Source organism: Nocardia noduli, assembly GCF_019038455.1.
In the GTDB taxonomy this organism is placed as follows: domain Bacteria; phylum Actinomycetota; class Actinomycetes; order Mycobacteriales; family Mycobacteriaceae; genus Nocardia; species Nocardia noduli.
This window is the reverse complement of sequence record NZ_JAFMPL010000012.1, coordinates 1-56511: the sequence shown is the minus strand read 5'-3', so window position 1 is coordinate 56511 and position 56511 is coordinate 1. Positions and strand designations below refer to the sequence as shown.

Sequence of the window (56511 nt, the reverse complement as noted above, 5' to 3'; positions counted from 1 at the left end):
CTTCCTTGACGCCGACCGAGCAGCTCGGGTCGACCGCCGAACCCGCCGAGGCGGTGAACGCGTCGGCCAGGCCCTTGCCGTAGTCGGTGTTGTCGACGACGACGCAGATCTTCTTGTAGCCGAGTTTGCCGGTCAGGTACTTCGCGACCGCGGGGCCCTGCGAATTGTCGTTGCCGAGACCGCGGAAGAAGGTCTTCCAGCCGTTCTCGGTCAGCGTCGGATTGGTGGCGGACGCCGTCAGCGTCGGCATACCCGCCTCGCTGAGGATGCCGCCGGTAGCCTTGGTCTCACCGGAGAAGGTGGGGCCGATCAGCGCGACGATATTGGGATCGCTGACGATCGTCGGAATCACCTGGGTGGCGATCTGCGCCTTACCCTCGGTGTCGAATTCCTTGACCTTGATCTGACAGTCCGGGTTGGCCTTGTTGTGCTTGTCGAGCGCGAGTTTCACGCCCATCACGACGTTGATGCCGAGAGCCGCGTTGCCGCCGGTGAGCGGGCCCGCCATGCCGATCGTCAGCGGAGCGCACTTGGCCTTGCCGTCGCCGGCCGGATCCGCCGCGGTGCCACCGTCGCTCGCGGGAACTTCGTTGCCTTCGGTGTCGAGTTGCACGACCGGCTGGATGGACAGGTCGGCGCTGCCACCGCCGCCGCCGTTGTCGGTCGACTTATCACTGCACCCCGACAGCACCAGCGCGGCGGCCGCGCCGATCACCACCACGCCACGCGTCGTACGACTGCGCCATGTCGAACTAAGCACGTCTCACCTCTACGTCCTGTGCTCCCCCCGGCTCCCGGAGGAGGCCGACCACGTCGGCCCGGACAGAACATAGCGTTGGTACGTTAGATCCGCATCACATTCGCATCATGGCTGCGACATCGTGTCGAATTCTTTTTTACGATTACGTGTCGAATGAGTAAAGTTTTCCGGCCACGCCCCGATGCGGGGCGAATTTCCGGTCACTTGGGAGTCAGATTCTCCAGCACCACCTCGGCTACCGCCTTCATGGTGGTGCGCCGGTCCATGGCGGTCCGCTGAATCCATTTGAAGGCCTGCGGCTCCGACAAACCCTGGGTCTGCATCAGCACACCCTTGGCACGTTCGACCAGCTTACGGGTCTCCAGACGATCGGTGAGGTTGGCGACCTCGCTCTCGAGCGCGGCGATCTCGTGGAACCGGCTGGCGGCCAACTCGATGGCGGGCACCAGGTCCGATTTGGTGAACGGCTTCACCAGATACGCCATCGCGCCGGCGTCACGCGCCCGCTCGACCAGGTCGCGCTGACTGAACGCGGTGAGAATCACCACCGGCGCAACACGTTTGGACGCGATCTCGGCCGCGGCGTCGATTCCGTCGCGGCGCGGCATCTTCACATCCATGATGACCAGATCCGGTCGATGCTCGATCGCGAGATCGACGGCCTGCTGACCATCGCCCGCCTCGCCGACGACCTGATAACCCTCTTCGGTCAGCATCTCGACCAGGTCCATGCGGATGAGCGCCTCGTCCTCGGCGACGACGACCCGCTTCGCCCCGGCGTCGCGCTTCGTGCCGGCGCCCCCTGCTGCAGTGCTCATAGGTAGACCCCTCTGGTTCCGATGCCTGTCCCGACACGCCGGACGGAGCCACAGCGGCAGGCCCGGATCCTGTCGAACACCAGGCCTCGCCATCGCCCCACCCGGTACGCATTCGAGTGATGTAGAGAGTACCTTTCAGTTTCTCGGAGAACGTAGATACCCTGCGCAAAGAGCGGACGGCGTGGTGCAAGTCGCAACCCGTTCGCGATAGGCGCCCCCGACCCGCTATAGTTCTCCTCCGGTGCGCCGGGTTGGCGGAACTGGCAGACGCGACGGTCTCAAAAACCGTTGTCCGGAAGGACGTGTGGGTTCGAGTCCCACACTCGGCACCAGGGTGAAGGGCGGTTGCGAAGCAACCGCCCTTCCTGTTCTCCGCTCCGATTCCGCAATCGGTCCGCTACGCGCCCGGCACCGATATCCCCGGTCAGGGCTTCGACAACGGATGAGCGCGCCGAGGCCGATTTCGCGCGTACCGCGTGGTCCACTCTCCCGTCGGTTGAACCGTGGCGAGGTCTCGTTCGTAGTCCCTGTGTGGTGGCCGGTGGCCGAGTCCGGTAACAGCTGTCGCCTCGGGCGGCGGAGAGGTGGGGTCGGATGCGTGTGAACAGGACGACGGTCGATCTGTCCGGATATCCGGATCTCGTCGTCATCTATCTGGGGATGCGGGTGCGTAAACCGCGCGGGATCGCGCGCCTGCTGGGATTGGGGCCGAAGCTGTACCGCTCGCATCGGGACCGGCCCGACGGACTGCTGCTGCACGAGGACGTGGTGTGGGGGCTCTTTCCGCCGCACTGGGGAGCACGGCAGTACTGGCGCGATCTGGACAGCCTGGAACGGTGGACGCGTTCGGCGCCGCACCGGGATTGGTGGCAGAAATTCCTCGCCGATTCCGGCGGCACCGGATTCTGGCACGAGGCCTATTTCGCGCGCGGCGGTATCGACGCCATGTACGACGATATGGATCCGGGAACCGGGCTCGCGCGATTCGCGCCGGTCGTGTCGTCGCGCGGGCGGATGTTCTCCACGCGGGGGCGGGTATACGACAAACCCGCGGGCGTCGCGCCGGTGGTCCCCGAATCGACTTATTACCGAACCGAATCCGAGTGAGTGACACCACATTACCGACCCTTTTGTGGGAGACAGGATTGGGATCGGAAACGGTGGGGTAAGTAGTCGCGGAACGCCCCGGCGGCTCTGGATCGTGACGAATAGCGAGCGACAGTGCGAATACCCGGGTGCGTTCCGTGTACGGCATCCGACCCGCAGGTGAATATATCGGCGCGCACCTGTGATTCGCCCTTTTCGGCCCGATGGACCGATAACGGGCAGATTACGGTGAACCTATGCACGTCCTGTTCGTCTGCAACGGCAATGTCTGTCGCTCGGTGATCGCCGAGCGGGTCGCCCGCGCCGTCGCGGCCGAACACCGGCTACACGGGCTGACCGCCGAGAGCGCGGGAACCCGCGCGCTGGTCGGCTTCCCCGTCGAACCGCTCGCCGCGCAGACCATCACCGGCCTCGGCGCCGATCCGGCGGGGTTCCGGGCGCGGAAACTGAAGCCGGAGATGATCGACAGGGCCGATCTGGTCCTCGCCATGACCGAACAGTTGCGCGACCAAGCGGCGGCACTGGCCTTCGGGGCCGCTCCGCGCACCTTCACCCTGCTCGAAGCGCACCGGATCGGCAAGGTCACCGGTGCGCGCACCATCGCCGAGCTGCACCGGTCGCGTGACAATCTGTCGCTGGTCGGACGGGAGAACATCGCCGACCCGGTCGGCCTGTCCGAAGCCGCGTTCTGCGAGGTCGGCGACCGTATCGCCGAAGCCCTCGTCCCGCTGTTGCTGGCCCTGGCGCCGCACGAACCGACGCATCGCGAGGCCGAGCGGGGTCCGGGGCTGGTGATGCGACCGGCGGTCCGTTCGGCCCCGCTCGCGTCGTTTCTGGCGGCACAGCACATCCGTTGACTGGGACGCACACAACAATTCCGCCCCGGCTGTGTCGTCGGCGGGGATCGAGGGATTACACTCCCGGCGAACAGACTTCCGCCGTTGATGGTTCGACACACGACAGGAATCAGACATGCCGAAACGAATTTCGGATGTTTCTCTCCATGTTTATGTGACACCGGAAGCCCTGGAACGTGTCGTCGAGACGGTGCGCGGGGTGGTCGACGATCATTTGGAGGACCGCGACGTCTTCGCGTGGCGGTTCACACTGCCCGTCGACACCGAGGATCCCGTCCACATCGTGCTCGAATCCCAGTGGCGCGTAGACCATCCCGACGCGGAACCGGGTGATCGCCGGACCTACGAGATCGCCCTGAGCCTGGTCGGCGCGCAACGTGACCTCAGCGCGCCCGGTCTGGCGGCGCTGGAGCGCAGGCTGATGCTGGAGACCGCGGGCGGGATCACCGGTCCCGAGATCCCGCGCACCATCCGGACGCAGCGCCGCGACACCTTCGACTTCGAGACCGAACGGGAAAGCCTGTAGGACAGCCGGATACGACCCGGATACGACCCCCGATACGACAAGACCCCGCCGCACCTCGAATACCCGAGGACGACGGGGCCTTTCGCGTTTCAGCGACGCGGCGGGAAATGCCGGATCATGCCCTCCTGCACCACCGTGGCGAGCAGGTCGCCGCCGCGCGAGTAGAACCGGCCGGTGGCCAGGCCGCGTGACCCCGCGGCGACCGGGGATTCGGTGGCGTAGAGCGCCCACTCGTCGAAGCGGAACGGGCGATGGAACCAGATGGAGTGGTTCACCGTCGCGGCGACGATGCGATCCAGACCCCAGGAAAGTCCGTGCGTGGTGATGATGGAGTCCAGAATCGTCGTGTCCGACGAATACCCCAGTGTCGCAACGTGGATCAGCGGATCGTCGGGCAGCGTGCCGTCGGCCTTCATCCAGACCCGATTGTGATTGAGCTGCTCCCCGGTGCCCTTCATGATCCAGGCCGGGTCGTTCGTGTACCGCATATCGATCGGATGCGGCGCCTTGACGAACATCTGCAACTTGTCCTCGAAGCCCGCGAAATGCTCTTCCACCCGCGGCAGCCCGTCCGGATCCGGTACTTCGGGCTTGTCGTGGGCGTGTTCGAGCCCCTTGGCCCACTCCTGGAACGCGGCGAGCATGACGAACAGTTCCTGTCCGTCCTGGCTCGCGGTCACGGTCCGGTTGGCCAGTGAACGGCCGTCCCGGTGCCGGTCCACGCGGTACTCGATCGGCTGCTTGGGGTCGCCACCGCGCACGAAATGTGCGTTGACGACGTGCAGCGGGCGATCACCCGCGGTGCGTCCCGCCGCGATGATGCCCTGCGAGACCAGTTGCCCGCCGAAGGTCCTGCTCGCCACCTTCGCCGGATGCTGACCGACGAAGACGTCCTCGTCGACCTGCTCGAGATCCAGCAGGCCGAGCAGGATGTCGAGATCGGTCCCATCCGTCGATTCGATGCCGACGGTGCCACCTAGGGCAGCTGACATTTAATGATCCTCCTCGCCGATGCGGTGCACATGGATCAGATTGGTCGAACCGACAGTACCGGGCGGGGACCCCGCCACGATGACCACCAGGTCTCCCTTCTCGTATCGGCCCATCGACAGAAGTGATACATCGACCTGGTGGATCATGGCGTCGGTGCTGTTCACCGTCGGCACGATGAAGGTCTCGGTGCCCCAGGTCATGGCCAGCTGACTGCGTACCTCGGGCAGCGGGGTGAACGCGAGCAGCGGCAGGTGGGTGTGCAGGCGGGCCAGCCGTCGCACGGTGTCGCCGGATTGGGTGAAGGCGACCAGCGCCTTGGCGTTGAGCCGCTCGCCGATATCGCGGGCGGCGTAGGAGATGACGCCGCGCTTGGTGCGGGGCACGTGCGTCAGCGGAGGTACCCGCGTCGATTCCATCTCCACGGCCTGCACGATCCGCGCCATGGTCCGCACGGTCTCGATCGGATACGCGCCGACCGAGGTCTCACCGGACAGCATCACCGCGTCGGCGCCGTCGAGCACGGCGTTCGCGACATCGGAGGCCTCGGCCCTGGTCGGGCGTGAGTTCTCGATCATCGACTCGAGCATCTGCGTCGCCACGATGACGGGTTTGGCGTTCTCCCTTGCCATCTGGATGGCGCGCTTCTGCACCAACGGCACCTGCTCGAGCGGCAGCTCCACGCCGAGATCGCCGCGCGCCACCATGACGGCGTCGAAGGCGAGCACGACGGCCTCGAGATTGTCGATGGCCTCCGGCTTCTCGAGTTTGCCGATGACCGGCACCCGGCGACCGACGCGGTCCATGATGTCGTGCACCAGTTCGACGTCGGAGGGCGAGCGCACGAACGAGAGCGCGATGAAATCGACGCCGAGTTTCAGCGCGAATTCCAGATCCTCGATGTCCTTCTCGGACAGGGCGGGTACCGAGATATCCATGCCGGGCAGCGAGACGCCCTTGTTGTTGGAGACGGGGCCGCCCTCGGTGACGCGACAGATCACGTCGTTGCCGTCGACACCGGTGACGGTCAGGCCGATCTTGCCGTCGTCGACGAGCAGCCGGTCGCCCGCCTTGGCGTCGGTGGCCAATTCCTTGTAGGTGGTGGAGACCCGGTCGTGCGTGCCGTCGACTTCGTCCACGGTGATGCGGACTTCTTCGCCGGTGGCCCAGACCGTGCGGCCCTCGATGAACCGACCGAGGCGGATCTTGGGCCCCTGTAGGTCGGCGAGGATGCCGACGGCTCTGCCGAGATGATCGGAGGCCTGACGCACCTTCTTATAGTTCTCGGCATGGTCGGCGTGTTCCCCGTGGCTGAAATTCAGCCGGGCAACGTCCATGCCGCTCTCGACGAGTTCGCGGATACGGTCCTCGGTGGCAGTGGCCGGGCCGAGCGTGCACACAATCTTCGTCCGTCGCATCACGGGTTAGAGCCTAATCCCGTTGGGGTACCGGGGCCTGTGCTGGCCTCGGTGAAACCTGGGTGAAAACAATGCGCACGCAACGACGCACCGCGTGGGGAGAACTCTCACCGGGCGCGACCTCGGGCTGTTCGGTGGCAGGTGTGCGGGCGAAACCGGGTAACGGCGCAACATTCCGGTGGCGACCGGCGTCGGCGCCGGAGTTGTCGCGTGTAAAGGCAGATGTTCGTGGGGACGGAGGGAACGCGGTCGCCGCGCGGTCTCGCCGACCTTCGATGTCCACCCCCCTTGACAGCGGGGTATTACGCACGCGTGACAGCGCGCTCACCCCGCCCGCGTGATCCCCGATCCACGTGCCGTCGAGGCGACGCGAAGACCCCCGGAACTCGTGAGATCCCGGGAACGCGAACGGGCACCCCGCCGTGCAGCGGAGTGCCCTTCTCATGCCTTCGATCGGGAGGTCAGCCGCGCAGCGGGCGACCTTCGGCGTCTGGCACCTTGCCGGTGAGCATCATGATGCCGTCGATCAGCGCCCAGATACCGCAGCCACCGCAGGTGACGAGTTGCAGGATGCCGATGGTGGTGTGGCCGGTGTAGAAGCGGCCCACGCCCAGGGTGCCGACGAACAGCTGCAACAGACCCGCGGTCAGCTTCTCCTTGTCGGAGAACGGCGTGCCGTACTGGTCGCGGCCGTAGGGCGCCTCGGCGTCACCGGGGTACCCGCCCGGCTGACCGCCGTACGGCGCGGGCGCGTAGCCACCCGGCTGCTGGCCGTACTGGGGCTGCTGCCCGTAGGGATCGCTCGGCGGCTGGTTGTACTGCGGCTGTCCCGGTGCGGCCCCCGGCTTGTTCAGGTCGGGCCCCGTGCCCTGCGGGCCGTACTGGGGTCCGCCGGGGTTCTGCTGATAGGGGTCGGTCACGAAATGTCCTCCTCATTTTGTGCGGGCGCTCCCCCGCCTGTGGCGCGTCCTGTCGGACGCCGGAAACCGTGACCATATTCGCCACGGACCGGCGGGTTCGACGACGAGCGTGTCCGACTGGATCCAGCGGGCGCCGAATCGGCTGTCCCGCTCGGATTCACCCCGAAACCTGCTCGAAGTCGTGTCCGACTCGGCGGCTTCGCCAGACTCTACTGTCTTCGGCTCCGCGACGCCGACCTCGGCCGACTCGTCGTCCGGCGAACGGTTCGCCGGACCCGATACGGTTATCGCACGGCGTGACCGATCCGTTGCCGTTTCGGCCGAGAAATTTGCCGGAGGCACGGAATCCGTGCGCGCGCCCGCGAATGCCGGGGCGACTCAGGACCTGTCGGCGGTGTCGCCCTCGGCGGCGGCGGAGGCGTCGCTGCCGGTCGCGGCCGAATTCTTCGTGCCGTTGACGCCGTTCGCCGCGGACTTGCCGGATTCGGTGGCGGACGGTGTCTTCGAGGTAGCGGGGTTCGTCTCGCTCGGCGTGACACCCGAATCCGGTTCGGCCGTCGCCCCTCCCGCGGACTCTCCGGACTCTCCGGACTCGGTGGTCGCGGCGGTGGCGGATTCGGCCTCGGCGGCGGATTTCCCGAGGGCGACCGGTGTCGCCTCCGACTCGTCCTCCGTGGATTTCACGTCCGTGTCGGATTCGGCCTTCGCCTCGGCTTCGTCGGCGGTCTCGGACTTCGCGTCATCATCGGACTCCGCTTCCGCTTCCGCCTCCGCGTCGAGTTCGATCACCTCCGGATTCGCGCCCACCGCACGCAGTTCGGCGAACTGCCACGGCCACGGGCGGCGCACGGCGTCGGGTTGCAGCATCTGCGCGGTCTCACGGCCCTTGGTCGCGAAGACGAAGTAGGCGATGGCCGCGAGGAATACCAGAGCGGCGGTGAAGGAGTTGATGCGGATACCGGCGATATGGGTCGCCTCGTCGTCACGCAGCAGTTCGACCACGAAACGACCGACGCAGTAGCCCGCGACGTAGAGCGCGAACAGGCGACCGTGCCCGATGCGGAAACGCTTGTCGATCTGCACCAACAGCACGACCACGATCAGGTTCCAGACCATCTCGTAGAGGAATGTCGGCTGCACGACCTTCTCGACGACCCCGGTGGAGACACCGTTCATCATGTCCAGCTTGCCGTCGTCGTCGAAACGCAGGTTGATCTCGAGTCCCCACGGCAGATCGGTCTCCCGGCCGTAGAGTTCCTGGTTGAAATAGTTGCCGAGCCTGCCGATGGCCTGGGCGAGCAGGATCGGCGGCGCGATGGCATCACCGAACGCGGGCAACGGGATTCGGTAGATCCGGCAGCCGATCCAGGCGCCGATGCCGCCGAGGAAGACCGCGCCCCAGATACCGAGACCGCCCTGGTAGATCTTCAGCGCGTCGAGCGGATCACCGCCCTCGCCGAAGTACTTCTGCCAATCCGTCGCCACGTGGTAGAGCCGTCCGCCGACGAGTCCGAACGGCACGGCGAACATCGCGACGTCGAGTACCGTGCCGGATCTTCCGCCGCGCTCCTGCCAGCGGCGTTCGCCCCACCAGATGGCGACGACGATGCCGACGATGATGCACAGGGCATAGGCCCGTAGCGGGAACGGACCGATCTGCCACACGCCCTGCGAGGGGCTGGGAATGTAGGCCAGCACGTCGCTGTTGGCCACGACACTGTCTGCCAGGACTCGTAAGGTCACGGTCGCCACCGTAGCGGAGGCACGACCCCCGGCGAGCGTCGCGGTCCGATCACACGCCGCTCATCCGCGCGAGCCGACGAAGACCGGAACGGAAAAGGCGGTCGCCACCCGCCACGGACCGCGGCGGCGACACCGCCAACCACGGCAGCGGATCAGGACCGTACGGTCGCGGAGCGAACACCCTCGGCGAGTTCGGCGGTGAGCGCGTGGACCGCGTCCAGCCCTTCGGCGGCAGCGCTGACCAGCGCCGAACCGACGATGACGCCGTCCGCGTACGAAGCGATCTCGGCGGCCTGCGCACCCGATCGAACACCGAGGCCGACGCCGATCGGTATGTCGGAATGCGCGCGGATCCGCGCGCACAGCGCGGGCGCGGCCGAGGAGACCATGTCGCGCGCTCCGGTCACACCCATCGTCGACGCCGCGTAGATGAATCCGCGCGAGGCCTCGAGGGTCTTGACCAGTCGCTCCTCGGTGGAGGACGGCGCGACCAGGAAGATCCGGTCCAGATCGTGGGCGGCGGAGGCGACGAACCAGTCGTCGGCCTCCTCCGGGATGAGATTCGGGGTGATGATGCCCGCGCCGCCCGCACCGGCCAGATCGCGCGCGAACCGGTCGACGCCGTAGCGCAGCACCGGATTCCAGTAGCTCATGACCACGGCCTGACCGCCCGCGGCGGTGATCGCCTCGACCACGGAGAACACGTCACGCACGCGGACGCCGCCGCGCAGCGCCTGTTCGGCGGCGGCCTGGATGGTCGGGCCGTCCATGACGGGATCGGAGTAGGCGACGCCGACTTCGACGATGTCGCATCCGGATTCGACCATCGCCCGGCACACGGCGATGGACCCGGCCAGATCGGGATAACCGGCGGGCAGGTAGCCGATGAGCGCCGCCCTGCCCTCGCCGCGCGCGGCGGCGAAGGTGTTGGCGAGGCGGGACTGCTGACTCATGCGCCGGTCTCCTCGTCGTTCTCGTCGAACAGACCGAACCAGCGGGCCGCGGTGTCCATGTCCTTGTCGCCGCGTCCGGACAGGTTGACCAGGATGATCGCTCCCGGTCCGAGTTCGCTACCCAGTTTCAGCGCACCTGCCACGGCGTGCGCCGATTCGATGGCCGGGATGATGCCTTCGGCGCGGCTCAGCAGCAGCAGCGCGTCCATCGCCTCGGTGTCGGTGATCGGCCGGTACTCGGCGCGCCCGACATCCTTGAGGTAGGCGTGTTCCGGACCGACGCCCGGGTAGTCCAGGCCCGCCGAGATCGAATGCGATTCGATCGTCTGGCCGTCCTCGTCCTGGAGGAGGTAGGAGTACGCGCCCTGGAACGCGCCCGGTGTGCCGCCGGTGAAGGTGGCGGCGTGCCTGCCGGTGTCGACGCCGTCGCCCGCCGCCTCGTAGCCGATCAGCCGGACGTCGGCGTCGTCGAGGAAGGGGTGGAAGATGCCGATGGCATTGGATCCGCCGCCGACGCAGGCCACAACCGCCGCGGGCAGTCCACCGGTGAGCGCGCGTACCTGGGCTTTCGCCTCCATGCCGACGATGCGCTGGAAATCGCGCACCATCATCGGGAACGGATGCGGGCCCGCCGCGGTGCCGAAGCAGTAGTAGGTGGCGTCGGCGTTGGTGACCCAGTCGCGCAACGCCTCGTTGATGGCGTCCTTGAGGGTCTGCGAACCGGTCGTCACCGAGACGACCCGGGCGCCGAGCAGACGCATGCGCGCCACGTTCAGCGCCTGCCGCGCGGTATCGACCGCGCCCATGTAGACGACGCATTCGAGGCCGAGCAGCGCGCACGCGGTCGCGGTCGCGACGCCGTGCTGGCCCGCGCCGGTCTCGGCGATGACGCGGGTCTTGCCCATCCGCTTGGCGAGCAGTGCCTGGCCGAGCACGTTGTTGATCTTGTGCGAGCCGGTGTGGTTGAGATCCTCGCGCTTGAGCAGGATGCGCGCGCCGCCCGCGTGTTCGGCCAGCCGCGTGCATTCGAAGACCGGCGAGGGCCGACCCGTGTAGTCGCGCTGCAATCGGTCGAGTTCGTCGAGGAAGACCGGATCGAGCCTGCACTTGTCGTATTCGGCGGTGACTTCCTCGATGACCGCCATCAACGCCTCGGGCACGTGCCTACCGCCGTAGACGCCCCAGTGGCCGCCCGGATCGGGCTCGTGCGCGCTGCGCTCGTGGACGCCCTGACTGGCCTTGGGCAGCGAACCCGTCGCCATCACCGACCCCTGCGGGCCGGTTTGGGGCAGGACGGGTGGGTGCCCGCCGTCACCAGCTGCAACACCGCCGCACGGGGGTCACCGCTGGTCACCAGGCCCTCGCCGACGAGGACGGCATCCGCGCCCGCACCCGCGTAGGCGAGCAGGTCCGCGGTGCCGCGCACGCCGGATTCGGCGATCCGGATGACCTCGGTCGGCAGGCCGGGGGCGATCCGCGCGAAGACGTCGCGATCGACCTCGAGGGTTTTGAGATTGCGCGCGTTCACACCGATCACCGAGGCGCCCGCCTCGAGCGCGCGGTCGGCCTCTTCCTCGGTGTGCACCTCGACCAGCGCGGTCATGCCGAGCGATTCGGTGCGGTCGATCAGCGAGGAGAGCACGTCCTGTTCCAGGGCGGCGACGATCAGCAGGATCACGTCGGCGCCGTGCGCGCGGGCCTCGTGGATCTGGTACGGGCCGATGACGAAATCCTTGCGCAGGATCGGGATGCTCACCGAGGCGCGCACCGCGTCCAGGTCATCGAGGGAACCGCCGAAACGACGGCCTTCGGTGAGGACGCTGATGATGCGCGCGCCGCCGTCCTCGTAGGCCTTGGCCAGACTGGCCGGGTCGGGGATGTCGGCGAGAGCGCCCTTGGACGGGCTGGATCGCTTGACCTCGGCGATGACGCCGATGCCGTCCTCCAGGAGTGCGGCACGGCCGTCGAGCGGCGACGAGGCACGGGTCGCGGCGGCTTTGATGGCCTGGAAGTCCAGGACGGCTTCGCGAGCGGCCACATCCGCGCGGACCCCGTCGAGAATCGAGTCGAGTACCGTCATCTGGCTCGAATCCTTTCTGGGGAGACGGACTTGCTGCCTGAGAATCCCCCCAGGCGCTGTCTCACCGATGCTGACAAAGAATAAATGGCGTGCTCTTTCCCGATCGCGGCGGGGTTGGCCCGGCCACGACACCTCCGGTCGGGTATACCGCGCGCGACGTGGCGCGCGGTGCCCACGATGACGTCAACGGTCATGGCCGCCCGGTTCGTCCGTGGTCTCCTCGGTCGGGTCGGTACCCGCGTCGAGCGCGTCCCACAGCACCCGTTCGGACAGACCGCCTGCCGGGGCGTCGACGTCGCGCTTGGCGACCTGCTCGGTGGCGGCGGCGCGGCGGAACACCGGATTGTCGTATTTGCCGGACAGTCGCGCGGTCTGTTCTGGCATCCGCGCCAGCAGGACCGCGGCGACGAAAGCGGCGGCGGCCGCGGCGAGGGTGAGCCAGGCCGGGAACGGCGCGACGACCACCTCGGTGACCGTGGCACGCCCCGGCAGTTCGGCCAGGGTCGCGGCGCGTTCCTCGGTCGCGCCGGAACCGGTCAGCAGCGCGAAGGACGGCACGGCGGTCACCGCGGCGACCAGGCCGACGAGGATGCCGACGATACGACGCAGCCAGCCGCGCGTGGCCAGCACCGCCGCGACGGCGGTCAGCAGGACCAGGGCCAGCGGGGTGAGCGCGCCGAACCAGTCGCTGCCGAGGAGTTCGTCGGTTCTGGGCTGGGTCAGGCCGTCGGTGGACGACACGGTGACCCAGGTCAGACGCGAAGAACCCCACATGGCCGCCGCGGCGAGCGCCATGAGCACGATCGCGCCGACCGGATACCTGCGCGCCTGCCGCGCCGGGCTCGGCGCGGCGCTCGAATCGGGCTGCTGATCTGTCACGGCGGGATCCGTCATCGGCTTCCGTCCGGCGCGGGCGGGCCGCCCGGCTCCGTGCCGTAGGCGCGCAGGGTTTTCGCCGCGGCGACGGCCTTGAGCACCGCCATCGCCTTGTTCCTCGCCTCGACGTCCTCGTATTCGGGATCGGAATCGGCGACGACGCCCGCGCCCGCCTGCACATAGGCCGTGCCGTCCTTGAGCAGGGCGGTGCGGATGGCGATGGCGGTATCGGCGTCGCCCGCGAAATCGAGATACCCGACGACGCCGCCGTAGACGCCGCGGCGGGTCGGCTCCAACTCCTCGATGAGTTGCATCGCCCGCACCTTCGGCGCGCCGGACAGCGTGCCCGCCGGGAAGCAGGCGTTGACCGCGTCGAGCGCGATCCGCCCGGGAGCGAGACGGCCGGACACGGTCGAGACCAGGTGCATGACGTGGCTGTAGCGCTCGATGTGGCGGTAGTCGGTGACCCGGACGGTGCCCGGCTCGCAGACCCGGCCCAGATCGTTGCGGCCCAGATCGACCAGCATCAGGTGCTCGGCGTTCTCCTTCTCGTCGGCCAGCAGGCCCTTCTCGAGCAGCAGATCGTCCTCCTCGGTGACACCGCGCCAGCGGGTGCCCGCGATCGGGTGGGTCGTCGCGACGCCGTCCTGCACCGTCACCAAGGATTCCGGACTCGACCCGACGATGGAGAAGGCGGTGCCGCCGTCACCGTCGGGGATGTGGATCAGGTACATGTACGGACTCGGGTTGGAGGCACGCAGCATCCGGTACAGGTCGATCGGCGCGCCGTCGTAATCCATCTCGAAGCGTTGCGACAGCACGACCTGGAAGGCTTCGCCCGCCTCGATCTCCTTGATCAGCCGTCGCACGCCCGCGCCGAATTCCTCGGTGGTGCGCCTGCGCAGGTATTCCGGTTCGGGCTGATCGAAGACCGACACCGTGGACGGTGACGGCGCGGCGAGCGCCGAGGTCATCCGGTCCAATCGCGCGACGGCGTCGTCGTAGGCCTCGTCCACCCGTTCGGCGGTGCCGTTCCAGTTCACGGCGTTGGCGATCAGCGTGATCGCACCCTCGTGGTGATCGAACGCGGCCAGATCGGTCGCGAGCAGCAGCACCATCTCGGGCAGTCCCAGATCGTCGGTCGCGATCTCGGGCAGGCGTTCGATCCTGCGGACCGCGTCGTAGCCCAGATATCCGACCATGCCTCCGGTCAGCGGGGGCAGATCGGGCAGCCGCTCGGTGCGCAGCAATTCCAGCGTCTCGCGCAGCGCGAGCAGCGGATCGCCGCCCGACGGCGCGTCCACCGGGGTATTGCCGAGCCACGTCGCCTCACCGTCGACGACGGTCAGCGCCGACGGACTGCCCGCGCCGATGAAGGACCAGCGCGACCAGGACCGACCGTTCTCCGCGGACTCGAACAGGAAGGTGCCCGCCCGGTCGCCGCCGAGCTTGCGGTACGCGGACAGCGGAGTTTCCGAGTCGGCCAGCACCTTTCGGGTCACCGGGACGACCCGATGCTCCGCGGCGAGGGCGTGGAACTGTGCACGGGTCGTGGTAGTCGGTGTCGACGCGCCTGGCATGGCCCCATCATCCCAGCACCGGCTGCCCCGCCGACGAGCGGTGTCCACCCACGTTCGCCGAACGCGCCCCCGGCCCGAAACACTCCGGATTCGGCTTCCGTACCCGTGCCCTGATCGCCGCCGTAACTTTTTCCGCGACGCGGCAATTCGTCGGCGGCGGGTAGTGTCCGAGTCATGCAGACAGGTCAGCTCGCCCCACTGTTCGAGCTCCCCGATCAGTCCGGTACGCCCCGTTCGCTCGAAGCACTGCTCGCGGACGGTCCTCTGGTTCTGTTCTTCTATCCCGCCGCCAACACGCCCCTGTGCACCGCCGAAGCCTGCCATTTCCGTGATCTGGCCGCCGAATTCCAGAAGATCGGCGCGTCCTGCGTGGGAATCAGCACCGACGGCGTCGACACCCAGGCGGGGTTCGCCACCAAACAGGGTCTCGGCTACCCGCTGCTGTCCGATTCCGACGGCGCGGTCGCCGCGCGGTTCGGCGTCAAGCGCGGACTGCTCGGCAAGCTCGCGCCCGTCAAACGCCAGACCTTCGTCATCGATACCGACCGCACGGTGCTGAAGGTCATCGCCAGCGAGATCCGCGCGGGCGTGCACGCCGACGACGCACTGGAATTCCTGACCGAGCGCGCCGGATAGGAATAGCCTCGCGCGACCCGTGACGGGGTCGTACGCCGTGACACGGCGCCGGCCTCCGTCGAATCCGCAGCCGGTGCCGCGCGCCCGGCGCGAAACTCCCTCTCGTCGAGAGGGATTCGGTCGCCCGCCGACAAGGATTCGGCCGTCACGATCGTGAACGAGGCGACGAGGTCGGTGTCGGCCGCGCCGGGGAAGCTGGATCCCTTCGACGTGGCACCGGGTCGATCCGGCCCTGCGGCGGAACTGCTGGACCCCCCATCACACCGGACGCCATCAGCGGTGCGGGCGGCGGCCCTCCATGTCATGCCGGGCCGCGCACCTGATGCCCAGCCTCGGGCGCGGGCAGCAACACGGCGAGGGCAGCGCCGACGATCGGCCGATGCAGTCTCGATCCGCCGAAATGCCCCGATCGCCGGGGCTGGGGCCGTCGACACTCTCACCGAACCGTCGCGACAACCGCGTGTGAGCGGCCGGTTCAGCGCGCCCGTAGGGGGCACGGCACCGGCTACCGGCAGTCACCTCCGAAACAGGGGCGACCCGCACCGCTACCTCTACGCGATCGAGCAGCAACCGTGCGGAAATCTCGGTGGGGATTTCACCCATCCTGTGAATGACCTCACGACATCCGGCAACTCTGAGACGGTCGAGCGAAGTCGTGGCAAACTCGATATTCGCAGGTGACAGTGACTATCGGACTTGTGAACGCACGTCGCTGGCTCGAGAGAGGCACATGGTGACGAAGTGGCTCGACCCCGTCGAACAGCGGGCGTGGCGCGCGATCGTCGCGCTCATGACCCGGTTGCCCGGCGCCCTCGATACGCAGTTGCAGCGTGAGTCCGGAGTCACCCATTTCGAGTACTGGGTGCTGACCCTGTTGTCCGAGGAACCGGGTCACCGCCTCCAGATGAGCGATCTGGCGCACAAGGCGAACGCCTCGCTGTCACGGCTGTCGCACGTGATCTCCAAGTTGGAGCGGATGGGGTTGGCGGAACGAGTCGCGACCCAGGGCCGACGCGGCGTGCACGCGGTCCTGACCGACAACGGTTACCTGAAGGTGGTCGAATCGGCCCCCGGCTACCTGGACACCGTGCGTCGCCTGGTGTTCGACGGCTTGGCCGCCGACGAGACCGCGCGATTGGCCGATTTGAGCGAACTCCTGTCCACCCGGCTGACCGAGGTCCTGTCCAGGCCGGACACGGCCGCCGGGGCCGCGGACGACGGCGGCTGACCGGCGCGGCTCAGGCGGGCTCGCCCAACAGCAGGTCGGCGTCGAAGCAGGTGTGCGTGCCGGTATGGCAGGCGGCGCCCTCCTGGTCGACGACCAGCAGGATCGTGTCGCCGTCACAGTCGAGCCGGACCTGGTGGACGTATTGGGTGTGGCCCGAGGTCTCCCCCTTGACCCAGTACTCGCTGCGGGAACGCGAATAGTAGGTCGCCTTGCGGGTCGCCAGCGTGCGCGCCAGCGCCTCGTCGTCCATCCACGCGACCATCAGGACGTCGCCGGTCGCCCGCTCCTGCGCGACGGCGGCCACCAGACCGGCCTCGTTGCGCTTGAGCCTGGCGGCGATATCGGGGTCGAGTGTCATGTCCCCCGTTATAACAAGGCGCGGCAGACGCGACGTCGTCGCCCTACTCCTGTGGGCTGGTCTGCAACTCGATCGCCACCAGGAGTTCGACCAGGTCGTTGATACTGCGGACGTTGCGCCCGGTCAGTTCCTGGATGCGCCCGAGGCGGTATTTGGCGGTGTTGTGGTGGATGCGCAGTTCGTCGGCCGCCTCGCGCAGGTTCATATCGGCGGCGGCGAAGGCCCGGATGGTGTCGGCCAGCACGCCGCCGCGGGTGCGGTCGTCGGTCAGTGCGGCGCCGATGCGCGGGTCGACGAGATGACGGGCGGTGTCGTCGGCGCGCAACATCAGATAGCGGAACGGACTCAACTGCGGCAGGGCGAGCACACCGCCGTCCTCCGGTAGGAGTTCCAGCGCGGCCTGGGCCTGCTGGTAGGCCCTGGGGATTCCCGCCACCTCGGAGACCGACGGACTGATGCCGATGGCGAGGGAGATCCCTTCCGAGCGCAGTTTCTCCCGCATCACCCGCAGTCGCTCGCACAGTTCGTCGCTGCTGCCGCTGCGCCCGAGGACGGGAACGGCGACGACCTCGCCGCCGCGCACCACCGACAGCGTGCGCAGCCCGTTGACCCCGATGCGCGAGGTCGAGGCACAGACCAGATGCCTGACCTCGGCGTCGGAATCGGAGGATTCCCCGCGCCGGGTCGCCGTGCCGAGGACCACCGCCCTGACCACGACCATCGGCGCGGTGCGATCGGCGACGATGCCGTGCGCGTTGGCCGTCACCAACTGGGTGCCGCGCTCGGGCAGTACGCCGTCGAGCAGGGATTCGAGCAGTTCCCTGCTGTCACCGCCGACCTCGGCCGAGAGGTACTGCTGGAATTCCAGGTAGGCGTGCGCCGCCTGGGTGCTGATCAGATCGCAGAAGCGGGTGAGCGGGGCGACCATCGACAGGGTGGCCTCGCGGGCGGCCTCGGACTCCCCCGCGTGCGCGAGCATGGTCTTCCAGGTGGCCTGCTGCCCCAGCCGGAAGGCATTGATGTAGTCGACGAGGGTGAGTCCGGACTGGGCCCGGCGCGCCGCGGCCCGGCGAACGTAGGCGAAATCTTCCGAGGTGACCCTGCGTTTGTCGAGCATCGCCTCGAAGCCGGTCCGGTTCAACCGAGCGAGCTGATCGTGCACATCGGCGCGGAAGCCGGTGTCACGGGCCGAGTAGCCGGGAATCTGAGTGGTGATCGCGGAGATCCCGGCATCGGCGATATCGCGCGCGTGCTCGAAAACCGTGCCTGCGATCCGCCTGCGCTCGGCGTACACAGTCTCCGGATCCAAGGTGGCGCGCGGGTGTGATCCAGATGACATAGTCGGATACTCCACGGCGACGCCCCGGGGTGTCAACACACCCGATTCGCGAACCGTCCATGTCCGCAGAGGACAAATTCATCGGCGGAGTTTGAGCCACAGAGCCCAATGTGTCTCCCAACCTGCGATTTTACGCTGGCACGACCAGATACGCCGGTAGCAGAACCGCGTTGTCCCGCACGGATTTCGCCCGCGAAAAAATCGCGGGCCGGAGGACGAATGCTCGAGATATCCCACCTGACCGTCCGCTTCGGCGGCATCACCGCATTGCACGATGTCGGATTCGCGGTAGCACCCGGCGAGATGGTCGGGCTGATCGGACCGAACGGCGCAGGTAAGACGACGCTGTTCAATTGCATGACCCGTCGCTACACGCCGAATTCGGGCACCGTGCACTACCTGGGTGAAGACCTGGGCGGGGTGCGACCGGACGCGCTGGCAGGCCTGGGCATAGCACGGACCTTCCAGAATCTGGGCCTTTTTCCGCATTTGTCGGTCAGAGACAATGTGTTGGTCGGCGCGCACCATCGCGCCGGAGCCGGTTTCGTCTCGGCGGCACTGCGACTGCCGAAGGTCCGCCGCGAAGAGCGGCGGCTGCGCGCCGAGGTGGACGCCCTGCTCGCGCGGCTGGATCTGGACGACGTCGCCGAACATCCCGCCAGCGGCCTGCCCTTCGGCACGCTCAAGCGCATCGAGCTGGCCCGCGCGCTCGCGGTCGAGCCGCGGCTGCTGCTGCTCGACGAGCCGGTCAACGGACTCAGCCACGGCGAGGTCGGCGAATTCGCGAACCTGTTGCGGTCACTGCGCGACGAACTGGATCTCACGGTCGTCGTCGTCGAACACCACATGGGTTTCGTCATGGGTCTGTGTGATCGGGTGGTGTGCCTGGAATTCGGCAAGGTGATCGCCGAGGGCACCCCCGAAGTCGTGCAGAGCGACCCCGCCGTTATCGCGGCCTACCTCGGGACAGCGGCATGAGCGCTGACCCCTACCTACACGTCACCGATCTGCACGCCGGCTACGGCGCCGCGAAGGTTCTGCACGGACTGAGCTTCTCGGTCGCCGAAGGCGAAGTCACCGCCATCCTCGGACCGAACGGCGCGGGTAAGACGACACTGCTGCGCGCGCTGTGCGGAATGGTCAAGGTGCGCGGCGAGATCCGTCTCGGCGGCACCTCGGTCGCGGGCCGCGCGCCGGACGCCATGGCGCGCCTCGGCGTCGCCCATGTCCCCGAGGGCCGCGGCACCTTCGGCCAGCTCAGCGTCGAGGAGAACCTGCGACTGGGCGCCTACCGGCACCGCGACCGCGTGCGTATCGAAGCCGATCTGCGGCGCGTTCTCGACTACTTCCCGGTTCTGAAGGAACGCCTCGGCGAGGCGGCGGGCGGATTGTCCGGCGGTCAGCAGCAGATGCTCGCGATCGGCCGGGCGCTGATGCTTCGCCCGACGCTGCTGCTGCTCGACGAACCGTCCCTCGGCCTGTCCCCCGTGGTCACGCAGGAGCTTTTCCAGATCGTGCACACCATCAACCAGGAGGAACGCACCACCGTGATCGTCGTCGAGCAGAACGCTCACCTGGCACTGGCCACCGCGCACCACGCGCATGTACTCGAAACCGGCCGAATCGTTCTGTCCGGCACCGCAGCAGAGATCCGCGCCGACGAACGAGTGGTGCAGTCCTACCTCGGATACCAGGTCTGACCGATGGCCGAATTCCTACAGCAACTCATCGAGGGGATCACCGCGGGGGTGATCTACGCGGGCCTCGCCCTCGCCCTCGTCCTCATCTACCGGTTCACCGGAATCGTGAACTTCGCCCAGGGTGAGCTGGCCATGTTCTCGGCCTTCCTCGCCTGGCAGTTCGTCGAGTCGGGTATGCCCTTCTGGCTCGCACTGCCCGCGACGCTGGCGATCTCGTTCATCGGCGGCATGCTGATCGAGCGGGTGATCATCCGGCCGGTGGAGGGCGCACCCGAACTGACGCTGGTGATCGTCACGGTCGGGCTGTTCTTCTTCATCAACGCCGCGGCGGGCTGGATCTGGTCGTTCCAGGTGAAATCCTTCCCGAATCCCTTCCCGGAGGGCGCGATCCGCGCGGGCGGCGTGACCGCCGGATACAACAGCCTCGGCGTGGTGGCCGTCGTCGCCGTGGTCATGGCGCTGCTCTACCTGCTGTTCCGCTACACCAAGATCGGCCTCGCCATGCGGGCCGTCGCGAACAATCCGCAGTCGGCCAAACTCGTCGGCATCAGGGTCGGCACCGTACTCGCCCTCGGATGGGGCCTGGCCGCGCTGGTCGGCGCGGTGTCGGGGGTGCTGTCGGCGCCGCTGCTGTTCCTCGAACCCAACATGATGGGCGGGGTTCTGATCTACGCCTTCGCCGCCGCGACACTCGGCGGATTCGACAGTCCGGGTGGCGCGGTCGTCGGCGGCATCATCGTCGGAGTCGCCGAGACGCTGACCGGCGCCTACGTCGACGCCATCGGCACCGAACTCAAGGTCGGAGTCCCGCTGGTGATCATTCTCGGGGTACTGCTGTTGCGACCGCAGGGCCTCTTCGGAACCGCGGTGGTGGAACGCGTATGACCGCCGTATCCCGCAGCGAGTCTTCCGCTGCCGCCGTCCCCGCTCCGCCCACCGTGCCGGAGCCGAAGAAATCCCCGCCGAAGAAATCCCCGCTGAGCAGGCTCGTCACCGCCGGACGTTGGCACTGGCTGCTCGTCGGCGTCGTCGTCCTCGTCGCCTGCTACGCGCCGTTCGAACTCGCACCGTTCCGCACCTTCCAGCTCGCCATGGCGATGATCTACGCGATCGCGCTGCTCGGGCTGAATCTGATCGTCGGCCACACCGGCCAGATCTCGCTGGGTCACGGCGCGTTCTTCGCGGTCGGCGCGTACACCGCGGCGGTGCTCATGGACCGCTGGGACACCCCGTACCTGGCGACCCTGCCGATCGCGGCCGTTGTCACCTTCGTCATCGGCTTCGCGCTCGGAATCCCGGTCCTGCGATTGCGCGGGCTCTATCTCGCCCTCGTGACGCTGGCCATCGCCATCTTCATGGTGCCGCTGCTCAAACGATTCGACGATGTCACCGGCGGGTCCATGGGTCTGACCCTGCCCAAGCCGCAGCCGCCCGAGTGGACCGGGCTGGCCGAGGACCAGTGGCTGTACTTCCTCGCCCTGGGCACGACGCTGATCAGCTTCCTGCTGGTCGCCGGGGTGCTGCGGTCACGGGTGGGGCGCGCGCTGCACGCCATCCGCGACAACGAGATCGCCGCCGAGGTACTCGGCGTCCGGCTCGCGTTCTACAAGACGCTCGCCTTCGCGTGGAGCGCGACCTTCGCCGGGGTGGCCGGCTGTGTCTACACCTGGGTGATCGCCTACGTCTCCCCCGACTCGTTCGCGGTCGGACTGTCGATCACGCTGCTGGCCGGACTGGTCGTCGGCGGACTCGGCACCCAGTGGGGACCGGTACTGGGCGGACTGTTCGTCATGTACGTGCCGAACTTCGCCCAGGACATCAATCAGGCCGCACCCGGCGTCATCTTCGGACTGCTGATCATCGCGGTCATGTACCTCGCGCCGAACGGACTGGCCGGCCTGGTCGGCCGCGCGGCGTGGTGGCTCGGCCGACGAGGTCGGCCAGTTCTTCGGAAAGGGAATACCAATGCGCACTAGGGCGATTCGCCTGATAAGTCTGGCGGCGGCCGTGCTGTTCGCGACCACGGCCTGCGGAGGCGGCCGAGACGGGGACAGCGGCGGAACCATCGGCCAGGGTGACTGCAAGGGGCAGCAGACCACCGGCATCACCGATACCACTATCAAGATCGGCGGCGCCTACCCCCTGTCCGGCCCCGCGTCCGCGTATGCCGAACTGCCCAAGGGCATTCGGGCCTACTTCGACTACGTCAACGCCGAGAAGGGCGGCATCGACGGACACAAGGTCGAGTACCTGGTGCGCGACGACGGCTACCAGCCCCCGAAGACCGTCGAGGAGATCCGTCGCCTCGTCGAACAGGACCAGGTCTTCGCGGTCTTCCAGACCCTCGGCACCCCGACCTCGTCGGCGGTCTGGGACTACCTGAACCAGCGTCAGGTGCCGCAGATCTTCGTCGCCGGTGGCGCGACGCAGTGGGGCGCGGATACCGCGCACCCGTGGACCATCGGCTGGCAGCCCAGCTACCTCGCCGAAGGCCAGGTGTTCGCCCAGTACGTACGTCAGCAGAAGCCCGACGCGAAGGTCGCGGTCCTCTACCAGAACGACGACTTCGGCAAGGATCTGCTGAGCAGCTTCACCAAGAACGTCGCGGGCAGCGGCGTTTCGATCGTGGCCGAACAGAGCTACGAGGCCACCGATCCCACCGTCGAGCCCCAGCTGCGCAACCTGGCCAACTCGAAAGCCGATGTGCTGCTGAACTTCGCGACGCCGAAGTTCGCCGCCCAGACGCTGGCCGCCGACGCGCGCAACATCGACTGGAACCCGCTGCACATCCTGACCGTGGTCTCCAACCCGATGACCACGCTCAAGCCGGTCGGACTGGAGAACGTCCAGGGCATCGTCTCGGCGGCGTTCCTCAAGGATCCGGCCGATCCGCAGTTCGCCAACGACGCCGCGGTGCGCCTGTACCGGGAGAAGTTGGCCCAGTACGCGCCCGGCGCCGACCCGACCAACCAGTACACCACCTCGGGCTGGGCGGTCGCGGAGAGCTTCGCCAAGACCTTCGAGGCCGCGAAATGCAAGACCCGCGAAGGTCTTCGGGATTCGGTGCGCGCCCTGAACGACGTGACCATCGACCTGATGCTGCCCGGCATCACGCTCAAGACCGGCCCCGGCGACGCGTTCCCGCTCGAGGCCATGCGAATCCAGAAGTTCGAGGGTGACCGCTGGGTTCTGAACGGCGATGTGATCCGCACCAGCAAGTGATCCACCAACGCTTCGTGCTTCGGCGCACTCCAGCGCCGTAGCCGGCCCCGAAGAAAACAGATAGATGAGGAAACAGATGAAGTTCCGCAGTTCCATCATGACCGCCGCGCTGGCGGCGGTCGCCCTCGGCGTCAGCGCGGGCGCGAGCCACGCCGCACCGGCGCCCGAGCCGCAGCAGGACATCTCCTACGAGGTCACCCGCCAGGGCGATTCGGCCGTCGTCACCCTCGACAGCGGCAAACTGCGCGTGGTCGCCGATCAGCTGGTCATCACCGATGATCGCGACACCCCGGTCGCGGCCCTGCCGCTGAGCTACCGAATGGACGCACTCGCCTTCCCGATCTCGGCGAATATCGACGGACGCACCGCGACCCTCACCCCGACCAAGGACGCGGGCACGCCGGTCGCTGCCGTTTCGCCGAGCCAGATCGTCACCGCCGATCAGGTCGCCGAATCCTTCACCCCGCGTGACCTGACCGCGCTCGGCGCGCTCGCCCAGCGCATCACCATCGGCAGCGCCGTCAGCGCGGTCGTGGGCGCCGTGCTCGGCGGCGGCGTCGGCTGTCTGCTCGGCGCCGCGGGTGGCGCCGCGATCGCCAGCCCGGTCATCGCCCTGCTGCTGCCCTTCGTCGGTGCCGCCATCGCGGGCTGCGTCCTGGGTGCGGCCACCTTCGGCGCGGTCGGCGGCATGGTCGGCCTGATCACCGTCGGCGGTCCGCTGGCGCTGTTCGCCGCCTTCCAGTACTTCTCCACCATTCTCGCGCCGTGCCCGGCCGAGCTGCCGTACTGCAAGGATCCCGCCGTCCCGGCGCCCGCTCCCGCGAAGTAACCGAAACCGCCAGGCCGCGCCTGCCCACCCGAGTGCCCGGGTGGGCAGGCGCTTCTGCGTGCGACCTCAGCGCACCACGATGGATTCCGCGCGCATGGAATCCTTGACCTCGCCGATGGTCAGGTCACCGAAGTGGAAGACACTGGCCGCGAGTACCGCGTCCGCGCCCGCCGCGACGGCCGGGGCGAAATGTTCGACCGCGCCCGCGCCACCGCTGGCGATGACGGGCACCGTGACCGCCGCGCGCACCGCGCGGATCATCGGGAGATCGAAACCGACCTTGGTCCCGTCGGCGTCCATGGAGTTGAGCAGGATCTCCCCCACACCCAATTCGGCGCCACGCACGGCCCATTCGACGGCGTCGATGCCGGTGCCGCGTTTACCGCCGTGCGTGGTGACCTCCCAGCCCGACGGGGTGTCGGGCTGACCTTCCGGCACGGTGCGGGCGTCGACGGACAGCACGATGCACTGCGATCCGAACCGCTGCGACATCTCCCACAGCACCTCCGGCCTGGCGATCGCGGCGGTGTTCACCGACACCTTGTCCGCGCCCGCGCGCAACAGCCGGTCCACGTCCTCCACGGTCCGCACGCCGCCGCCGACGGTGAGCGGGATGAAGATCTGCTCCGCCGTGCGGGTGACGACATCGATCATGGTGCCGCGATCCCCGGTGGAGGCCGAGACGTCGAGGAAGGTCAGTTCGTCGGCGCCCTGGGCGTCGTAGAGGGCCGCGAGTTCCACGGGATCGCCCGCGTCACGCAGATTCTCGAAATTGACGCCTTTGACCACCCGACCCGCGTCCACATCCAGACACGGGATCACGCGTACCGCCAACGTCATTGACTCACCCTTCGAATTCGTCTGTTCCGGCGCGTTCGAACCGCGCCCCGGTGAGCTTCGCGCCCACCGCTCATGCCGTGCTGACCATGCTGATCATGTCCAGCAGTTCTTCGTGCACCCCCGGCGCGGCCGCGAGCACCGACCCGGAGGTGATATGCCACGGATCGCCCGCGAGGTCGGTGACGACGCCGCCCGCCGCGCGGATCAGCGCGACACCGGCCGCGTTGTCCCACGGATGATGTCCGAACACGATCGCGCCGCCGAGCACCCCCGACGCGGTGAACGCCAGGTCGATACCGGTGGAGCCGTGCATGCGCACCCGCGAGGAGAGTCTGCTCAGCGGACCGAGCAGATCGAAGCGGAAACGGCCGGGGATACGCCCGGCGGCGTCGACGTTGAAGGCGCCGAAACCGATCATGGCCTCGGCGAGTCTGCCGCGCGGCAGCGGCGGCAACGGCGCGCCGTTGAGGGTGACCGGTCCGCCGAGCGCGGCGGCGTAACGCCTGTCCAGGATCGGCAGCCAGGTAAGCCCGAGTACCGGCTCACCCTCGTGCACCAGCGCGAGCAGCATGCCCGAGAGCGGATGGCCCGAGGAGTAGTTGAAGGTGCCGTCGATCGGGTCGAGCACCCAGGCGGTGCCCGAGGTCAGCTGCGGACCGCCGAATTCCTCGCCGTGCACCTCGATTCCGGTCCGCTGCTCGAGCCGGTCGGAGATGGTGCGTTCCAACTCCAGGTCGAGTTCGGTCGCGAAATCGTTGCCGCCCTTGCTGATCGCGCTCGGCGCGCCGATACCCTCGACGAAGCGCGGGGCCGCCGCGTCGAGGATGTCGCTCGCGGTGGCGAGCAGGGCCGGGAGATCGGCGATCGGGTCGGCGGTCATCGGGTGCTCAGCGCACCGCTGCCAGCGCCTCGGGCAGCGTGAAGCGGCCCGCGTAGAGCGCTTTGCCGACGATCGAACCCTCGACGCCGTCGTCGACCAGTCCCGCGATGGCGACCAGATCCGCGACGGTGGACACGCCACCCGAGGCGATCACGGGCGCGTCGGTCGCGGCGCAGACCTCGCGCAGCAGTTCGAGATTGGGGCCGGTGAGGGTGCCGTCCTTGGTCACGTCGGTGACGACGTAGCGGGAACAGCCGTCGCGTTCGAGGCGCTCGAGCACCTCCCACAGGTCACCGCCGTCACTCACCCAGCCGCGACCGCGCAACCGGTATTCGCCGTCGATGATCCTGACATCGAGACCGACCGCGACACGTTCGCCGTGTTCGGCGATGGCCTTGGCGCACCACACCGGATCCTCCAGCGCGGCGGTGCCCAGATTCACCCGCGCGCAGCCGGTGGCCAGGGCGGCACGCAGCGATTCGTCGTCACGGATACCGCCGGACAGTTCGACCTTCACGTCGAGTTCGCCGACGACACCGGCCAGCAGCTCCCGGTTCGAGCCGCGTCCGAAGGCCGCGTCCAGGTCGACCAGATGGACCCATTCGGCGCCGGCCTCCTGCCAGGCCAGCGCGGCGTCACGGGGCGAACCGTAGCTGGTTTCGCTGCCCGCCTCCCCCTGCACGAGGCGCACGGCCTCTCCATTGGCGACATCGACGGCGGGAAGCAGTACAAGACTCACTCCGAGCAGCTTAGTTGCTGTCCCGTGGCATTCGAGCCCCGGGCCTGCGCTGATGCGACGGCGGTCACCGCGGGGGCCGATGCCGGTCAGCCGCGCGCGTGGTGATCGAGGATCCTGGTGAGCAACTCGACCAGTTCCGCGCGCTCGGCGGCGGAGAATCCGGCCAGCAATTCGTCCTGGGCGGTGTCGAGGCGCCGATCGAGTTCCGCGAGGTGGCGGGCGCCGGAATCGGTCATGGTGACGATATTGCGGCGGCGGTCGCCGGGGTCCGGGCTGCGCTCGACGAATCCGCGTTCGGCCAGGTCGTTGAGCGCGGCCACGATATCGCTGCGGTCGATCCGGGTGCGACGCCCGAGTTCGGCCTGACTGTCCGGTCCGAACGCCTGGAGCGTGGTGAGCAGCGCGTAGTGGTGCCTGCGCGACCCGGTGTGCTCGAGCGCCCGGTCGGTGGCCCGGTCCGCGAGGAGCGCGACCTGGTTGACCAGCCTCGTCGGTAGGGCGCGAAGCCTGCTCGCCGCGCCTTCGTCGGAGATTTCCATGCGCCTACATTACAAGACTTGTTGGTGCGACCTACATTCTGATACCGTTGGCTTCACCAACGTTGGATAGGCCAACGATTATCCGAAAGGTTCCTCCGATGAACAGATTCCGCACCGTGGCCCTCACCGCCCTCCCGCTGGCACTGCTGGCCGCCTGCTCGACGACGGCCACCGCGACCGATGACGCCGCGCGGCGCGAAACGCGCGAACTCCGCGACCGCGACCAGATCACGCAACTGGTCTACCGGCTCGGCCGCGCTCTCGACGAAGGCCGCTTCGACGACCTGCGCGCCATCTACACCCCCGACGCCACCGTGCGAACTCCCGGCGGAACCGCCGAAGGCCGCGACGCCCTCATCGCCCAGGCACGCCGCAACCACACCGACGCGCACCGGATTCAGCACTTCTTCAGCAATGTGATCGTCGACGTACACGGCGACAGCGCCGATGTCCGCGCCAATATCGTGGCGATCTTCACCCCCGCCGCGGAGACGCCGGGACGAGTCGCCCCGGAACCCGCGTTCACCCTCGGCGTGGTGTACCGCATCGACGCCGTCCGCTCCGGAGAAGGCTGGAGCATGTCCCGGGTCGATATGACGCCCCAGTGGTCGACCGGCACCCGCCCGTGACCCGGCGGACCTCCTGTCGCGTACCCGGACGACCTCCGGATTCGCGAACAACCCTGCCGAACCGGCGGGTATCGCGGTGTCTACAGGGAGGCGACCCAGTTGCGGAGGAGTTGTGCGCCCGCGTCGCCCGACTTCTCGGGGTGGAACTGGGTCGCGGACAACGCGCCGTTCTCGACGGCGGCCAGGAAGGGGACGCCGTGTTCGGCCCAGGTGAGGCGCGGGTTGGCGAAATGTTCGCTCGGGGGCAGGTCCCAGGTCTGAGCGGCATAGGAGTGCACGAAGTAGAAGCGGGTGTCGCGGTCCATTCCGGCGAACAGGGTGCTGTCGGTGGGGGCCGAGACGGTGTTCCAGCCCATGTGGGGCAGTACCGGCGCGGAGAGGCGTTCGACGGTGCCGGGCCATTCGGCGCAGCCGTCGGTCTCCACGCCGAATTCCACGCCGCGTTCGAACAGGATCTGCATGCCGACGCAGATGCCGAGTACCGGACGACCGCCGGCCAGGCGCTGGCCGATGATGCGTTCACCGCGCACGGCACGCAGACCCGCCATGCACGCCTCGAAGGCGCCGACGCCGGGAACGACCAAACCGTCGGCGGCCAAGGCGATCTCGGGATCGGCCGTCACCTCGACGGTCGCGCCCGCGCGGACCAGCGCGCGTTCGGCGGAGTGCAGGTTGCCGGAACCGTAGTCGAGCAGCGCGACCGAGGTGGTGCTCACAGCGTTCCCTTCGTCGACGGAACGCCGTGCACGCGCGGATCGAGTTCGACGGCGGCGCGCAGCGCACGCGCCACGGCCTTGAACTCCGCCTCGGTGACGTGATGCTGGTCGCGGCCGTAGAGCACCCGCACGTGCAGCGCGATGCGGGCGTTGAGCGCGATCGACTCGAAGACGTGGCGGTTGAGCACGGTGGAATACGGCGCGCCGGGCGCGGCACCCGGAATCACCGTGTGCAGCAGGTGATCCGGTTCGCCGGTGTGCACGCAGTAGGGCCGCCCGGAGACGTCGACCGCGGCGTGCGCGAGGGTTTCGTCCATCGGGATGAAGGCGTCGCCGAAACGGCGAATTCCCGATTTGTCGCCCAGCGCCTGTCCGAGGGCCTGTCCGAAGACGATCGCGGTGTCCTCGACGGTGTGGTGCGCCTCGATCTCGATATCGCCCTGCGCGCGCACCGTCAGATCGAAACTCGCGTGCGCGCCGAGCGCGGTGAGCATGTGATCGTAGAAGGGGATGCCCGTGGAGATCTCGGTCTTGCCGGTGCCGTCCAGATCCAGTTCGACCAGAATGCTGGATTCCTTGGTCACGCGTTCGACCCGCGCGGTCCTGCTCATGCTGTCACCTCGCTGAGATTCATCGTGGGACCAGTTCGGTCGCGGCCAGTTTCGCGCTGACGCGCAGGAATTCGTCGTTCTCGGCGGCCAGGCCGATGGTGGCGCGCAGGTAGCCGGTGATGCCGACATCGCGGATCAGCACGCCGTCGTCCAGGTAGCGCTGCCAGGCGCGCGGCGCGTCGGCGAACCTGCCGAAGAGCACGAAGTTGGCATCGCTGGGCACCACGTCGTAGCCCTGTTCGGCCAGTGCCGCGGCGACGCGATCACGCTGAGCGGACAATTCGGCGACACTACCCAGGGTCTCGTCGGCATGGCGCAGCGCGGCGCGGGCCGCGGCCTGGGTGACCACCGACAGGTGGTAGGGCAGGCGCACCAGCAGCAGCGCGTCGATGACGGCGGGCGCGGCGACCAGGTATCCGAGACGTCCGCCCGCGAAGGCGAAAGCCTTGCTCATCGTGCGGGTGACCACCAGTTTCGCCGCGAAACGGTCGATCAGCGCGAGCGCGCTCGGCTCGGCGGAGAACTCGCCGTACGCCTCGTCGACGACCACGATGCCCGGCGCCGCCTCGAGCAGCCGGACCAGGTCGACGGCCGGAATGCTGTGCCCGGTGGGATTGTTCGGGCTGGTCACGAACACCACGTCGGGACGACGTTCGGCGATGACGGCCACCGCGTAGTCGATATCGAGGGAGAAATCGGCGCTGCGCTTGGCCTCCACCCATTCGGTGTCGATGCCCTCGGAGATGATCGGGTGCATCGAATAGGAGGGCACGAAACCCAGCGCGCTGCGGCCCGGTCCGCCGAAGGCCTGCAACAGCTGTTGCAGGATCTCGTTGGATCCGTTGGCCGCCCACACATTGACGGTGTCGACGGTGACGCCGGTCTGCTCGCTCAGGTAGGCGGCCAGATCGGCGCGCAGCGCCACCGCGTCCCGATCCGGATAGCGGTGCAGGTCGGCGGCGGCGGTGCGAATGGATTCGGCGACGTCGTCGATGAGCGCGCGGGTCGGCGGGTGCGGGTTCTCGTTCGTGTTCAGCTGCACCGGCACCGTCAATTGCGGTGCGCCGTAAGGCTTCTTGCCGCGCAGGTTCTCGCGCAGCGGCAGATCGTCGAGTCCGATGGCCGAGCCGGGAGCGGTCGCGCTCATGACAGCGCCTCGAAACGCGCCGTGACGGCCTGGCCGTGCGCGGGTAGATCCTCGGCGGTGGCCAGTGCGACCACGTGCCCGGCGACATCCTTCAGCGCCGCCTCGGTGTACTCGACCACGTGGATGCCGCGCAGGAAGGTCTGCACGCTGAGCCCGGACGAATGCCGCGCACAGCCCGCGGTCGGCAGGACGTGGTTGGACCCCGCGCAGTAGTCGCCGAGGCTGACCGGCGCGAACGCGCCGACGAAGATCGCGCCCGCGCTGCGCACCCGCGCCGCCACGGCGGACGCGTCGACGGTCTGGATCTCGAGGTGTTCGGCCGCGTAGGCGTTGACCACGCGCAGGCCCTGATCGATATCGTCGACGAGGACGGTGCCGGACTGCGCGCCGGTGAGCGCCTCGCGCACCCGGGCGGCGTGCTTTACCACGGTCATCTGCGCGCTGAGCGCCGCGTCGACGGCGTCGGCGAGTTCCGCGCTGTCGGTGACGAGCACGCTTGCGGCGAGGACATCGTGTTCGGCCTGGCTGATCAGGTCGGCCGCGACGTGTACCGGATCGGCGGTGGCGTCGGCCAGGATCGCGATCTCGGTCGGGCCGGCCTCGGCGTCGATGCCGACCAGTCCGCGGCACAGCCGCTTGGCGGCGGTCACGTAGATATTGCCCGGTCCGGTGATCAGGTCGACCGGTTCCAGCCCGGCGCCATCGGTATCGGTGCCGCCGTAGGCGAGCAGCGCGACCGCCTGCGCGCCACCGACCGCCCACACCTCCTCGACACCGAGCAGCTGAGCGGCGGCCAGGATCGTCGGATGGGGCAGCCCGCCGAACTGTGCCTGCGGCGGCGAGGCGACGACCAGGGAGTCGACACCGGCGGCCTGGGCTGGCACTACGTTCATCACGACGCTGGAGGGATAGACGGCGTTTCCGCCGGGCACGTACAGCCCGACGCGCTCCACCGGCACCCACCGCTCGGTGACGACGCCGCCGGGCACCACTTCGGTGACCGTGTCGGTGCGCCGCTGGTCGGCGTGCACCTTGCGGGTCCGCTCGATCGCGACCTCGAGCGCGGCGCGCACCGCCGGTTCGAGTTCGTCGAGTGCTCGCGCCGACTCGGCGGCCGGAACCCGGACCGAGGCCGGGACCACCCCGTCGAACCGCTCGCTGAATTCGAGCGCCGCCGCGACACCGCGATCCCGAATGGCCTCGACCACCGGGCGCACATGGGGCAGCACCGAGTCCACGTCGACTCCCCCGCGCGGCAGCGCGGTGCGCAGCTCGGCAGCGGAAGGAGTGCGACCGCGCAGATCGACGCGGGCGAGCTCGATGCGGGATGTCATATCGGTCGGCTGTCCTGTCTGTGCTGGGCTTTGTCCGGTACCAGCCTAATGGTCGGCATCAACCGGGTTTCCGGCCCGGTCTCACCGCGCGACGCCGCGGTGACCTGGATCTCAGCCGGGGCAGGCGCGCTCGCGCGGACGCCGGGCCGTCGATGCCCGCACGCGCCCGCGCCGATCGGGTCGGCGACCGGTCTTCGGCGCGGGCGCGCGTCGACCGATATTCCTTCGCCCCCGGCCGGTTCCGAGTGCCGAAAATCGTCCCCGTTCGGCTGTTGACCAGCGATAATGGTGTGCCCCACGGGTATTCGGCAAGGCCGGTAGTCTGATGCCATGATCACGCTCAAGAAAGAAGACGGCGCCGCGGATCTCGCCGGCATCACCAAACTGAGTGTCGGGGTGAGCTGGGATCCGTCGGCGGGTACCAGCGGTGGCGCACTCGGGTGGGCACGCAGGAAGAAGGGGGTCGATCTCGACCTCATCGCCATCCTGATGCAGGGCGCGGAACCGGTCCGGTTCGCCGGACTGGACTCGCTCGATCCGCTCGGCAACGGCTCGGTGCTGCACTCCGGCGACGAGCAGACCGGTGCGGCCGTCGGCGACGACGAGACCGTCACCGTCACGTTCGCCGATGTGCCCGGCGGTATCGACGCCATCATCTTCGTCGCGGTGGCCTTCAAGAAGGGCAGTTCCTTCGAGAAGGCCAACAACATCTCGTTCAAGGTCTACGACGCCTCCGGCGGCAGCAGCCAGCAGGTCGCCGATATCTGGCCCTCGCTGCTCGGCAACGAGAACGCCAACGCGGTCGCGCGGGCGTTCCGCAACGGCCCGGTCTGGCAACTCGAGGTTCTCAACCGCAAGGGCAAGGTCAAGCAGGGCGACAAGCAGAACCTGCTGCGTTTCGCGATGGCCTGATCGGATCCGGTAGACCGCGCGGGTATCGACGCAGGCGACTTCGCCGTCGATCCCGCGTTCCTTCCGTCCCGAACTCCCGATCGAACGCCGTAGTGCTAGGCCACCGTCGGGCGGGTCTCGCTGTCGATCAGCAGTCTGCCGCCGCTACCGGCCACGACGTGCAACACCATCGAGGTGGTCTGCCCGTCCATGGTCAGCTGGGCCAGTCTGATATCGAGCGAACCGTCCGCGTAGGTGCCGCGGTTACTGCCGTTGACACCGGCGAACGTGTCGATGGTGCGTGATCCCCAGTACTCCCGATACGCCTGTTCGCTGCCGTACTGCTTCTGCGCCGCCGGGGTCAGCGACGACCAGGAACCCGCCGGATTGCTGTAGAAATCGACGATCAGCTCCGCCGCCGGACCCAGATCGACGGCGCCGACGCTCGGCGTCTTGCCGAGTTGCGCGACAGCGGCCTGCGTGGTGGGACCGGCCGACGATGTCGACGCCGACGGCGGAGCGGCCTGCGGCGCGGGAGTGTCGGAACCGGACTGGCTCATCGCGACGATCACGATCGCGACCACGGCGATCACGGCGCCGACCGCGCCGCCGATCAGCACGGCCCCGCGCTTACCGCCGGATTTACGCGGCGGCTGCGGACGCGGCTGGGCCTGGGTGCGCGGGTGCGCCATCGTATTCGGATGCGTGCCACCGCGAGTCGGATGCGGTGTCGGCCGGTTGTGCCATTCGGCGGGCTGATGCGGCGGCGGGGCGACCGGCGAGGATCGCAGCGCGCGGGTCGCCGCCTCCTCGTGCCCGCGCTGCCTGCGCGCGAAAGCCTCACTGGCGGGGACGAATCCGGCGTGCACGGGCGCGGTCCCGGAATCCGCCAGCGCGGCGAGATGTTCGCGCGCCGTACGCATGGTCGGCCGGTGCTCGGGTTCCGGGTCGAGCAGTTGCAACAGGAAATCGGTGGCGGCGCCCGCGTTTCGCGGTTCGCTCACCTGACCGTTGGCCGCGGCGTAGAGCACCGCGAGCGGGTTGGCGCTCGCACCGTAGGGCGGTTCACCCTCCAGCGCGTGGAACAGCGTCGCGCCGAGCGCGAACACGTCGGCGGCCGGGGTCGGGTCCGCGCCGCGCGCCACCTCGGGCGCGAGATAGGCGGCGGTGCCGCAGATCAGGCCGGTCTCGGTGAGCGTCACGTCCCCGGTGGCGCGTGAGATGCCGAAGTCGGTGATCTTCACGGTGCCGTTGTCGTCGAGCAGGATGTTGCCCGGTTTCACGTCGCGGTGCACGATGCCCGCCTGGTGCGCCGAGATCAGCGCCGAGGCCACCTGCTCGCCGATACGCGATACCTGCGTCAACGGCAGCGTGCCCTGCGCGGACAGCACGGCCGCCAGGCTCTTGGACTTCATGAATTCCATCACCAGGCACGGATCGCCGTCGTGCTCGGTGATGTCGAAGACCACGATCGCGTTCGGATGCTGGAACCGTGCCGCGTTCCGCGCCTCGCGAATGGCGCGCTGACGCACCACGTCGCGTTCGGACTCCGGCAGGCTCGCCTTGATGTGGATCTGCTTGACCGCGACCGAGCGTTGCAGTCGTTCGTCGACGGCACGCCAAACAACGCCTGTGCCGCCGCTACCAATCCGCTCGACCAGGCGGTAATGCTCCGCGATCAACTGACCGGTATCGATGGCGCCTACTCCGAACCTTCTCGAAATCGTGACATCCCGCATATTGACCGCGTACGCGGCCCGCCGACGAGTGTAGCTGGCTTATGGGCCGAGCCATGCGTCAGCACGGAAGTATTTCCGGCCGCTCCGGCGGAGGGCCGTCACAGGCGGTGACCACGCTGTGCGTTTACTGCCACACGGTGTCCGGCGCGCTGCCGCGCCACGTTAGCGCGGCGCGCGCAACATGCGTCCGGCGGCCTCCACCGCGGGGGCCGAACTCCCCGCGTCGGCGACGAAAACGGCGAACGCGAGATCCGACGGGGCGTCGATGCCGACGAACCAGCCGTGCGCGTGGGTGTTGTCGCCGTATTCGGCCGTGCCCGTCTTGCCGAGCAGGCCGGGGATGTCGCCGAGCTGCGTCGCGGTGCCGCCGGTGACGGTTTCGCGCATCATCGTCTCGATCTGTTCGGCGGTCGCGGGCGGGAGAGGTTGCGGTGTCCGGTCGGCGACGCCCGGCTGACCGGCGACCAGCACCGGCGCGGGCACCGATCCGCGCGCGATGGAGGCCGCGACGAGCGCCATACCGAACGGCGACGCTGTCACCCGGCCTTGACCGATACTCGACTCCACGCGCATGGCCGGGGTGTCGGCGGTGGGCACCTTGCCGGTCACCGTGGTCAGGCCCGGCGTGACGAAGTCGACGCCGAGACCCAGCTGCGCGGCCGCGTTCGTCAGCCCGTCCGGCGGCAAACCCACACCCAGCGCCGCCATCGTCGTGTTGCAGGAGCGGGCGAACGCCGTATGCAACGCGACCGGACCGAGATCGAAATTACCGTCGTTGGGGATGCGACGCCCTTCGATATCGGCCACGCCGGGGCACGGCAGCACGGTGTCCGGCGTGACCTCGCCCGCCTGCATCGCGGCCGAGACCGTCACGGTCTTGAAGGTCGACCCCGGCGGGTACAGGCCGGTGAGCGCGATCGGTCCCTGCGCGTCGGCCGGTGCGTTCTGCGCCATCGCGACGACAGCGCCGGTGGATGGCCGCAGCGCCACGACGGCGGCGGGCTGTGCGATCGCGTCGAGCGCGGCTTCGGCGTTGCGCTGTATCGCGGGATCGAGGGTGGTCCGGATATCGGAGGTCGGGCGCGGATCCCCGCCCGCGACGCGTCCGGACACATCGGGATTCACCGGATGAACCGACCAGCCCGTCGCCGCGTCGGTGGTGGACTGCCACAGGTCGGCCAGACCCGACAGCGTCGGCGAGGACAGCGCCTTGTCGGTGGTCAGCAATCGGGTCTGCGGGGCGAGGGTGACGCCTCGGATGGCCGCCAGCGCGTTCGCGATGGGCTCGATATCGCTCGCGCGCAACGTGATCGCGGTGACGGGCGCGCCCTCGGCCGCGGCCAGATCGGCCTGTAGCGACTGCGCGGTGATCCCGGGCGCGAACGGTGCCAGCACCGGCGCGACGGCCGGTAGATCGGCGCCGGGCGCGATATTCACCAGGGTCACCACCTGCCGGGTCATCAGCTCTCCGCCCGCGGAATCCAGAATCCGGGCGGGAGCCGGGGCGAGCGGGCTGTATTCGAGCGGCCCCATCGCCAGTCCCGGGGCGATCGTCGCCGGATCCCAGTGGACCTTCCAGCCGTCGCGGTCCCGCGCGGTCCCGGTGGTGGTGTAATTCCACTCCCCCGCCGCGCCTTTGCCGAATTTCCAGGTGGCGGCCAGGGTGAATTCGTCGTCGTCGGTCGAGTCGACCTGGAATTCCACCTGTTTGCCTAGGCCGTCGTAGAGCTGGTCCAGTGCCGAGGTCGCCGCGGCGGGATCGTCGGTCAGCGCGGCGGCCGCGGCGATATCGGCGCGGGTCAGCGCGTCGGCGAAATCCCCGGCGACGGTCTGCGGCTGGTCGGGACCGGAACCGCAGCCGAAGAGAACCAGCGCGGGTGCGGCGAACAGGGCGAAGAGCTTCCGTTGGGTACGCACCCGGCCGACTGTATCGGGAGCGCGGTCACCCGCAGGTCAGGTCGGAAAGCGCGATTCCGGCGAATTCGTCAGCGGAGCAGCCATCCGCCCTCGGACAGCGTCGCCGCGTCCGCCTCGTCCAGATCGATATCGAAGATCTCCGACAGGACTTTCGGGAGTTCGGCGAGTTCGAGTTCGCGGGTGTCGCCGGAACCGTCCGGATATTCGGTGGTCATGGTCGTGCCGTCGATGACGTAGTGCACGTCGGGCCGGAAACGCTGTACGAACGGCCGCGTGGTGAACGGCGACCGCGGCGCGGTCGAGACGAAATGATTGCCGACCTCGAAATCGATGCGGTACTGCGGTTGGGTGCCGAAGGTGTAGCGCTCCAGCCAGCCGTCACGGCCGAACTGGTGCAGCGCCCAGAGTTCGGTGTCCAGTTCGCCGACCCGGCGTTCCAGCCGGAAGCGCCACCGGCCCAGCGTGAATTCCCCCGCGCTCGGGACCAATTCGTAGGGCTCGAGCGGGCCCGCCCCGAATCCGACATCGACCATCCACCCGCGATCGTCGTCGTCGGTGGTGACGCGCAGCAGCGCGTGGGTGGCGGGGCGCAGGCCCTCGGTGGCGCCCATGGTGACCCGTCCGCTCACGCCGGTCACACCGAAACCGAGCCGTTCGAGCACCGCGGCGAAGATTCCGACGTTCTCGTAGCAGTACCCGCCGCGACGACGCCCGATCAATTTGTCCTGTAGCGCCGGTGGATCGAGCGGGATCGTGCGCCCGAGGATGATCTCGAGGTTCTCGAACGGGATCGTCGTGGTGTGCAGGTACACCAGTCCGCGCAGGGTCGCCGAGGTCGGCGCGCGCTCGCCGTCGAAGCCGATCCGCGCCAGATAGGCGTCGAGATCGATGGCCGCACCGTCCCACCGATATGCCGGATCCGTCACCGCGTCCTCCTCGACGTGCTCACCCCCTATCGAGAACCACGCCGCCCACGGAACTGTTCCGCGCTCATGCCGCGCATTTCGCGCCGCGCGGGGCGGCGGGCGCGGTGACGGTTCCGCTCGCCACGTCGACGAGGTAATCGCGGTCGGGACCGTCGGTGGGTTCGGTGCCGAGCAGCAGCCGTTCCACCACGCAGCCGCCCTCGAAGAAGGCGGGACCGATGCTGTGATCGCCGGGCACGATCGCGCCGTTCAGGTCGCGGCCGGTCACGACGGTGTACATCGAGGTCGGCTTCCCCGCGGCGAGCAGGGCCGCGCGCATCTCGACACTGGTCACGTAGGGGACCACCGTGTCCGCGATGCCGTGGACGAGGAACGCGCGCCGCATATCCATCCGCCCCGCGAGCAGCGCGGGCGACCGTTCGACGTAGGCCTGCGGGCAGACGATCGGTGTGCACCCTCCGGCGTCGCGCTCGATCTGGCCGGGCAGGTCGGGATCGACGAGCCCGCCCGCTGCCCACATCGTGAAATCGTCGCCGGGGCCGTAATTGTCGACCCAGTAGTCGAACAGCCCGCGCGGTGCGTGCGCGACGGCCAGTCCGCTCATGATGCCGCCCTGGCTCCAGCCCCACAGCACCGTCCGCGTGATCCCCGGATGCTCGGCCCGGTACCACAGGGTCGAGGCGACGATATCGCGCCATCCCGCCCACAGGTTCCAGTCGCCGGTCCGCCAGACACCGGTGTCGTTGCGCAGATCCATGGCCAGGAACGGGGTTTCGGTGCGGCGTGCGATCGAGGTGACATACGCGGAATAGTCGGCCGAGGTGCCGGTGTGCCCGTGTACCGCGATCGCCAGCTGCTCCGGCGGCAGATCGCCGGGAACGCACCGGTAGGGCTCGTACACCCGTCCGGTCGCTTCCTCGCCGTCCACGGTGACCGTCACGGGGCGTACGTCCACCCCGGCCTCGCAGGCGGGTTCGGCCGCAGCCGGTGACGCGGTGAGACCGCTCGCCGTGAAAGCCCCCCACAGTACACAGCACACGGCCAGCAATCCGCGTCCACGCCTCATCACCGAATGATCCCACGGTGGCACGGTGATCCGGTCCGGCTCGAAGCATTAACACCGGTCGAATTCCGGCCGATAATCGAAGCGCGCGGGCCGGATGTCCTTCTGCTAGCGTGCCGATGTCGATACGGAGTCCCGACCGCCGTTTGCGCCGGTCCCGACCCACTTTCCGGGGAGCAGAGCACATGGCCTTCTTGAACAAAATCGTGTCCAACGCGCACACCTTCGGCCGGTTGATGGACGTGGTCGACAAGGCCCCGCAGTGGCGCAAGCAGTTGCTGGCCAAGAAGAACGAATTGCGCGGCGGCGCCTTCCGTGACGCGGCGATGGGGATGTGTGCCCTGGTCGCCGCCGCCGACGGTTCGATCGAACCGAACGAGCGGATGCGGGTGGCCGGACTGATCGGCACCGAACCCGCGCTGTCGAATTTCTCCGCCGACGAATTGCGGCAACTGTTCGAGGACAACTGCAATCGCCTCGTCGCCGACGCCGCCTTCGGACGCGCACACGTCCTGCAACAGATCGCCAAGGTCGCCGGGAAGTCGACCGAGGCGGAGGCGGTGGTGCAGATCGGCATCCTGATCGGCAACGCCGACGGCGATTTCGACCAGGCCGAGGTCGCCGCCGTCCGTGAGGCATGCCGGGCATTGCGGGTCGACCCGCGCCAGTTCGGGCTCTGACCGGCGTCGACCGGTAGTCACGCGTACCTGTCGGACCACACGGCTACCATGCCGCCCATGCGTTCGATCGACGCCGCCGAACGGCGGGCAAGACTGGCCGTGCGGCACCGGCTCGCGAACGATTCGCGCACCGACGACGTCGCGGACATCGTCCGGTCACTGGTGGTGTTGCACGCGACCGATCCCGCGACGGTGTACCTCTCGGTCGGTGCGCGCTCGCACGCCGCCACCCCCGCGCATCTCGAGAAGGCGCTCTACGACGACCGTGCGCTGGTCCGGATGCTGGCCATGCGGCGCACCATGTTCGTCGCGCCCGTCGAACTGGTCCCCGCGTTGCAGGCGTCCTGCGCGAACGCGCTCGCACACAAGCAACGTCGCACCTACGGCCGCTACATCGAACAGGCGGGCGTGATCGACGGCGACGTGGCGACGTGGCTGGCCGAGGTGGAGGCCGAGACGCACGCGGCACTGCTCACACGGGGGCTCGCGACGGGTGCCCAGTTGTCCAAGGACGTCCCCAGGTTGCGCACCCAGGTGAACGCGGCCCCGGACAAGGCCTATTCGCGGCCGACCAATATCACCACGTGGGTGCTGGTGACACTCGGGTGCGAAGGCCGCATCGTGCGCGGGCGGCCGAACGGAAGCTGGACGAGCAGCCAGTACAGCTGGGCTCCCGTCGAATCCTGGCTTCCCGACGGGGTGGCGGCGCTGTCGGTAGAACAGGCGCGCGCCGAACTGGTGCGGAAATGGTTGTACGCCTTCGGGCCCGCACCGGTCTCCGACATCAAATGGTGGACCGGATGGACTCTCGGCGAAGTCCGGGCAACCCTGGCCGAACTCGATCTCGTCGAGGTCGACCTCGACGGCACCGTCGGCGTTCTGCTCGCCGAGGACATCGATCCCGTGGCCACACCGGAACAGCCCTGGGCGGCACTGCTGCCCGCACTCGACCCGACCCCCATGGGCTGGCAGACCCGCGACTGGTACCTGGGCCCGCACGCGCCCGTACTCTTCGACCGCAACGGCAATATCGGTCCGAGCATCTGGTGCGACGGCCGGATCGTCGGCGGATGGGCGCAGCGCAAGGACGGCGAGATCGTCCACCGCCTGCTCGAGGATGTCGGGTCCGAGCACGCAGCGCTGATCGAGCGGGAGGTCGCGAAGACGGCGGCCTGGTACGGCGACATCCGTGCGATTCCGCGCTTCCGGACTCCGCTGGAACGTGAGCTGACCGCCTGACGGCGGGACCGGCGCGTGCGAATCTCGGCTCCGTGAATCGAATCCGGACGATCGTGATGTCGGCGTATGCGGATGTCGCCAACGCCTCGAATACCCGCGCTCCATCTCGCGATAGGGGATGAACAGCAGCACCCGGTGGCCGGTGGGACACAGCGGGCGATATCACCGATCGACTGTTGCTGATCGCTGATCTGCGACCTACATGTCGAGACCGAGGTCGAGTACACGCACCGAATGGGTGAGCGCGCCGACGGCGAGATAGTCGACGCCGGTGCGCGCGTAGTCGGCGGCGACCTCGATGCTCAGACCACCCGATGATTCGAGCTTGGTATTCGGCGCGACGGCATTGCGGCGCTGAACGGCGGCCTGGGTCTGCCAGAGCGGGAAATTGTCCAGCAGAACCAGTTCCACGTTCTCGGCGAGTACGGCGTCGAGCTGTTCCAGGCTGTCGACCTCCACTTCGCACGCGATATCGGGGGCCAGTTCGCGCACCGCGCGCAGCGCGTCGACCACCGAACCCGCGGCGACCACGTGGTTGTCCTTGATCAGCGCGGCGTCGCCGAGTCCCATTCGATGATTGACACCGCCGCCGACCCGGACCGCGTATTTCTGGAGGGCGCGCAGGCCGGGCAGTGTCTTGCGGCTGTCGCGGATGCGGCAGTGGGTGCCTTCGACCTCGTCGACCCACGCGGCGGTCGCGGTGGCGATCCCGGACAGGTGACAGACCAGATTGAGCATGGTGCGCTCGGCGGTGAGCAGCGCCCGCGTCGGCGCGACGAGGCCGAGTACCGCACCGCCTGCCGCCACCCGGGTGCCGTCTGCGACCCGATCGGTGATCTCGTAGTTGCCCACGCCGATCACCTCGTCCAGCACGAGCAACCCGACGTCGAGTCCGGCGACGGTCCCCGGCTGCCGTGACACCATCGACGCCTTGACCACCGCGTCGGCGGGCACCGTCGCCACGGTGGTGATATCGGGTCCGTAGCGCAGATCCTCGTCGAGCGCGGTGCGGATCAGCGCGACCACTTCGTCCTGGTTCAACGCGGTATCGAGCGTCATGGGTGCACTCCTAACGTGTTCTCGCCGAAGCGAATATGCGGTGGGGACGGCTCGGCGCGGCACGCACGAGCGTCGGCCGTCCGATGGTCCGAAACCCATCGATCCGGCGGGAAGTGCTGTCCGATCGCCGTGCTCACGGCACCGCGATCGACAGTTCCGGCCCGTCCGGATCGGCGGCGAGCCGGGTCGCCAGCAGCGGACCCTCGGGAGCGCCCGCCATCGGCCGCACGTCGGGATGTCCGTCGCTGTCCAGGCGGATCGGAATACTGTGCCGCAGTGCCGGATCCGACGCGGGATGGTCGGAGCGGGTGTGGCAGCCCCTGCTCTCGGTGCGGGCCGCCGCGGCGAGCAACAGGACGCGCGCCGTCAGGGTGAGCGCCCCGTCTTCGATATCGGCGATGCGCTGGGCGGCCAGCGCCTCCGGTGACACCGCGGCGGAATCGCCCGTCGCGTTGCGTATCGACTGGGTGAAACGTGTCGACATACTGCGCAGGACAGCGCGTTCCAGGCGCGCGTTCGCCTCGTCGAGACCGTCGCGGTCCCTGACCACCGACGCGTGGGCCGTCATCACCTGTTGCAGGGCCGCGCGCGCCACCCTCGGCATGGTCCGGGTTCTGATCTCGGTCACCTCGGCGGGCATATCCCTGCGCTCGGCGACCGCCGCACCGACCCGCTCACCGACGACGAGACCTTCGAGCAGACTGTTGGAGGCCAACCGGTTCGCACCGTGCAGTCCGGTCCGCGCCACTTCACCCGCCGCGTACAGGCCGGGAACCCCGGTGCGACCGTGCGGATCGGTGACCACGCCGCCGCACTGATAGTGCGCGGCGGGGGCGACCGGGATGAGATCGACGCGCGGATCCAGCCCCGCGGCGCGACAGCTGGCGGTGATGGTCGGGAACCGTTCGACGAATCCGTCGATCGCGCGGCCGTCGAGATAGACGTGATCGGTGCCGAGTTCGCGCATGCGCGCGGCGATGGCCCGAGAGACCACATCGCGCGGGGCGAGATCGCCCCGTGGATGTACGCCCGCGGTGACCGAATCCCCCGCGGAATCGACCAGTATCGCGCCTTCGCCGCGCACCGCCTCGCTGATCAGCGGACGCCGTCCGGTGCCGCCGGGGGTGTAGAGCACGGTGGGATGGAACTGCACGAATTCCAGGTCCGCGACCGCGGCCCCGGCCCACAGCGCGAGCGCGATCCCGTCCGCCGTCGCGCCGGAGGGGTTGGTGCTCAGCGCGTACAGCTGACCGAGACCGCCGGTCGCGAGCAGTACCGCCGGGGTGTGCACGACACCGAAACCCCGCTCCGACACCGCGATCACCCCGCGCACCCCGGTGGGCCCGGTCACCACCTCGCAGGCGGCCGCGCCGAACAGCACGGGCAGTCCGGCCGCGTTGAGCGCGCGCTGCACCTCCGCGCCGGTGGCGTCACCACCGGCGTGGATGATCCTGCGGGTGCTGTGCCCGCCCTCGCGGGTACGCGAGATCTGGCCGTCACGACCGAGATCGAAGACCGCGCCGAGATCGGTCAGCGCGGCGACCGCGTCCTGACCGCCGGAGACGATGGAGCGCACCGCCTCCACTTCGCACAGGCCCGCGCCCGCCTCGACGGTGTCGAGGACATGGGATTCGATCGAATCCTCCTGCGGCGCCACCACGGCGATACCGCCCTGGGCGTACTGGGTCGACGTATCGGTGGGTCCGCCCTTGCTGAGCACCAGCACCCGCGCCCCGTGCAGTGACGCCGTGCGCGCCGCTGTCAGACCGGCGACACCGCCGCCGATCACCACGAGATCGGCGGCGGCTTCCCACTCGATCGATACCGGAGCCGTCATCTCTCCACGCCTCTCGCTCCGGGCCCACCCGGCCCGGCGGCCGCCCAGCGGCGGCCTCCATAGATCACGCGCGCGCCGACCCTCGGGTCCGCGCGCGCCCTGCGCCCGGAAGGGCCGTCACTCGCCCCCGCCGGGATTGCCGATCTCGATCATCCGTTGCACCGAGCTACGGCCGCGGGCGGCGGTCTCCAGGTCGACGTGCACTTCGTCGGCGCCCTCGACCAGGCAGCGCAGCAGCGCGGCCGGGGTGATCATCTTCATGTACTTGCAGGAGGCGCGATCGTTGACGGCCTTGAAGTCGATGCCGGGCGCGGCCTTGCGCAGCTGGTGCAGCATGCCGACCTCGGTGGCGACGAGCACCTGGCTCGACTTGGCCGCCTTGGCCGCGTCGATCATGCCGCCGGTGGAGAGGATGTGCACCCGGTCGGCCGGGAAGGAACCCTCGCCCGCCAGGTACAGCGCCGACGTCGCGCAACCGCATTCGGGGTGCACGAACAGTTCGGCGTCGGGGTGCGCGCGCGCCTGCTCGGTGAGCTCGTCGCCGTTGATGCCCGCGTGGACGTGGCATTCGCCCGCCCAGATGTGCATGTTCTCGCGCCCGGTGACGCGTTTGACGTGCGCGCCGAGGAACTGGTCCGGTAGGAACAGCACCTCGCGATCGGGGTCGATGGAGGCGACGACGTCGACCGCGTTCGACGATGTGCAGCAGATGTCGGTGAGCGCCTTCACCTCGGCCGTGGTGTTCACGTACGACACGACCATGGCGTTCGGGAATTCGGCTTTCCACGCGCGCAGTTCGTCGGCGGTGATCGAATCCGCCAGTGAGCAGCCCGCCCGCTGATCCGGGATGAGGACGGTTTTCTCCGGGCTGAGGATCTTCGCCGTCTCGGCCATGAAGTGCACGCCGCAGAACACGATGGTGTCCTCGGCGGCCTCGGCCGCGATCCGGGACAGCGCCAGCGAGTCGCCGACGTGATCGGCCACGTCCTGGATCTCGGGCAGCTGGTAGTTGTGCGCGAGGATCGTCGCGTTGCGCGCACGCGCAAGCCGCTTGACCTCTTCCGCCCACTGCGGTGTCGCGTCGACACCGGTGAATCCCGATGGTCCGTCGACCACCTGCTCCATCAGCGCAGGCGCGAGCTGTGCACCCATTGTCGCCATGATGGCTCCCTTCCTCGTGCGGCCGGCCTCTTCGCCGTAATTCGCACCAAACCAGGTTTTCGACTTACAATCGAAAACGTGGCCCATAGTAGCACCATCCATGAAACGCTCACCGCCGTGTTCCAGGTTCGTCGATTCTCGAAGGACATCACCGCAGGTAGTGGCGTTGTCGAGGCCGTCGAGATGATGGAGACCGCGTTCGCACCGTGCGGACCCGATCAGCGAACAGAATTGGCCGTGCTGCTGTGGGAGCGCGCCCTCGACCCACAGAAGGACACCTGGTCGCTACCCGGCGGCAGACTCCGCGACGACGAGGAACTCGATATCTCGGCCCGGCGTCAACTCGCCGAGAAGGTCGACGTGCGCGAACTGGCCCACCTCGAACAACTCGCGGTGTTCAGCGCTCCCGACCGGGTCCCCGCGCCGCGCCGCATCGCCTCGGCCTACCTCGGGCTCGTCCCCCTCACCGTCGACCCCGAACTCCCCGCCGACACCACCTGGCATCCGGTCTCGGCCCTGCCGACCATGTCCTTCGACCACGGCACCGTCGTGGACCACGCCAGAACCCGGCTCGCCGCCAAACTCTCCTACACCAATATCGCCTTCGCCCTTGCCCCGTCGACGTTCACGATGTCGACACTGCGCGCGATCTATTGCGCCGCACTGGGTTACGACGTCGACACCACCAACCTCCAGCGGGTCCTGACCCGACGCAAGGTCATCACGCCCACCGGAGCCACCGCCGCGCCCGGGCGCGCGGGGGGACGTCCCGCCGCCCTCTACCGTTTCAGCGACTCGGGAATCCGCGTCACCGACGAGTTCGCCGCACTGCGTCCACCGACGTGAATCACCGTGCGAGACGGGTCGATTCGATCTGGCCCCGGCGGTCTCGCGATCGTTCGGACACCGTCTCGCGTGACCGCTTCGTCAGGAATCCATCGACCGTTTGCGGTGTTTGGCGCCGCGCCGATACCTCCGCTCGTTGCGGACCGGCTGCGCGGCACTGCTCTGCCGCAGCGCGTGACGCCGACGCCACGCGGCCAGATCCGGTCGCTCGTCGCGCTCGGCGGCACCCGACTCGGGCACGGCACGCGTCTCGGCTTTCATCGACGACACCCCCTCTCCACGATCGATACTCCCCGACCGTGTCTTCACGGAACACGCCACGGCGACTCCGCTATTCCCACGAAAGGTCGCCCGGGGCGGACACCCACCGTAACCGCCCGCTCCCCCCGCTTCCACCGATTATTCGCGTCAACACCGGATGCCCGCGACATCGCGATGGGCCGAGCAGCAGGCTGTCGTACCGGCCGCATTCCCGCGTCAGCGAGCCGGGCGACTCTCCGGCACGGGGCCCGCGCCCGCCGCCGGGTCGTACCCTCCGTACCCGGCATTCGGGCCGTACGGCGTGTACGAAGCCCCGGGATCGAGATCGGGAACGAAGCGTTGCACCGGTCGCGTCGCACCGAAGGGACCGCCGAAGCCGGTGCCGAGATCCTCGGACGGGCTCAGAGCGGCCAGGAACATCAGCACCAGCGACGCCAGCAGCGGCTGCACGATCATCGCGAGCGCGCTCCCCAGTTCGGGGGCGATATCGACGATCTGCCCCACCGGCGGATCGTCGGGGCGGGCGTGATGCCATTCGGCCACCGCCTCGCCGATGGTCCGCATGGCGAAGGCGCCGAGCAACGATCCGGCCAGCAGTCCGAGTTGGAGGACGGGTCCGCGTACCGAGCGCAGTCGCCACGCCCCCGCCGCCGACAGCACACCGACCACCGCGCCGACGCAGACGAAGATCGCGAGCGCGTCGAACTGGTGGACGCTCTCCCCGGTCAGCACGACCCCGCGCCCGGCTTCGGTGACCAGCAATTGTTCGACGGGCGCGAGATACCCCCAGATCGCGCCGCCGACCGCACTCGCCAGCACGACACCGGCGACGGTCAGCAGTCCCGCGACCACTTCGCGTCGCAGGCCGCCGGATCTCACCGCCGCCACTACCGGTATTCCAGACGCGCCGAATCGATGACGCCGTGGCGCGAGCATTTCGCCCACCAGCCGTCGGGGCTCACCTGCACGATCATGCGCCTGCCGCACTGTTCACAGAAGCGCGGCGGCTCCAGGCCCATCGCCGCGGACGCGGGAACCACGTCGTCGACGCCGGGCACTATCCGTTTGCCGGTGAACGGGTTGTAGCGCTCGTCCATGTCCATGACATTACTCATGGTCGCGGCTCACAGCGTTTCGTTGAGCGCCTTGATCGGCATCTTCAGCTCGCCGAGCAGATCCAGGTCGGCTTCGGCGGGACGCCCGAGCGTGGTCAGGTAGTTACCGACGATGACGGCGTTGATGCCGCCGAGGATGCCCTGTTTCGCGCCGAGGTCGCCGAGGGTGATCTCGCGTCCGCCCGCGAAGCGCAGCATGGTGCGCGGCAGCGCCAGGCGGAAGGCGGCGACGGCGCGCAGCGCGTCGGACGCGGGCAGCACATCGAGGTCGCCGAAGGGGGTGCCCGGACGCGGGTTGAGGAAGTTCAGCGGCACCTCGTCCGGTTCGAGCACCGCGAGATTCGCCGCGAATTCCGCACGCTGCTCCAGCGTTTCGCCCATGCCGAGGATGCCGCCGCAGCAGACTTCCATCCCGGCCTCGCGCACCATGCGCAGGGTGTCCCAGCGCTCCTCCCAGGTGTGTGTGGTGACCACGTTCGGGAAGTACGACTTCGAGGTCTCGAGATTGTGGTTGTAGCGGTGCACGCCCATCGCGGCCAGCTGATCGACCTGTTCCTGGGTGAGCATGCCCAGCGAACACGCGACCTGGATGTCGACTTCGTTGCGGATCGCCTCGACACCCGCGGCGACCTGGGCCATCAGACGTTCGTCGGGCCCGCGGACGGCCGCGACGATGCAGAACTCGGTGGCGCCGGATTTGGCGGTCTGTTTGGCGGCCTCGACCAGGCTCGGGATATCGAGCCACGCGGCGCGGACCGGGGACTGGAACAGGCCCGACTGCGAACAGAAGTGGCAGTCCTCGGGGCAGCCGCCGGTCTTGAGCGAGATGATGCCCTCGACCTCGACCTCGGGGCCACACCATCGCATGCGGACCTCGTGCGCGAGGGCGAGCAGATCCTCCAGCCTGTCGTCGCCCAGGCGCAGCACTTCCAGCGTCTGCTCCTGGCTCAACCCCTCGCCGCGCACGAGCACCTGCTCGCGGGCGACAGCCAGAATATCGGTGGTCACTGGTGCCTGGGTCACTGCACGAATCCCTTCGTCCGGCCGAGGTGGCCGTGCAACTTGAACGGTGTTCAGGCTAGGGTAGCGGTAGACAGCGAGTCAAACATCCACACCGGGGAGGGCTTCGGGTGCAACTGCACAGAGCGGACGTGGTCGACGGCGCGATCGCCATCCTGGACCAGTACGGTCTCGGCGATCTGACGATGCGTCGGCTGGCGGGATCACTACAGGTCCAGCCCGGCGCGCTCTACTGGCATTTCCCGAACAAACAGGCGCTGCTCGGCGCGGTCGCCGACCGGATCCTCGCGCCGATGGACGAACCCGTCGCCGCCGAGGAGTGGTCGGCCCAGATCACCGAACTGGCCCACCGGCTGCGCGATTGCCTGCTCACCTACCGCGACGGCGCCGAACTGGTTTCGGCCACCTACGCGTCGAGGCTGACCACGAGCAAGGGTCGCGAGCGCATGGTCAGCGCCGTGATCCGCGCGGGAATGCCGCGCCCGGAAGCCGAATCGGCCGCGTTCACGCTGCTGTACTACGTCCTCGGCCAGACCGTCGACGAGCAATCGCGCATGCAGATGGATTCGGTCGGCGCGCTCGCCGAGGACACCTCGCCGCTGGACGAAACCCCGGACGCCACCGCGACTTTCGACTTCGGTCTGCAATTGTTCGTCGGCGGTGTGCGCCACCTGCTCGGCACCCGGGTGCGCTGAGGCGGCTTCCGGTCAGGGTCGGGTGATGAAATCGAAAGTCGCCCTGATCTGTTCGGCGTTCGGCGTCGGCAGCGTCTCACGCCCGTGGACGAATCCGATTCCGATGAACGACAGGATTCCGGCCCGCATCCGCGCGTCGGCGGCGGCGAAACCTAGTTCGGTCAGGGTCTGTTCCAATACCGCGAAGATCCGCTGATCGAGGGATCGCACCGCGTCGAACACCTTGGGATTGGTGCGGGCCCAGTCGCGGACCGCGTACTCGACCTTCCACAACTCGTCACCGGCGAGCAGTTCACCCATGCGCTGGAGCCGCCGATCCGGTGACAGGGCCTCCAGCCCCTGCAAGCCGCGGACGCTGTCGTTCTGCGCGGCGCACCAGTGGTCGGCCGTCGCCTCGAGCAGATGCTCCAGATCGTCGAAATGCCAGTAGAAACTGCCCTTGGTGACGCCGAGGTGTTCACACAGCCGGGGAATCGAGATCGCGGCGACACCCTCGCTCAGCAGGACCGACATCGCCGCGTCGACCCAGTCCGAGACCGTGAGTGCGGGCGCGCGCCGTGTCCGTCGCGCGGCGGCAGCGGCTTTGCGTTTGGACACCTCGACGACGGGCGACGGGCGCTGTTCCGACGCTTCTGTCATCGCCGCCTTCTCGTTGTAGGGACGAGTCGATTCCGGCGCCGTCGCCCGCGTCCGGTTCCACTCCACCGGCCCGGATACGGCCGTTCACGGGGCGCGGCGAGCGCGCGTCGACTCCGATGCGGTCCCAGATTAGCAGTGCCGCCCGCGCCCGAGACATGCGGACATACTTGAGGGTATGTTGCGACATACCTTAAGGTATGTGAGGCCGGGGTTCCGGTCGCCTCATCCAGCTCTGTCGAAAGCGCGGTTCAGCATGGAGATCTCGGTACCGGTCGGCGCGGAAACGGCGCGGACCGCCGCGGCACACCACCCGACCTCGTTCCGATACCGGGAACGCCGCGAGAGCCGCGATATCCGCCGGATCCGGGAAAGCTTCATGACGCTGTTCCGCACCGACCTCTTCCCGGCCGACGACATCGCCGAGGCGTTCCGCGCCGACCTCTACCGCGGTGATCCGACCGCCGAACGCTTCGTCGCCGAGGTGTTCGACGGCGAGACCGGCGCCAAACGCGGCCGCAAACAGCTGGAGACGGCATTGCGCGACGGCGTGGACGCGGTTCCCGACGCGCACGAGGCGATGCGCGAGTTGTTCCGGGAATTCGAGACGGTCCCCGACTGGGTCCGCCCCGAACTCGTGGAACAGGGCGCGGCGATCTGGCGGCGGTGGGGCACCATGCTCTTCGCGATGGCGGGCGCGGAAACACTCGAGATGTACACCGAGGCCGCCGTCGCCACCCCGCTGTCGCTGGCGGGCGGCTACGCCGGCGACAACGCGCTCAGGAGATTCCTCGAAACGACCCGATTCTGGATCGACGTCTCCGAGCCCGGCGCGATCCTGACACCGGGATCGGCGGGCCGGGCCACCGCCCTCGAAGTCCGGATCATGCACGTCTCGGTGCGTAAACGCGTTGCCCGACACCGGGAATGGGACCCGCGGCGCTGGGGACTTCCCATCAGCCAGAGCTATATGCTGCTCACCCTGCTGGCGGGAAGCATCACACCCGCGCTGGGTTTGTGGCCGCTCGGACATTTCACCAGCCCCGGCGAGATGCGCGCGCTGCTGCATTTCCAACGCTATATGGGACATCTGCTCGGCGTGCGCGTCGACTGGTATCCCGAGACCATCGGCGACGCCCTGCGCATTCTCGCGATGGTCATGATCTCGCGCGCCCACGACGCCGGTGAGCAGGGCCGCGAATTGATCGAATCCTATCCGGCCGCCTTCGCGCCGCGCCCCGACCAGCGCGGCCTGCGCCGACTGCGCCAGGCGTACAACTACCGGCTGCATTCGGCCTACACCGCGCTGTACATGTCGCCGATCACCCGCCGCCGATACGACCTGCCCAGCGCGTTCCCCTGGATTCTGTGGCCACTGGCTCGCACCCCGTTCGTCGCCGTCGCCGAGATCGCCCGTCGCACGGTGCCGGGTCTGGACCGCCTGCACGAGCGCGTCACCCGGGCGCACCGCGAGAACTGGTACCGCTCGCAGATGCGCGGGCGCCGTGCGCAATTCGACGCGACCGGTGCGCTGCGCCGCTGAGTCTCCCGCGCCCGCTGTCGTACCGCGCGGGGTCACCGATGAATTTCCGGTCCGGTACCGGTCCATATCCGCATGGGCACCGTACTGCCGCACCCGATCACCATTCGCGACCTACCGATCCCCACGACCGTGCTCGGTGCGGCCGCCGCCCTCGAATTGACGGCCCACGCCTGGGATCTCGGTCGATCCACCGGCCGACCGACCCCCATCCCCGACCGCTTGGCCCACGAACTACTGCCCGTCGCACACCAATTGGTTCCGATCATCGGCCGATCCCCCCTGTTCGCTCCCCCGCTCCGAAACAGCGCGGCGACCGCAGGCGACCGACTCCTGTCCCACCTCGGCCGCACCTCACGGCCCGACACCGCGTAATCACGCGTCGACTCGGAGGTACCGCTGTCGTGCGGTCGCCACCGGTCACGAGGAAATCCGCCGCTCCCACACAGCGCGACAACGCCTGATACCAATTCATCGCCGAAGTCACACCGCGCGGCGAACTATTTTCCGCCCGTGTGTATTTCGATCCCACCCTCGACTTCACGATCTCGCCGCCCGCCCCGCGGATCCGGGCCCTTCTCCGACGACGGCACGCCGGGGAACCAGCGGTACATGGTCGCCGCACCCAGCACCGACGTCACCGCGAGCGCGACCGCCGATCCCGCGAGCACCGTCACCACGCTGATGGCCCCGACCGCGATCGGGCCGACGAAGGCCCCCGCGTCGTGGGTGAGCCGCCACGCCCCGAGGAATTCCGCACGCCGCGCCTCCGGGGCGACATCCGCGCCCACGGTCATGATCAGCCCGTTGCTCAGACCGTTGGCGACACCCAGGATGAACGCCGACACTCCGATCGTGACAGCCGACGAGGTCAGCGGCAGACAGGCGTAGCCGAGCGCGAACAGCGCCATGGCGGGAACACCGGTCGCCCGTCGTCCGTAGCGATCCAGCCAAATACCGGCCGGATACGACATGAGGACATCGACCGCGCCCGCGACACCGAAGATCAGGCTGATGGTCGCCGCGTTCACCCCGATATGCGCCGCCCACAGCGGCAACAGAGCGAGCCTCGCCGCACGCGCCGCGCCGACGAGCAGCGCCGAGGAGCCCAAGGTGGCGAGAACACGGCGGTTCTCGACGATCACCGCGCGCAACGGCTGGGCGCTGCCGTCGAAATGGTCGCCGTCCGCCGACGGGATCGCCACCATGGCGGCCGCCGAGATCGCGGTCGCCACGAGTTGCAGCCACAGGGCCCCGTTCGGCCCGAAGAAATGCACCGGAACCGCGCCGAGGAACGGTCCGCAGAACAACCCGAACCGCGAGGAAGCGGCCAGCAGCGACATCGCCCTGCCGCGATCGGCCGGCGCGACGACGGTCACCAGATACGACTGGCGCGCCAGCCCCCACACCGCACCGGACGCGCCGACGAGCAGCATGCCCACCGCGAGTACCCCGACATTCGGCGCGCACAGCGCCGCGGCCACCCCGACCATGCCGACACCCGACCCGACCGCGATGGCGCCGCGCTCACCGATCCGCGCAACGATCCCGCCCGCGGGCAGATCGGCGAGCACCATGCCGAGCCCGGTGAGCGCGACGATCACACCGGCCTGGCCCGCCGAGGCGCCGAGATCGACGGCCCGCAGCACATACATCGGTCCCGCCGCGCCGTAGCCGACGCTGTAGATCGCCATCGGCACGAACATCGTCCACGCCAGCCGACGCAGCGCGACCGAGGTGTCTGCGGATATCGATCCGCCGGTCACCGGCCCGCCGTCGCGACGTCGAGCCGGTCCGACCGCACCGGGTGTCCGGCGCCGGTACAGCAGCTCGCGGCGCTCACCCGGCCAGTGCCGGGCGGCGCGCGTAGCGGCTCTCGGGCCTGGTCAGGCCGAAATGATCGCGCAGCGTGGTGCCGGTGTACTCGGTCCGGAAGATGCCGCGTTCCTGCAGAATCGGCACGACGGTCCGCGCGAACACCTCGAGACCGCCCGGGTAGTACGGCGGCATCACATTGAAACCGTCGGCCGCGCCGTTGCGGAACCATTCCTCGATGGTATCGGCCACCTGCTCGGGAGTTCCGGCGAAGACGCGGTGCCCGCGTGCACCGGCGAGGCGGTGCAGCAGCCCGCGAACCGTCGGCCGTTCCCGCTCCACGATGCCCGCGACGACCTGCAAACGGCTGCGACTGTTGTCGGTGACATCCCCCGCGTCGCTGAACAATTCGAGGGGAACCGGCCCGTCCAGCGGCAGATGACGCAGACTCGTGCCCGCGATGGACTCCAACTGCTTGAGGCCGTAGTCGGGAACGGTGAGTTCGTTGAACTCGCGCTCCAGTTTCTTGGCCTCGGCCTCGGTGTCGGCGATGAACGGGCTGATGCCCGGCAGGATCTTGATCTGATCGGGATCGCGGCCGAACGCCCGGGCCTGAGCCTTGATATCGGAGTAGAAGGCCTGTGCGTCCACCAGCCGCTGGTGGGCGGTGAAGATGGCCTCGGCGTATTTGCCCGCGAAAGCGCGGCCGTCGTTGGACGCGCCCGCCTGCACGAGCACCGGATGCCCCTGCGGGGTGCGGGGAGCGTTGAAAGGCCCACGCACCTTGAGGTGTTCGCCGACGAAGTCGATCTGATGGATCTTCTCCGGATCGGCGTAGATACCCGCTTCCTTGTCGAGCAGGATCGCGTCGTCTTCCCAGCTGTCCCACAGCGAGACCACCGCGTCGACGAATTCCCTTGCCCGCGCGTAACGGTCGGCATGATCGGGATGCGCGTCCAGGCCGAAATTCGCCGCGGCGAGATCGGTGCCGGTGGTGACGATATTCCAGCCCGCGCGACCACCGGAGATGTGATCGAGGGTGGAGAACAGACGAGCCAGGTTGTAGGGCTCGTAGTAGGTGGTCGACGCCGTCGCGATCAGACCCAGATGCGTGGTGGCCGTGGCGATCGCGGTGAGCAGCGTGATGGGCTCCAGTCCGGATACCGCGTTGTGCTTCACATCGGCGCGCAACGCCGGTCCGTCGGCGAAGAAGACCGCATCCAGCTTGGCCGCTTCGGCGGTCCGGCCGATCTCCTGGTAATAACTGACGTCGTAGATCCGCTCCGGCCTGCTCTGCGGATGCCGCCACGCGGCTTCGTGATGTCCGGACGGGTAGATGAAGGCGTTGAGGCTGAGCTGACGTGGCTCGGTCATGAAGGCTGTTTCGCTTCCTCGCGAGTATTCGACGGGATCCCTTCGGCACCGACACCGAGGCCGGCCAGCAGGATCTCGCGCAAACGAATGAATTCCGGATCACCGTGGCGGCGTGGACGGCCCAGCTCGACGCGCTGATCGAGCACGATCTGCCCCTCGTCGAGGACCAGCACTCGGTCGGCGAGCAGCACCGCCTCGTCCACATCGTGGGTGACCAGCAGGACCGCGGGCTTGTGCTTGGCGCACAACTCCTGTAGCAGTACATGCATCTTGATCCGGGTGAGCGCGTCGAGCGCGCCGAAAGGCTCGTCGGCCAGCAGCAATTCCGGTTCCCTGACCAGGGAACGGGCCAGCGCCACGCGCTGCTGCTCACCACCGGACAGTTCCTTGGGCCAGGCCCGTTCGCGCCCGGCGAGACCGACTTCGGCCAACGCCGTGCGCCCGCGTCCCGCGGCGTCGGAGCCGCCGAGACCGAGTGTCACATTGTCCAGCACCCGCAACCACGGCAGCAGTCGCGAATCCTGGAACACCACGGCGCGTTCCGACGGCACGGTCAGATCGCCCGAACCCGGTACGTCGTAGTCGAGTTCGGCCAGCGCGCGCAACAGCGTGCTCTTACCCGAACCGCTGCGCCCGAGCAGCGCGACGAATTCACCGCGCGCGATATCGATATCGATCCCGCGCAACACCACGCGTTCGCCGAAACCACGATTGAGGTTGCGCAACCGGACGATGGCGGATTTGTTCAGTCTCCCAAGGTCTGTCGCCATGACAGCGCCCTCCTCTCGGTCGCGCGCACGGCGATATCACCGAGCAGGCCGAGCAGGCCGTAGATCACCAGGCCGACGACGATGACGTCGATCTGGCCGTAGGTGCGGGCCTGCGTCATCAGGTAGCCGATACCGCTGGTGGCGTTGACCTGTTCCACCACGACCAGCGCCAGCCACGCGATGGTGACGGCGAGGCGAAGTCCGGTGAAGAACCCCGGCAGCGAGCCCGGCAGCGCCACCTTGCGGATGAAACCCCAGCGAGAAAGCCCCACGGTCTGAGCCAATTCCACATAGCGGGCATCGACACTGCGCAGATGCGCGTGGGTATTGATATAGATCGGAATCGCGACACTGGTGGTGATGACGATGAGCTTCATCTCCTCGCCGATGCCGAACCACACGATGAACAATGGAATCAGCGCCAGCGTCGGAATCGACCGCTTGATCTGGATCGGGCCGTCCACCACCGCCTCACCGACTCGGCTCAGACCCGCGACGAGCGCGAGCACCAGCCCGACCAGCACACCGATGCCGAGACCCCAGCCCGCCCGCTGCACCGAGGTGAGCAGATTCGATTGCAGCCTGCCGTCCGCGATCAGGTCGCCCGCGGTCTGGGCCACCGTCCACGGTGCGGGCAAGGTCTCCGGATCCAATGATCCGGTCGCCGAGCCGATCACCCAGGCCGCGATCAGCAGCACCGGGCCGATCGCGATTCCCCCGGGGATCGCCCGCCCCGGGCCCAGCCTCGGACGCGCGGGCCTGCGCTGGGCGAGCACCTTCGTCGACGCGGCCCTGTCCGCGCGTTGCAGCCTCCCGAATACGCCTGCGTCGGCGGTCCTGATAGCCATATCAGTTCTTCTCTCGCACGAATGTGGCTCCCGCCGCGGGCACGGTCTCGGAGATGACCGCTTCGAAGCGCAGATCGAAGCCGTTGGACGCCTTCACCTTCTTCGGCGACTGACCCGCCGCGTCGATCACATCGATGGTCGACTGCTGCTGGTCGACCAGCGCCTGGTCCAGATGCGGGAACGTGTAGGTGCCCAGCGAATCGATGATCCGCTTCGCGTCCTCGGGACCGACCTTCTGGTTGTCCACGTAGTACTTCTGCGCCCACTCCTCCGGATGGGTGTTCACCCACTGATAGGCCCGCACATAGGCGCCGACGAGCGCGCGCGTCGCGGCCGCCTTGGCCGGATCCTGCACCACCGCGCGCCGGGCGTACAGGTAGGCCAGACCGCTGTAGATACCGGTCGTCTCCGAATCCGGAATCAAGGACGCGCCCTGGGTACGAAGGAACCGGGTCACGTTCGGCTCGATGAGCGGCGCGACGTCGACCTGTCCGGTCCGCACCGCGTCGGGGAATTCGGCCAACTGCAATCGGACGAGCTGCACGTCATCGGGTTTCAGATTCGCTTTGTTCAACGCGCGCAGTACAGCGGCCTGCTGAGCGGTGCCCTCGGCGTAGGCGATCTTCTTTCCCTTCAGATCCACTAGGCGGGTGATCGAACGCCCCGGCGCCACCGCGAGTTTCATCGCGCTCGGCGCGGTCTGGTACGCCGCGATGATCGGCACGTCCTGACCGGCGATCAACGCGTGGATCGGGGGAACGTCACCGACCGGCGCCACATCCGCCGCCTCGGCACGGAACGCCTCGAGGATCGCGGGCCCGCCGACGAAATTGGCGAACTGCACCTTGAACGGCAGCTTGTCCAACTCGCCCGAAATTCGCAGCGCACTCTGCAAGCGCTCGGACTGATCAGCGATGGTCAGGGTGGTACCGGCGGGGATCTCGGTGGGCAGCGGAGCATCAGCATTGGTGGTACCGACCGGTTCGTCATTACTCGCGCACCCGGTCAGACCAAAGCTCGCAACAGTAGCCACGGCGAGCAACGCGGCGATCGTGCGGCCACGAAGGCCGGGGAACATCGTACTTGGTCGATACATGCCGGTGATTCAAACAAGTTGCCACGCCCCTGCATACGGTTTGGTTTGCCCTGATTCGAACTCCGAACCCGGCGGTTCGACGTCGACGAACCGCAGCGCACCGATTTCGGCATCCCCCGGATTCGCGGTGCCCGAGGTCGCCGACATCATCGGTACCGCGTTGGCCGGTGGCTCCGATACCGAGACCCTGCGCGGGCTACTCGCCACCTCGCAACTCTGCACGGTGCTCGCCCAGCACTCGGCGCTCAGTTCTCGCCACTCCAGTTCGATCGGCGCTCACCGCTCGATGCTCCAGGAGGCGGTCGTGACCTGGGCCGAGCCGCGAACCTTCGCGTACAGCGGATCACCGACGAACGTGCCCGGCTCGTTGGTCCCGCACGCGACCACGACGGCGACATCGGCGCAGCCGGGATCGGCCCGCGCCTGCGCCGACCAGAACACGGGCAGAGTCCAGTGCTGGGCCCACGCGTCACGGTCGATCGGGAGGTCAGTGGCACCGGCAGCAGCAGCGTCGGCGGTGTCGGTGTCGGTGTCGGTGTCGGGGCTCAGGGCTCAGGGCTCAGGGCTCAGGGCTCAGGGCTCAGGGCTCAGGGCTCAGGGCTCAGGGC

Annotated in this window: 58 protein-coding genes and 1 tRNA gene (1 of these 59 only partly in view); 20 read left to right on the top strand and 39 right to left on the bottom strand. The window is 68.4% G+C overall.

Annotation, left to right across the window (positions count from 1 at the left end):
* Together JZ792_RS10125 and JZ792_RS10120 are read right to left on the bottom strand one after the other, a co-directional pair.
* Nucleotides 1-760, bottom strand: the 5' portion of a protein-coding gene (locus tag JZ792_RS10125) for a branched-chain amino acid ABC transporter substrate-binding protein (protein ID WP_405180505.1). 467 nt of this gene lie to the left of the window's left edge; only the first 760 of its 1227 coding nucleotides appear in the window; the start codon lies at nt 758-760; its stop codon lies off the left edge, out of view.
* Between the two features lie 200 nt (nt 761-960).
* Nucleotides 961-1578 carry an ANTAR domain-containing response regulator gene (locus tag JZ792_RS10120; RefSeq protein ID WP_109529809.1) on the bottom strand — a complete coding sequence of 206 codons (618 nt, stop codon included), beginning with the start codon at nt 1576-1578 and terminating at the stop codon, nt 961-963.
* A gap of 245 nt (nt 1579-1823) precedes the next feature.
* On the opposite strand from JZ792_RS10120, the gene JZ792_RS10115 reads away from it, so the two are divergent.
* From JZ792_RS10115 to JZ792_RS10100, 4 genes are all read left to right on the top strand, one after another.
* Nucleotides 1824-1910 (top strand) — tRNA-Leu (locus JZ792_RS10115).
* A gap of 262 nt (nt 1911-2172) precedes the next feature.
* Nucleotides 2173-2685: a monooxygenase family protein gene (locus JZ792_RS10110; RefSeq protein ID WP_109529808.1), complete on the top strand. Its 513-nt coding sequence runs from the start codon at nt 2173-2175 to the stop codon at nt 2683-2685.
* Nucleotides 2686-2921: 236 nt separating this feature from the next.
* A complete protein-coding gene (locus tag JZ792_RS10105) occupies nt 2922-3542 on the top strand; it encodes an arsenate reductase/protein-tyrosine-phosphatase family protein (RefSeq protein ID WP_216909230.1) in 621 nt (206 codons plus the stop codon).
* 154 nt (nt 3543-3696) lie between these two features.
* Nucleotides 3697-4068: a hypothetical protein gene (locus JZ792_RS10100; protein ID WP_232840253.1), complete on the top strand. Its 372-nt coding sequence runs from the start codon at nt 3697-3699 to the stop codon at nt 4066-4068.
* An 89-nt stretch (nt 4069-4157) separates the two neighbouring features.
* Here JZ792_RS10100 and JZ792_RS10095 read toward each other — a convergent pair whose 3' ends face one another.
* The 9 genes from JZ792_RS10095 to JZ792_RS10055 form a co-directional block, all read right to left on the bottom strand.
* Nucleotides 4158-5060, bottom strand: coding sequence for an acyl-CoA thioesterase (locus tag JZ792_RS10095; protein ID WP_216909228.1), 903 nt, complete (start codon nt 5058-5060; stop codon nt 4158-4160).
* Nucleotides 5061-6479 carry a pyruvate kinase gene (pyk, locus tag JZ792_RS10090; RefSeq protein ID WP_216909226.1) on the bottom strand — a complete coding sequence of 473 codons (1419 nt, stop codon included), beginning with the start codon at nt 6477-6479 and terminating at the stop codon, nt 5061-5063.
* A 458-nt stretch (nt 6480-6937) separates the two neighbouring features.
* On the bottom strand, nt 6938-7396 hold the full coding sequence (locus tag JZ792_RS10085) for a TM2 domain-containing protein (protein ID WP_216909224.1): 459 nt from the start codon (nt 7394-7396) through the stop codon (nt 6938-6940).
* Between the two features lie 378 nt (nt 7397-7774).
* Complete coding sequence (lgt, locus tag JZ792_RS10080) at nt 7775-9139, bottom strand: prolipoprotein diacylglyceryl transferase (protein ID WP_216909222.1); 1365 nt, start codon at nt 9137-9139, stop codon at nt 7775-7777.
* A gap of 152 nt (nt 9140-9291) precedes the next feature.
* Nucleotides 9292-10092, bottom strand: a complete 801-nt coding sequence (gene trpA / locus JZ792_RS10075; RefSeq protein ID WP_216909220.1) for a tryptophan synthase subunit alpha — start codon at nt 10090-10092, stop codon at nt 9292-9294.
* Nucleotides 10089-11354, bottom strand: a complete 1266-nt coding sequence (gene trpB / locus JZ792_RS10070; protein ID WP_216909218.1) for a tryptophan synthase subunit beta — start codon at nt 11352-11354, stop codon at nt 10089-10091. The genes trpA and trpB overlap by 4 nt, the downstream gene beginning before the upstream one ends.
* On the bottom strand, nt 11354-12172 hold the full coding sequence (gene trpC, locus JZ792_RS10065) for an indole-3-glycerol phosphate synthase TrpC (protein WP_216909217.1): 819 nt from the start codon (nt 12170-12172) through the stop codon (nt 11354-11356). The genes trpB and trpC overlap by 1 nt, the downstream gene beginning before the upstream one ends.
* A 183-nt stretch (nt 12173-12355) precedes the next feature.
* Nucleotides 12356-13051 carry a TIGR02234 family membrane protein gene (locus JZ792_RS10060; RefSeq protein ID WP_308165237.1) on the bottom strand — a complete coding sequence of 232 codons (696 nt, stop codon included), beginning with the start codon at nt 13049-13051 and terminating at the stop codon, nt 12356-12358.
* Nucleotides 13052-13062: 11 nt separating this feature from the next.
* Complete coding sequence (locus JZ792_RS10055) at nt 13063-14676, bottom strand: anthranilate synthase component I (protein WP_438804320.1); 1614 nt, start codon at nt 14674-14676, stop codon at nt 13063-13065.
* Nucleotides 14677-14802: 126 nt separating this feature from the next.
* Here JZ792_RS10055 and JZ792_RS10050 point away from each other — a divergent pair, with 126 nt between their 5' ends.
* Together JZ792_RS10050 and JZ792_RS10045 are read left to right on the top strand one after the other, a co-directional pair.
* A complete protein-coding gene (locus JZ792_RS10050; RefSeq protein WP_216909210.1) occupies nt 14803-15264 on the top strand; it encodes a peroxiredoxin in 462 nt (153 codons plus the stop codon).
* Nucleotides 15265-15994: 730 nt separating this feature from the next.
* Nucleotides 15995-16492, top strand: a complete 498-nt coding sequence (locus JZ792_RS10045) for a MarR family winged helix-turn-helix transcriptional regulator (protein WP_216909208.1) — start codon at nt 15995-15997, stop codon at nt 16490-16492.
* A 10-nt stretch (nt 16493-16502) separates the two neighbouring features.
* On the opposite strand, the gene hisI is transcribed toward JZ792_RS10045, so the two are convergent.
* A complete protein-coding gene (gene hisI, locus JZ792_RS10040; protein ID WP_216909206.1) occupies nt 16503-16850 on the bottom strand; it encodes a phosphoribosyl-AMP cyclohydrolase in 348 nt (115 codons plus the stop codon).
* A gap of 43 nt (nt 16851-16893) precedes the next feature.
* Nucleotides 16894-18189: a PucR family transcriptional regulator gene (locus tag JZ792_RS10035; RefSeq protein WP_216909204.1), complete on the bottom strand. Its 1296-nt coding sequence runs from the start codon at nt 18187-18189 to the stop codon at nt 16894-16896.
* 219 nt (nt 18190-18408) lie between these two features.
* Between JZ792_RS10035 and JZ792_RS10030 the strand changes: the two genes are divergently transcribed.
* From JZ792_RS10030 to JZ792_RS10005, 6 genes are all read left to right on the top strand, one after another.
* Nucleotides 18409-19167, top strand: coding sequence for an ABC transporter ATP-binding protein (locus JZ792_RS10030; protein ID WP_216909202.1), 759 nt, complete (start codon nt 18409-18411; stop codon nt 19165-19167).
* Nucleotides 19164-19889, top strand: a complete 726-nt coding sequence (locus tag JZ792_RS10025) for an ABC transporter ATP-binding protein (RefSeq protein ID WP_216909200.1) — start codon at nt 19164-19166, stop codon at nt 19887-19889. Before JZ792_RS10030 ends, JZ792_RS10025 begins: the two co-directional genes overlap by 4 nt.
* Nucleotides 19890-19892: 3 nt before the next feature.
* Entirely contained in the window at nt 19893-20774 is an 882-nt protein-coding gene (locus tag JZ792_RS10020; protein WP_216909198.1) for a branched-chain amino acid ABC transporter permease, read from the top strand.
* The gene (locus tag JZ792_RS10015) at nt 20771-21865 is read left to right on the top strand and encodes a branched-chain amino acid ABC transporter permease (protein ID WP_216909196.1); all 1095 of its coding nucleotides are present in this window, start codon (nt 20771-20773) and stop codon (nt 21863-21865) included. Before JZ792_RS10020 ends, JZ792_RS10015 begins: the two co-directional genes overlap by 4 nt.
* Nucleotides 21855-23111, top strand: a complete 1257-nt coding sequence (locus JZ792_RS10010; RefSeq protein ID WP_216909194.1) for an ABC transporter substrate-binding protein — start codon at nt 21855-21857, stop codon at nt 23109-23111. Before JZ792_RS10015 ends, JZ792_RS10010 begins: the two co-directional genes overlap by 11 nt.
* Nucleotides 23112-23187: 76 nt before the next feature.
* Nucleotides 23188-23940, top strand: coding sequence for a DUF8020 domain-containing protein (locus JZ792_RS10005; protein WP_216909192.1), 753 nt, complete (start codon nt 23188-23190; stop codon nt 23938-23940).
* A 66-nt stretch (nt 23941-24006) separates the two neighbouring features.
* Here the strand turns inward: JZ792_RS10005 and hisF are convergent, their stop codons facing one another.
* The 4 genes from hisF to JZ792_RS09985 all read right to left on the bottom strand — a co-directional run bounded on the left by hisF (nt 24007) and on the right by JZ792_RS09985 (nt 26938).
* Nucleotides 24007-24780 carry an imidazole glycerol phosphate synthase subunit HisF gene (hisF, locus tag JZ792_RS10000; protein ID WP_109529784.1) on the bottom strand — a complete coding sequence of 258 codons (774 nt, stop codon included), beginning with the start codon at nt 24778-24780 and terminating at the stop codon, nt 24007-24009.
* A 70-nt stretch (nt 24781-24850) separates the two neighbouring features.
* Complete coding sequence (locus tag JZ792_RS09995; protein WP_216909190.1) at nt 24851-25660, bottom strand: inositol monophosphatase family protein; 810 nt, start codon at nt 25658-25660, stop codon at nt 24851-24853.
* Between the two features lie 7 nt (nt 25661-25667).
* Entirely contained in the window at nt 25668-26399 is a 732-nt protein-coding gene (priA, locus tag JZ792_RS09990) for a bifunctional 1-(5-phosphoribosyl)-5-((5-phosphoribosylamino)methylideneamino)imidazole-4-carboxamide isomerase/phosphoribosylanthranilate isomerase PriA (protein WP_216909188.1), read from the bottom strand.
* Between the two features lie 86 nt (nt 26400-26485).
* Nucleotides 26486-26938 carry a MarR family winged helix-turn-helix transcriptional regulator gene (locus JZ792_RS09985; protein ID WP_216909186.1) on the bottom strand — a complete coding sequence of 151 codons (453 nt, stop codon included), beginning with the start codon at nt 26936-26938 and terminating at the stop codon, nt 26486-26488.
* 98 nt (nt 26939-27036) lie between these two features.
* Here JZ792_RS09985 and JZ792_RS09980 point away from each other — a divergent pair, with 98 nt between their 5' ends.
* Nucleotides 27037-27567 (top strand): nuclear transport factor 2 family protein, encoded by a 531-nt coding sequence (locus tag JZ792_RS09980; RefSeq protein ID WP_216909184.1) that lies wholly within the window; start codon nt 27037-27039, stop codon nt 27565-27567.
* Nucleotides 27568-27647: 80 nt separating this feature from the next.
* Here JZ792_RS09980 and hisH read toward each other — a convergent pair whose 3' ends face one another.
* The 4 genes from hisH to hisD are packed head-to-tail and all read right to left on the bottom strand — an operon-like array spanning nt 27648 to nt 31375.
* Nucleotides 27648-28283 carry an imidazole glycerol phosphate synthase subunit HisH gene (hisH, locus tag JZ792_RS09975; protein WP_216909182.1) on the bottom strand — a complete coding sequence of 212 codons (636 nt, stop codon included), beginning with the start codon at nt 28281-28283 and terminating at the stop codon, nt 27648-27650.
* Nucleotides 28280-28894, bottom strand: a complete 615-nt coding sequence (gene hisB / locus JZ792_RS09970) for an imidazoleglycerol-phosphate dehydratase HisB (protein ID WP_216909180.1) — start codon at nt 28892-28894, stop codon at nt 28280-28282. The genes hisH and hisB overlap by 4 nt, the downstream gene beginning before the upstream one ends.
* Before the next feature lie 19 nt (nt 28895-28913).
* Entirely contained in the window at nt 28914-30041 is a 1128-nt protein-coding gene (locus tag JZ792_RS09965; RefSeq protein ID WP_216909178.1) for a histidinol-phosphate transaminase, read from the bottom strand.
* Complete coding sequence (gene hisD, locus JZ792_RS09960) at nt 30038-31375, bottom strand: histidinol dehydrogenase (protein WP_216909176.1); 1338 nt, start codon at nt 31373-31375, stop codon at nt 30038-30040. Before hisD ends, JZ792_RS09965 begins: the two co-directional genes overlap by 4 nt.
* Before the next feature lie 330 nt (nt 31376-31705).
* Here hisD and JZ792_RS09955 point away from each other — a divergent pair, with 330 nt between their 5' ends.
* The gene (locus JZ792_RS09955; RefSeq protein WP_216909174.1) at nt 31706-32287 is read left to right on the top strand and encodes a TerD family protein; all 582 of its coding nucleotides are present in this window, start codon (nt 31706-31708) and stop codon (nt 32285-32287) included.
* Between the two features lie 95 nt (nt 32288-32382).
* Here the strand turns inward: JZ792_RS09955 and JZ792_RS09950 are convergent, their stop codons facing one another.
* The 4 genes from JZ792_RS09950 to JZ792_RS09935 all read right to left on the bottom strand — a co-directional run bounded on the left by JZ792_RS09950 (nt 32383) and on the right by JZ792_RS09935 (nt 37914).
* A complete protein-coding gene (locus JZ792_RS09950; RefSeq protein ID WP_216909172.1) occupies nt 32383-34005 on the bottom strand; it encodes a serine/threonine-protein kinase in 1623 nt (540 codons plus the stop codon).
* A 162-nt stretch (nt 34006-34167) separates the two neighbouring features.
* On the bottom strand, nt 34168-35922 hold the full coding sequence (locus tag JZ792_RS09945) for a penicillin-binding transpeptidase domain-containing protein (protein ID WP_216909170.1): 1755 nt from the start codon (nt 35920-35922) through the stop codon (nt 34168-34170).
* A gap of 68 nt (nt 35923-35990) precedes the next feature.
* Nucleotides 35991-36848, bottom strand: a complete 858-nt coding sequence (locus JZ792_RS09940) for an arylamine N-acetyltransferase family protein (protein WP_216909168.1) — start codon at nt 36846-36848, stop codon at nt 35991-35993.
* A 64-nt stretch (nt 36849-36912) separates the two neighbouring features.
* Nucleotides 36913-37914: an alpha/beta hydrolase family protein gene (locus JZ792_RS09935; RefSeq protein ID WP_216909166.1), complete on the bottom strand. Its 1002-nt coding sequence runs from the start codon at nt 37912-37914 to the stop codon at nt 36913-36915.
* A gap of 182 nt (nt 37915-38096) precedes the next feature.
* Between JZ792_RS09935 and JZ792_RS09930 the strand changes: the two genes are divergently transcribed.
* Both JZ792_RS09930 and JZ792_RS09925 read left to right on the top strand, forming a co-directional pair.
* Nucleotides 38097-38591, top strand: a complete 495-nt coding sequence (locus JZ792_RS09930; protein ID WP_216909164.1) for a tellurite resistance TerB family protein — start codon at nt 38097-38099, stop codon at nt 38589-38591.
* Between the two features lie 57 nt (nt 38592-38648).
* Nucleotides 38649-39830 (top strand): winged helix DNA-binding domain-containing protein, encoded by a 1182-nt coding sequence (locus tag JZ792_RS09925; protein ID WP_216909162.1) that lies wholly within the window; start codon nt 38649-38651, stop codon nt 39828-39830.
* A gap of 198 nt (nt 39831-40028) precedes the next feature.
* Here the strand turns inward: JZ792_RS09925 and nadC are convergent, their stop codons facing one another.
* The 3 genes from nadC to nadA all read right to left on the bottom strand — a co-directional run bounded on the left by nadC (nt 40029) and on the right by nadA (nt 43887).
* Nucleotides 40029-40889 carry a carboxylating nicotinate-nucleotide diphosphorylase gene (nadC, locus tag JZ792_RS09920; RefSeq protein WP_216909160.1) on the bottom strand — a complete coding sequence of 287 codons (861 nt, stop codon included), beginning with the start codon at nt 40887-40889 and terminating at the stop codon, nt 40029-40031.
* A gap of 133 nt (nt 40890-41022) precedes the next feature.
* Entirely contained in the window at nt 41023-42726 is a 1704-nt protein-coding gene (locus JZ792_RS09915; RefSeq protein ID WP_216909158.1) for an L-aspartate oxidase, read from the bottom strand.
* 117 nt (nt 42727-42843) lie between these two features.
* Nucleotides 42844-43887: a quinolinate synthase NadA gene (gene nadA, locus JZ792_RS09910; RefSeq protein ID WP_216909156.1), complete on the bottom strand. Its 1044-nt coding sequence runs from the start codon at nt 43885-43887 to the stop codon at nt 42844-42846.
* 78 nt (nt 43888-43965) lie between these two features.
* On the opposite strand from nadA, the gene JZ792_RS09905 reads away from it, so the two are divergent.
* A complete protein-coding gene (locus tag JZ792_RS09905) occupies nt 43966-44733 on the top strand; it encodes an NUDIX hydrolase (protein ID WP_308165235.1) in 768 nt (255 codons plus the stop codon).
* Between the two features lie 81 nt (nt 44734-44814).
* On the opposite strand, the gene JZ792_RS09900 is transcribed toward JZ792_RS09905, so the two are convergent.
* The 4 genes from JZ792_RS09900 to bioB form a co-directional block, all read right to left on the bottom strand.
* Nucleotides 44815-44994, bottom strand: coding sequence for a hypothetical protein (locus JZ792_RS09900; RefSeq protein ID WP_216909154.1), 180 nt, complete (start codon nt 44992-44994; stop codon nt 44815-44817).
* 216 nt (nt 44995-45210) lie between these two features.
* Nucleotides 45211-45882: a DUF2567 domain-containing protein gene (locus JZ792_RS09895; protein WP_308165234.1), complete on the bottom strand. Its 672-nt coding sequence runs from the start codon at nt 45880-45882 to the stop codon at nt 45211-45213.
* Entirely contained in the window at nt 45882-46109 is a 228-nt protein-coding gene (bsaP, locus tag JZ792_RS09890) for a biotin synthase auxiliary protein BsaP (protein WP_254189595.1), read from the bottom strand. Before bsaP ends, JZ792_RS09895 begins: the two co-directional genes overlap by 1 nt.
* A gap of 9 nt (nt 46110-46118) precedes the next feature.
* Nucleotides 46119-47132: a biotin synthase BioB gene (bioB, locus tag JZ792_RS09885; RefSeq protein WP_109529763.1), complete on the bottom strand. Its 1014-nt coding sequence runs from the start codon at nt 47130-47132 to the stop codon at nt 46119-46121.
* A gap of 107 nt (nt 47133-47239) precedes the next feature.
* On the opposite strand from bioB, the gene JZ792_RS09880 reads away from it, so the two are divergent.
* Nucleotides 47240-47824 (top strand): TetR/AcrR family transcriptional regulator C-terminal domain-containing protein, encoded by a 585-nt coding sequence (locus JZ792_RS09880; protein WP_216909150.1) that lies wholly within the window; start codon nt 47240-47242, stop codon nt 47822-47824.
* Nucleotides 47825-47836: 12 nt separating this feature from the next.
* Here JZ792_RS09880 and JZ792_RS09875 read toward each other — a convergent pair whose 3' ends face one another.
* On the bottom strand, nt 47837-48463 hold the full coding sequence (locus JZ792_RS09875) for a TetR/AcrR family transcriptional regulator (protein ID WP_216909148.1): 627 nt from the start codon (nt 48461-48463) through the stop codon (nt 47837-47839).
* A gap of 253 nt (nt 48464-48716) precedes the next feature.
* Between JZ792_RS09875 and JZ792_RS09870 the strand changes: the two genes are divergently transcribed.
* Nucleotides 48717-50003, top strand: coding sequence for an oxygenase MpaB family protein (locus JZ792_RS09870; protein ID WP_216909146.1), 1287 nt, complete (start codon nt 48717-48719; stop codon nt 50001-50003).
* Nucleotides 50004-50075: 72 nt separating this feature from the next.
* Nucleotides 50076-50375 carry a DinB family protein gene (locus tag JZ792_RS09865; protein ID WP_216909144.1) on the top strand — a complete coding sequence of 100 codons (300 nt, stop codon included), beginning with the start codon at nt 50076-50078 and terminating at the stop codon, nt 50373-50375.
* Nucleotides 50376-50500: 125 nt separating this feature from the next.
* Here the strand turns inward: JZ792_RS09865 and JZ792_RS09860 are convergent, their stop codons facing one another.
* The 6 genes from JZ792_RS09860 to JZ792_RS09835 all read right to left on the bottom strand — a co-directional run bounded on the left by JZ792_RS09860 (nt 50501) and on the right by JZ792_RS09835 (nt 56344).
* On the bottom strand, nt 50501-51766 hold the full coding sequence (locus JZ792_RS09860) for an MFS transporter (RefSeq protein WP_308165233.1): 1266 nt from the start codon (nt 51764-51766) through the stop codon (nt 50501-50503).
* A gap of 73 nt (nt 51767-51839) precedes the next feature.
* On the bottom strand, nt 51840-53189 hold the full coding sequence (locus JZ792_RS09855) for an LLM class flavin-dependent oxidoreductase (protein WP_216909142.1): 1350 nt from the start codon (nt 53187-53189) through the stop codon (nt 51840-51842).
* Nucleotides 53186-53959: an ABC transporter ATP-binding protein gene (locus tag JZ792_RS09850; protein WP_216909140.1), complete on the bottom strand. Its 774-nt coding sequence runs from the start codon at nt 53957-53959 to the stop codon at nt 53186-53188. Before JZ792_RS09850 ends, JZ792_RS09855 begins: the two co-directional genes overlap by 4 nt.
* Complete coding sequence (locus JZ792_RS09845; RefSeq protein ID WP_216909138.1) at nt 53935-54807, bottom strand: ABC transporter permease; 873 nt, start codon at nt 54805-54807, stop codon at nt 53935-53937. Before JZ792_RS09845 ends, JZ792_RS09850 begins: the two co-directional genes overlap by 25 nt.
* 1 nt (nt 54808) lies before the next feature.
* A complete protein-coding gene (locus tag JZ792_RS09840) occupies nt 54809-55903 on the bottom strand; it encodes an ABC transporter substrate-binding protein (RefSeq protein ID WP_216909136.1) in 1095 nt (364 codons plus the stop codon).
* Between the two features lie 276 nt (nt 55904-56179).
* Nucleotides 56180-56344, bottom strand: a complete 165-nt coding sequence (locus JZ792_RS09835; protein WP_216909134.1) for a hypothetical protein — start codon at nt 56342-56344, stop codon at nt 56180-56182.
* Nucleotides 56345-56511 lie beyond the last annotated feature (167 nt).

Coding starts and splice junctions, on each gene's coding strand:
- JZ792_RS09930 (WP_216909164.1), top strand. CDS start 38,097: ATGGCCTTCTTGAACAAAATCGTGTCCAACGCGCACACCTTCGGCCGG.
- JZ792_RS09995 (WP_216909190.1), bottom strand. CDS start 25,660: ATGACCGCCGACCCGATCGCCGATCTCCCGGCCCTGCTCGCCACCGCG.
- JZ792_RS09985 (WP_216909186.1), bottom strand. CDS start 26,938: ATGGAAATCTCCGACGAAGGCGCGGCGAGCAGGCTTCGCGCCCTACCG.
- JZ792_RS09935 (WP_216909166.1), bottom strand. CDS start 37,914: ATGAGGCGTGGACGCGGATTGCTGGCCGTGTGCTGTGTACTGTGGGGG.
- JZ792_RS09870 (WP_216909146.1), top strand. CDS start 48,717: ATGGAGATCTCGGTACCGGTCGGCGCGGAAACGGCGCGGACCGCCGCG.
- JZ792_RS09875 (WP_216909148.1), bottom strand. CDS start 48,463: ATGACAGAAGCGTCGGAACAGCGCCCGTCGCCCGTCGTCGAGGTGTCC.
- JZ792_RS09845 (WP_216909138.1), bottom strand. CDS start 54,807: ATGGCTATCAGGACCGCCGACGCAGGCGTATTCGGGAGGCTGCAACGC.
- JZ792_RS10045 (WP_216909208.1), top strand. CDS start 15,995: ATGGTGACGAAGTGGCTCGACCCCGTCGAACAGCGGGCGTGGCGCGCG.
- JZ792_RS10110 (WP_109529808.1), top strand. CDS start 2,173: ATGCGTGTGAACAGGACGACGGTCGATCTGTCCGGATATCCGGATCTC.
- JZ792_RS09850 (WP_216909140.1), bottom strand. CDS start 53,959: ATGGCGACAGACCTTGGGAGACTGAACAAATCCGCCATCGTCCGGTTG.
- JZ792_RS09950 (WP_216909172.1), bottom strand. CDS start 34,005: ATGCGGGATGTCACGATTTCGAGAAGGTTCGGAGTAGGCGCCATCGAT.
- JZ792_RS10020 (WP_216909198.1), top strand. CDS start 19,893: ATGGCCGAATTCCTACAGCAACTCATCGAGGGGATCACCGCGGGGGTG.
- nadC (WP_216909160.1), bottom strand. CDS start 40,889: ATGACGCTCGATACCGCGTTGAACCAGGACGAAGTGGTCGCGCTGATC.
- JZ792_RS10105 (WP_216909230.1), top strand. CDS start 2,922: ATGCACGTCCTGTTCGTCTGCAACGGCAATGTCTGTCGCTCGGTGATC.
- JZ792_RS09980 (WP_216909184.1), top strand. CDS start 27,037: ATGAACAGATTCCGCACCGTGGCCCTCACCGCCCTCCCGCTGGCACTG.
- JZ792_RS09855 (WP_216909142.1), bottom strand. CDS start 53,189: ATGACCGAGCCACGTCAGCTCAGCCTCAACGCCTTCATCTACCCGTCC.
- JZ792_RS09965 (WP_216909178.1), bottom strand. CDS start 30,041: ATGAGCGCGACCGCTCCCGGCTCGGCCATCGGACTCGACGATCTGCCG.
- trpB (WP_216909218.1), bottom strand. CDS start 11,354: ATGGCGACGGGTTCGCTGCCCAAGGCCAGTCAGGGCGTCCACGAGCGC.
- JZ792_RS09925 (WP_216909162.1), top strand. CDS start 38,649: ATGCGTTCGATCGACGCCGCCGAACGGCGGGCAAGACTGGCCGTGCGG.
- hisF (WP_109529784.1), bottom strand. CDS start 24,780: ATGACGTTGGCGGTACGCGTGATCCCGTGTCTGGATGTGGACGCGGGT.
- JZ792_RS10030 (WP_216909202.1), top strand. CDS start 18,409: ATGCTCGAGATATCCCACCTGACCGTCCGCTTCGGCGGCATCACCGCA.
- hisD (WP_216909176.1), bottom strand. CDS start 31,375: ATGACATCCCGCATCGAGCTCGCCCGCGTCGATCTGCGCGGTCGCACT.
- bsaP (WP_254189595.1), bottom strand. CDS start 46,109: ATGAGTAATGTCATGGACATGGACGAGCGCTACAACCCGTTCACCGGC.
- JZ792_RS09865 (WP_216909144.1), top strand. CDS start 50,076: ATGGGCACCGTACTGCCGCACCCGATCACCATTCGCGACCTACCGATC.
- JZ792_RS10050 (WP_216909210.1), top strand. CDS start 14,803: ATGCAGACAGGTCAGCTCGCCCCACTGTTCGAGCTCCCCGATCAGTCC.
- hisI (WP_216909206.1), bottom strand. CDS start 16,850: ATGACACTCGACCCCGATATCGCCGCCAGGCTCAAGCGCAACGAGGCC.
- JZ792_RS10035 (WP_216909204.1), bottom strand. CDS start 18,189: ATGTCATCTGGATCACACCCGCGCGCCACCTTGGATCCGGAGACTGTG.
- JZ792_RS09955 (WP_216909174.1), top strand. CDS start 31,706: ATGATCACGCTCAAGAAAGAAGACGGCGCCGCGGATCTCGCCGGCATC.
- nadA (WP_216909156.1), bottom strand. CDS start 43,887: ATGGCGACAATGGGTGCACAGCTCGCGCCTGCGCTGATGGAGCAGGTG.
- JZ792_RS10005 (WP_216909192.1), top strand. CDS start 23,188: ATGAAGTTCCGCAGTTCCATCATGACCGCCGCGCTGGCGGCGGTCGCC.
- JZ792_RS09900 (WP_216909154.1), bottom strand. CDS start 44,994: ATGAAAGCCGAGACGCGTGCCGTGCCCGAGTCGGGTGCCGCCGAGCGC.
- JZ792_RS10095 (WP_216909228.1), bottom strand. CDS start 5,060: ATGTCAGCTGCCCTAGGTGGCACCGTCGGCATCGAATCGACGGATGGG.
- hisB (WP_216909180.1), bottom strand. CDS start 28,894: ATGAGCAGGACCGCGCGGGTCGAACGCGTGACCAAGGAATCCAGCATT.
- JZ792_RS10015 (WP_216909196.1), top strand. CDS start 20,771: ATGACCGCCGTATCCCGCAGCGAGTCTTCCGCTGCCGCCGTCCCCGCT.
- trpC (WP_216909217.1), bottom strand. CDS start 12,172: ATGACGGTACTCGACTCGATTCTCGACGGGGTCCGCGCGGATGTGGCC.
- trpA (WP_216909220.1), bottom strand. CDS start 10,092: ATGAGTCAGCAGTCCCGCCTCGCCAACACCTTCGCCGCCGCGCGCGGC.
- JZ792_RS09840 (WP_216909136.1), bottom strand. CDS start 55,903: ATGTATCGACCAAGTACGATGTTCCCCGGCCTTCGTGGCCGCACGATC.
- JZ792_RS10120 (WP_109529809.1), bottom strand. CDS start 1,578: ATGAGCACTGCAGCAGGGGGCGCCGGCACGAAGCGCGACGCCGGGGCG.
- JZ792_RS09915 (WP_216909158.1), bottom strand. CDS start 42,726: ATGACGGCTCCGGTATCGATCGAGTGGGAAGCCGCCGCCGATCTCGTG.
- JZ792_RS10025 (WP_216909200.1), top strand. CDS start 19,164: ATGAGCGCTGACCCCTACCTACACGTCACCGATCTGCACGCCGGCTAC.
- JZ792_RS10010 (WP_216909194.1), top strand. CDS start 21,855: ATGCGCACTAGGGCGATTCGCCTGATAAGTCTGGCGGCGGCCGTGCTG.